Consider the following 56,905-nt stretch of genomic DNA (forward strand, 5'->3'; position numbering starts at 1 on the left):
AACGCCCGGTCCCATTCCGAACCCGGAAGCTAAGCCTGCCAGCGCCGATGGTACTGCACTCGTGAGGGTGTGGGAGAGTAGGACACCGCCGAACTTCTTTTCCGAAGGGCCCGCTAGGATAGCCGTTTGGCTGCTCCTGGCGGGCCCTTTGTGCATGTTCAAGATCAGATATTCAGCAACAGTAGGAGGAACAGGTGGCGGAGTTCGGACGGCGCGACGCAGAAGAAGGCGCCGCGTCCGATCGCCCGCGACGCCGTGACTCGGGGCCCGACAGGCGCCGTTCCGACGCTCCGCGTGGTGAGAGGCGGGGGTTCGGCGACGGCGGTGCCGGACAGTACGACCGCGACCGCGGTAACAGCGGTCGCCCGCGTTACCAGGACCGTGACGGCAACCGGTCCGGTGGGTGGAACCGCGACAGTGGCAGGTCGGGCGGCGGAGACCGCGACGACCGCCGGCGCGGCGACGACAACCGTTCCGGCGGCAGGTTCGACGACCGGCGCGGTGGCGACCGTCCCGGCCGGCAGCAGGATCGGCCGCGGTGGAACGACGAGCGTGGCGAGCGCCAGGGCCGCGGCGGCCGGGATGGCCGTGCGAACGACCGTGGCGGTCGCTGGAATGAGCGCGGTGGCGACGGCGGAGGCCGTCCGAACGACCGTGGCGGGGACCGTGGTGGCCGTTGGAACGACCGCGGTGACAGTGGAGGCCGTCCCAACGATCGGGGTGGCCGGTGGAATGACCGCGGCGGCCGCCAGGACGAGCGCGGGGGCCGGTGGAACGACCGGGGTGACCGCGGGGGCCGTGGGACCGAGCGCGGGGGTCGCCCGGGACGTCCGAACGAGCGCGGTGACCGGCCGGACTGGAACCGCGACCGCCGGGACGACCGTGGCGGGTTCCGCGGCCAGAACCGCTCCTTCGACGACCGCCGCACCGAGCGTGAGGGCAACCGGCGCTCCAACGACCGGGACGACTTCCGTCGTGGCTACCAGGACCGCGGTGCCGGGCGGTTCGACCGCAAGCCCGGCGAGCGTGGGGACAACCGCCGCTTCAACGACCGTTCCGGCGACCGCCGCTTCGACGACCGCGGTGGCAACCGCCGGTTCGATGAGCGTGGCGACAACCGTCGTTCCGACGACCGCGGCGGGAACCGGCGTTTCGACGAGCGGGCCGACAACCGTGGCGGCCGCCGGTTCGACGAACGCGGTGACAGCCGCCGTTCGGACAGCCGCGGTGACAACCGCGGCGAGCGGCAGTTCGGGCGGCGTGAGGACAACCGCGGTCGTGGCGACGACCGGCGCGGGCTCCGTGAGTACAACCGCCGGCCGGATGCCGAGCGTGGCGAGGACCGCCGTCCCGAGCGGGGCCGCGGTGACGACCGGCGGGCCGCCGGCCCTCGGAAGTCGTTCACGCCGAAGTCGTCCGACAAGCCGCTCGACGACGCCGCGCTCGCCAGGGAACTGCTCGAGGCGCCGGAGCTGCCGGAGGACATCGACTTCACCGACCTGGACGAGGAAGCCCGGCGCGAGCTGCGGACGCTGCCCCGGAACCTGGCGGAGACCGTCGGCAAGCACCTGGTCGCCGCGGGCGGCCTGATCGACACCGATCCGGAGGCCGCGCTCGAGCACGCCCGCTACGCGAAGGCGAAGGCTTCTCGCGTGCCGATCGTGCGTGAGGCGCTCGGGCTGGTTTCGTACCACGCGGGTCACTGGGCGGAGGCGCTGTCGGAGCTGCGTGCCGTCCGCCGGATGACCCGGACCGACACGCACATCGCGGTGATCGCCGACGCCGAGCGCGCGCTCGGGCGTCCCGAGCGGGCGCTGGACCTCGCGCGGGAGGCCGCGGGCAGCGACCTGCCGCGCGAAGTCGAGGTCGAACTGCGGATCGTCGCCGCCGGTGCGCGGCGGGACATGGGGCAGCTCGACGCGGCGGTCGTCTCCCTGCAGGGGCCGGACCTCGACGCGAAGAAGCGTGACCCGTGGAGCGCACGGCTCTTCTACGCCTACGCGGACAACCTCGCTGCCGCGGGGCGTGAGGAAGAGGCCATCCGCTGGTTCCTGAACGCCGCCGAGGCCGACGAGGACGAGGAGACCGACGCCGCCGACCGCGCGGCCGCCCTCGCCGCCGGTGAAGACATCACCGAGCAGGACGAATCGGCCGAGGAGCTGGACGACCTCGCGGACGCCGACAGCGACGAGGCGGCCGACGCCGCCGACGAGCTGGACGACAGCGCCGACGAGCTGGGCGACGACGCGGCCGAGGCGGGCGAGCTGGGTGACAGTGCGGCCGAGGCGGGCGACGCAACCGAGCCGGGCGACGTGGCTGAGCCGGGCGACGTGGCTGAGGCGGCGGACGAGCTGGACGACAGCGCGGCCGAGGCGGCCGAGATCGCGGGCGACGTGGCTGAGACGGCGGACGAGCCGGGCGAAAGCGCGAGCGCGGCGGCTGACGCCACCGCCGACGAGCCGGGCGGTCCCACGGGCGAAGCGACCGACGGCACCCCCGAAGCGGCTGACACCGCCGAACCCGGCCAGCAGGCGCAGGACTCCGAGCGCGAAGCCGGGCCGAGGGACGCCGGGGAGCGGCCGGATGGCGTCTGACGGAGAGGGGCTCGCGGCCGGGTACGACGTGCTGTTGTTCGATCTCGACGGCACCGTCTACCACGGCCCCGAGCCGATCCCGGGCGTCGCCGACGCCATTCGTGCGTTGCGGGACCGGGGCATCGCCGTCCGGTTCGTCACCAACAACGCCTCCCGCGCGCCTGAGGCCGTCGCGGAGACGTTGCGCGGCATGGCGATCGAGGCCGACGTCAGCGAAGTCAGCACCAGTGCACAGGCCGCCGCGAAGGTGCTCCGCGAGCGCCTGCCCGGCGGCGCGCAGGTGCTCGTCGTCGGCGCGCCCGCCCTCGAGGCGGAGGTCGAGGCCGCCGGCCTGACCCCGGTCCGGCAGGTGAGCGAGCACGTCGCCGCCGTCGTGCAGGGGCACTGGACCGAGACCGGCTGGAAGCACCTCGCCGAAGCCGCACTGGCCATCCGCGCCGGGGCGCTGTGGGTGGCGTGCAACGTCGACGCGACCCTGCCGACCGAGCGTGGCCTGCTGCCCGGCAACGGCGCCATGGTCGCGGCCCTCCGGACCGCCACCGACGCCGAACCCGTCGTCGCGGGCAAGCCCGCCGCGCCGCTGTTCCACACCGCCGCGCAGTCGGCCGGGGCGTCCAGGCCACTGGCCGTCGGCGACCGGCTCGACACCGACATCGCCGGAGCCATCACCGCGGGCGTCGATTCGCTCCTCGTGCTCACGGGGGTCGCGACGCCCGCGTCGTTGCTCGCCGCGGTGCCGGAAGAGCGGCCGACGTACGTCGCCCAGGACCTCGGCGCGCTCGACGAGCCCGCCGATGACCTCGCACCCGGTCCGCAGAAGGGCTGGCAGGTCGAGGTCGACGGCGAGACGCTCGTGGCGACGGGCAAGGGGCCCGGCGACGCGTACGGTCTGCTGCGGGCGTTGTGTCACGAAGCGTGGCAATCCGGCGTCACGGCTGTCCGTGCTGGGGACGATCTTGCCGCCACAGCGCTGGGCGAGCTGGGGCTCACGCACGCCCCATGACCAATCCGTTAGCGTGGTGACCGTGCAACACCAACGCCCCGTGCCTGGACCGCCACCGCAGCAGGTGGACCCGCGCGCCGGCATCGACGAGGCCATGGCCGGGCTCGAGAACCTGGACCAGGTTCCGCTCGCCGAGCACGTCGAGCGTTTCGACGCGGTCCACTCCCAGCTCACGGCTGCCCTGTCCGCCATCGACAGGGTCTGACCGATGCCCCGCAGGGCCCGCCTCGACGCCGAACTGGTCCGCCGGGGCCTCGCCCGCTCCCGTGAGCACGCGAGCACGCTGATCAGCGAGGGCAAGGTCACCGTGCGCGGCATGGTCGCCACCAAACCCGCCACCGGCGTGGAAGCGGGGGCCGCCATCGTCGTGCGCGGCGGCGACGACCCGAACTGGGCGTCCCGCGGCGCCTACAAGCTGCTCGGCGCGCTGGAGGCCTTCGAGCCCCGCGGCCTGACGGTCGAGGGCAAGCGCTGCCTCGACGCCGGCGCGTCCACCGGGGGCTTCACCGACGTGCTGCTGCGGCGGGGTGCGGCGAGCGTCGTCGCGGCCGACGTGGGGCGCGGGCTGCTGGACTGGCGGCTGCAGACCGACGAACGCGTGGTCGTGCTGGACAAGACGAACGTGCGCAGCCTGACCCCGGAGCAGACGGGCGGGCCGGTGGACCTCGTCGTCGGCGACCTGTCGTTCATCTCGCTGCGGCTCGTGCTGCCCGCGCTCGTGGCGTGCACGCACCCCGACGCCGACCTCGTGCCGATGGTCAAACCGCAGTTCGAGGTCGGCAAGGAACGGCTGGGCAGCGGAGGCGTCGTCCGCGACCCCGAACTGCGCGTCCAGGCGGTGCTGGAGGTGCTGGCCGCGGCGCGAGAACTGGGCCTGCACCCGCACGGTGTCGTCGCCAGCCCGCTGCCGGGGCCCTCGGGCAACGTCGAGTACTTCGCCTGGCTGCGCCGCGAGGAGTCCACAGTGGACGACGTCGAGGGGCTCGTGCGGACGGCTGTCGGAGAGGGTCCCCAGTGACGGTTGAGCGCGAGGTGCTGCTCGTCGTGCACCCCGACCGGAACGCGACGCGCGACGCGGCCCGCAAGGTCGCCGCCCAGCTCGCGGACGCGGGGATCGGGCTGCGCGTGACCGAGGACGACGTGCGCGACCTCATCCAGCAGGGCGGCGACGGCTCGCTCTGCCGCCTGGTCGCACCGCACGACCACCCCGCCGCCGGTGCCGAGCTGGTGCTCGTGCTCGGCGGCGACGGCACGCTGCTGCGCGCGGCGGAGATCGCGCGTCCCGCGGGCGTGCCGGTGCTGGGCGTCAACCTCGGCCGCGTCGGGTTCCTCACCGAGGCCGACTCCGACGCGCTGGAGGACACCGTGCACCGCGTGGTGGCCCGCGACTACACCGTCGAAGAGCGGATGACGATCGACGTCACCGTGACCCTCGACGGTGAACCGGTCGCCGACACGTGGGCGCTCAACGAGGCGAGCGTCGAGAAGAGCTCACGCGAACGGGTGCTCGACGCGTTGATCGAGGTGGACGGGCGGCCGGTGTCGTCGTTCGGCTGCGACGGCGTCCTGTGCGCCACGCCGACCGGATCCACCGCTTACGCGTTCTCCGCGGGCGGGCCGATCATCTGGCCGGACGTCGAGGCGCTGCTGGTGGTGCCGAGCAACGCGCACGCGATGTTCGCGCGCCCGCTCGTGGTGTCCCGGGACTCCGTGATCACGGTCGGGATCGACCCCGACGGCTCTTCGGCGGTCCTGACCTGCGACGGGATGCGGCACATCGCGTTGCCGAAGGGGGCGCGGGTGCGGGTCGTGGCGGGGCGCGTCCCGGTGCGGCTGGCGCGGCTGTGGTCGGGGCCGTTCACGGACCGGCTCGTGCACAAGTTCGCGTTGCCCGTGAAAAGTTGGCGCGAAAGACACCAAGGCTGACCGACAAATTGTCGGTCCCTCCCGCTACGGTGGTCCCCGTGCTGGCCGAGATGCGCATCCAGGGCCTCGGAGTGATCGAGGACGCCCTGCTCGAACTGCACCCGGGATTCACCGTGGTCACCGGCGAGACCGGAGCCGGCAAGACGATGGTGGTCACCGGGCTGCACCTGCTGTCCGGAGGCCGCGCGGAGGCCTCGAAGGTCCGGAACGGGTCCGGGCGCGCCGTCGTCGAGGGCCGGTTCGAGGGCGTGCTCGCCGAGCACGTCGCCCGGATCGTCGCCGACGCGGGCGGCGAGCCCGACGAGGACGGCAGTCTCATCACCATGCGCTCGGTGAGCGCCGACGGGCGGTCGCGCGCGCACCTGGGTGGGCGGTCGGTGCCGGTGAGCGTGCTGTCCGACCTGGCCGACCGGCTGCTGGCCGTGCACGGGCAGAACGACCAGCTGCGCCTGCTGCGGCCGACCGAGCAGCGGGACGTGCTGGACCGCTTCGCCGGGGAGGCCGTGGCCGAGCCGCTCGCGCGCTACCGCGAGGTGCGGGACGAGTGGCAGGCGGTGGTGCACGAGCTGGCCGAGCGGCAGAGCCGGTCCCGTGAGCTGGCGCAGCAGGCCGACCTGCTGCGGCACGGGCTCGACGAGATCGCGGCGGTCGACCCGCAGGCCGGTGAGGACGCGGAGCTGGCCGAGCAGATCAAGCGCCTCGCCGCGGCCGACGAACTGCGGGAGGCGGCGAGCTGGGCGCAGGCCGCGGTGTCCGGAGCGGCCGACGGCGACCCGGACCAGCCCGGCGCGCTGGGCCTGGTGGGGGAGGCGCGGCGACGGCTCGCGGCGGCGGAGGACCCGGCGCTGCGTGACCTCGAACCACGGCTGGCGGAGGCCGCGGTGCTGCTGTCGGACGTGGGCGCCGAGCTGGGCGGTTACCTCGACGCGCTGGACGCCGATCCGGAGCGGCTCGAGCAGGTGCTCGCGCGGCAGTCCGAGCTGAAGAAGCTGACGCGCAAGTATGCGGCCGACATCGACGGTGTGCTGGCGTGGGCGGAGGACGCGCGCACGCGGCTCGCCGGCATGGACACGTCCGAGGAAGCGCTTGCCGAGCTCGCCGCGCGGCGGGACGAGCTGGCGGCGCGGCTGGCCGAGCACGCCTCGACGTTGTCGAAGGCGCGTGCCGCGGCGGCGACCGAGCTGGCCTCGGCTGTCACGGCGGAGCTGGCCGGGCTGGCGATGGGGCAGGCGCAGATCGACGTCACGGTGCAGCGGCGGCCCGCCGAAGCCGGGGATCCGCAGGCGCTGGAGGTCGAAGGCGAGCTGGTGCACGCGGGTGGCGGCGGGATCGACGAGGTCGAGCTGCTCCTGCGGGCGCATTCGGCGGCGCCACCGCTGCCCGTGCACAAGGCGGCGTCGGGCGGTGAGCTGTCGCGCGTCATGCTGGCGATCGAGGTCGTGCTCGCGCACGCGGACACCGTGCAGACACTGGTGTTCGACGAGGTGGACGCCGGGGTCGGCGGCCGCGCGGCGGTCGAGATCGGCCGCCGCCTGGCGCGGCTCGCGCGGAGCCACCAGGTGCTGGTGGTCACGCACCTGCCGCAGGTGGCGGCGTTCGCGGACCGGCACCTGGTGGTGGACAAGGGCACCGCGGAGGGGATCACGCGCAGCGGGGTGAAGACGCTGGAGCAGTCCGAGCGGGTGCAGGAGCTGGCGCGGATGCTCGCCGGGATGGAGGGCACCGAGACCGGCCGGGCGCACGCGGAGGAACTGCTCGCGGTAGCGGAGGCCGACAAGGCGGCCGCCGCGAGGCCCGGCAAGAAGGGCGACGGGGGGCGGAAGCGGAAGAAGTAGGGGGTTGCCGGGGGGCGGCTGTTTGCCGCGCGGCGGCTGCCCGGGGCGGCTGCGGCTGGCGGTTGCCGGGGTCGGACACTTCGGTCAGGTGCAACGCTGCCTTGCGGCGACGGCTTTGGATTCGGGCAGGGACTGCCGGGCGACCCGGCGCCACGCTGGGCGTGGGCGTGGCGAATGGCCACCGGTGCCGCTCGGCACAGACCACCCGCGTAACCGAGGACGATGAGGCCTGCGGTCGCCGGATGCGGCGTCAGGCCCCTCCGAAATCCCCCCATCCCCAGGTCCACGGGGGCTTCCGCGCCGCCGGCGCCGCGGTCACGGCCGTGGGTACCAGCGGAAACACGGCGGAGATCACGCTCGGAAACAGGCGTCACTACGGCGTGTTGTCCGCGTCAGCGCTGATCCGTTTGTCACTATCGGACTCATGAAGCTGACCGGACTGCTGACGCGCCACACGGAGTCCCTCCCCGGCATCACCGGCGTCGCCCGGGTGGACCGGCGGACCCGGGAGCTTCTGCGCCGCGTCAGTCCGGGTGACATCGTCGTGCTGGACCAGCTCGACCTGGACCGCGCGACGGCCGATGCGCTCGTCGAGGCCGAGGTCGCGGCGGTCGTCAACGCGTCGCCCTCGATCTCGGGGCGTTTTCCCAACCTGGGGCCCGAAGTGGTCGTCGGCGCGGGCATTCCCCTCGTTGACGGCGTGGGCGGCGAAGTGCTGCGGCGGCTCAAGGACGGCACCAAGGTCCGGCTGCACGAGGGCGTCCTGTACATCGGGGAACGCCGCATCGCCGCCGGCACCGAGCAGACCCGCGAGAGCGTCGCCGACCAGATGATCGAGGCCAAGGCCGGGATGTCCACCCAGCTGGAAGCCTTCTCCGCCAACACGATCGAGTTCCTCCGTCGCGAACGGACACTCATCCTCGACGGCGTCGGCGTGCCCAAGGTGCGGGTGCCGCTGCGCGACCGGCACGTCCTCGTCGTCGCGCCCGGCAAGGGCCACGCCGCGGACCTCAAGGCCCTCAAGAAGTACATCGCCGAGCACCGGCCCGTACTGGTCGGTGTGGACGGTGGCGCCGACACGCTGCGCGAGCTGAAGTACCAGCCCGACATCATCGTCGGCGACCCCAACGGCATCGACGCCGAAACCCTCAAGTGCGGGGCCGAGGTCGTCGTCCCGGCGCAACCCGACGGGCACGCGCCGGGCGTCACGCGGATCCAGGACCTCGGCATCGGCGCCGTCACCTTCCCGGCCTCCGGCAACCCGGAGGACCTGGCGCTGCTGCTCGCCGACACGCACGAGGCGAGCCTCGTCGTCACGGTCGGCTTCCAGGCGACACTGGCGGAGTTCCTCGACCACGGCCGCTCCGGCTCCAACCCGTCCACCTTCCTCACGCGCCTCAAACTGGGCACGAAACTGGTGGACGGCAAGGCCGTCGCCGCACTGCACCGCAGCCGCGTCTCCCTCGGCGCGATCGTGCTGCTCGTCGTCGCCGCGCTCGTGGCCGTGGCCGTCGCGCTGCTGATGTCCGACGTCGGCAGCGTGTACCTCGACTGGATCCGCGACACCTGGAATTCGTTCACCAGCTGGGTCAAGGGGCTTTTCGCGTGATTTCTCTGCGGTACCACATCGTCTCGATCGCGGCGGTGTTCCTGGCACTGGCCGTCGGCGTGGTGCTCGGGTCGACGGCGCTCAGTGGTTCGCTGCTTTCCGGGCTGTCCAACGAAAAGGGCGAGCTCGCGAGCCAGGTGTCCGATCTGGAGGCCCAGCGCAACGCGCTCAACGCCCGCCTCGCCGACGCCGACGCCTTCGCCGGCGCGATGGGGCCGAAGGTCGTCGCGGGCGCGCTCGCGCAGCGGTCGGTCATCCTGATCACCACCGAGGACGCCAAACCCGCCGACCGGGACGCGCTCAAACAGCTGATCGGTCAGGCCGGGGCCACGGTCACCGGCGAACTGCAGCTCACGTCGTCCTTCGTGGACCCCGCGAAAGCCGACCAGCTGCGCCAGGTCGTGACGCGCCTGCAGCCCGCCGGCTCGGTGTTCCCGACCGCCGGTGACCCCGGCACCCTCGCCGGGGCGCTCGTGGGTTCTGTGTTGCTGCTCAACAAGGACACCGCGCAGCCGCAGTCCACAAGGGACGAGCTCGCGGCGGCGATCAGCGGGCTCACCGACGGCGGGTTCGTCAAGCCCAGCCCCAGCATCGGCCCGGGGCAGCTCGCCGTCGTGCTCACCAGCGGCCAGGCGACCGGCGACGGCGCGGGCGACAAGGCCGCGACGCTGGCCCGCTTCGCCACGCAGCTCGACCGGTCCGGTGCGGGCGCGGTGCTCGCCGGTGACCCCGCGTCGGCCGAGGGCACGGGTGCGATCGGTGTCGTCAGGGCCGACACCTCGGCGACGAGCATCCTCTCCACAGTGGACAACGTGAACACCGCCGCCGGCCGCGTGGCGACCGTGCTGGCACTGCGTGAGCAGCTCGACGGCGCCGTGGGCCGGTACGGCATCGCGGGCAACGCCCAGGCGCCCGCGCCTGGCGTGGCGGCCACCGGCAGCTAGGCCAGCTGCCGGAAAGCGCTGCCGTGGAACACCAGCGGCGCTCCGGCGGAGGAGAACTCCAGCGCGTGGATGCGCAGCAGGGCGATCAGGTGGTCCCCGGCGGGCAGTTCTTCGTGCAGGACGCAGTCGAAGCGCGCGGGTGAGCCGTCGACGAACACCGCGCCCGTGGGGCTCGCCGTCCAGGGGACGCCCGCGAAGCGGTCGGCCGGGGCGGACAGGCGGCGGCACAGCGCGTCGTGCCCGGCGGCGAGCACCGTCACCCCGATGGCGGGAGCCGTCCGCAGGCGCCGCCACGTCTTCGAACCGCCCTGGATGCACACCGCCAGCAACGGCGGGTCCAGCGACACCGGCGTGAAAGCGCTTACCGCCATGCCGTCGGGTGCGCCGTCGACCAGCGCGCACAAGGCCGTCACGCCGCTGGGGAAGCAGGCGAACGCGGCCCGCAAGGTGCTCTGCTCCATCACATCTCCCAGCTCTCGAACAGGAACCGCACCGCGCGGTCCACGAGTTCGGGCGACGAGAACTCCGGCGCGGCGTGGTCGGCCCCGGGCACGACCACGAGGGTCGCGGACACGCCCGCCCGGGAAAGCCCTTTCTGCAAGCGCTTGCTCTGCGCGAGGCCGACCCGGTGGTCGTCGTCGCCGTGCATGATCAGGAACGGTGGTGCGCCCGGCCCGGCGAGCGCGAGCGGGTCGGCGGCCGAGGGCGGGCACGACCCGAGGAACTGCGCGACGATCGCGTCGATCGCCCGCAGCTGCTCCTCGGTGTTCTCGTGCGCGTCCTCGCGCAGACGTGCCAAATCGGCCACGCCGTAGTGGTCCACCACGGCCGACAACGCCGGGGATACGTCCAGGTGCGTGCCGACCTCGCGGCCGAGCGGACGGGTCCCGGTGAGCGCCGCCATCGTCATCAGGTAGCCCCCGGCCGAGCTGCCCCAGCCCGCGATCCGGTCCGCCGCGAGGCCGAACCGGTCCGCCGACGCACGCACCCAGCGGATGGCGGCGCGCAGGTCCTCGACGGGTTCGGGGAAGGAGACCTCGCCCGCCAGCCGGTAGGCGACCGAGGCGACGGCGATGCCGCGCCGCGGCAGGTCGTGCCACGGGCCGATCGCGGGGATGCCGCCGACGAAACTCCCGCCGTGCGCGTAGACGACCACCGGGTACGGACCCGGTCCGGTCGGCACGTGCAGGTCCAGCCGCAGCGGCCGCCAGCCGATCATCGTCGCGTAGGCGACGTTGAGGTAGCTCCGCGCGCCGGGCAGCACCGAAACCGGCCGCGGTTCGGTGATCCCGGCGGGTGCCAGCGCCGCGTAGTCCACCGGCGCCACGAGTTCCGAGGGATGGGGCACGTCCGCTCCTCAGAACCGGAAGTAGTCCGAAATGGACGGAAACCGCCCGGACAGCTCGTAGGCCCCGATGAGCGCGTTCTTCGCGTCGATCGAGTCGTGCGAGGCGAACGTCCTGGCGTTGCGCCAGAACCGGTCGAAGCGGTAGCGGTTCGACGTGCTGCGTGCCCCGGTGAGGTCGTGCACGCGCGCGGACACCCCGACCCCGGCCATGGTGCTGGCGACCTTCGCGCGGAACCCGCGGACACCCATCTCGCCGGCGTCGACGGGAGGTGCTTCGAGTTCGGCGGCGACGGTGAGCAGCAGCGCGCGGGCGGCGGCCAGCTCGCTCGACATCTCGCCGAGCTGCCGGTGCATCAGCGGATCCTCCAGCGCGGTACCGAACTTCGGCATGCTCGCCCGGTTCAGCTCCCGCAGGTAGGCGGTCGTCGCCTCGAACGCACCTTCGCCGATGCCCTGCAGGAGCGCGCCGTGCAACAACATCGCCGCACACAGGAAGTACGGGTCAGGCTGGTGGGAGGCGAAGTGCCAGCCGTCGGGCACGAACACGTCGCGGTAGGCGATGGTCTGGCTGTACGTGCCGCGCTGGCCCATGTTGTCCCAGTCGTGGCGGAGTTCCAGTGCCGGGTCGTCGAGCCGCACCAGCGCCTGGTGGCGGGCGCCGTCGAGGTCGAAGCTGACGCACGCCAGGTCCCGGCCGCCCCCGCCGCTGTTGGTGTTGAACGTCTTGGTGCCGTTCACGACGAGCCCACCGGGCACCCGCCTGCCGAGAACCCGGCCCGTGCCACCGGTTTCGGCGTTCGACGCGACGAGCCGGCGACCTTCGTGGATCAGCTCGCCGGCCAGCTGCTGCTTGGTTTCGGCAGGCAGGCCGGACGCGAACAGCTCGCGGGCGACGAGGACGGTGGTGCTCCAGCACTGGCCGGTCGAGCCGTCCGCGGCGCTGATCTCCACGATCGTCTCGATGACTTCCCGCCAGCCGCCGTAGGGGCCGCCGTCCCACAGCCCCCCGAACTCGGTGGGCACGTTGATCCGGTGCAGCGCGGCTTCGCCGAGCAGGCGCAGGTTTTCCGTCGGGTCGGCGCCCTCGGCGTCGATGCGGGGCGAGTCCTTCGCCAGCCGGGGCCGCAGGGCGCGGGCCCTGGCGACGACTTCCTCGCGGGTCTGGGGCAGGTTCATCGGGTCTCCTCGCGGATCTCGCCGCGGTCGTTGAACGTCCACGGTTCGGCGTCGGGTTTGGGGGAGCGCTCCAGGAGCTCGACGACGTAGTGCGTGACCGTCTCGTCGCCGAGGTTGCGGATCCGGTGCGGCGTAAGGGGTTTCCGGTGGCCGACGGTGCGGTAGAGGACGAACCCCGGGCGCGCCTCCTGCACCAGCCCCCAGTCCTCGTCGCCCAGTTCCTGCGCCTGCGCCAGGCCGGCGTCGGGCCAGAGCACCACGTGGTCGTGGTGGTGCTGGTGGAAGTCGAACATCTGGCCGGGCGCCAGCGTCATCGACCACACGCGCACCCGGTCGTTCTCGAAGATCAGGGTGTCCCCCGGGTTCGGCGGGAATCCGGTCACGGCAGGTCCTTCCTCGGTTGCAGGACGCGGTGGTCGAGCACCGCGATGGCGATCAGGGCGACGACGGGCAGCGCGGTCAGCTGGATCAGGGCGGCGGTGCCCCAGCCGAGGCGCTGCACGAGCGAGGCGAAGACGTACCCGGACACCGCGGCGGGCAGGTAGACGGAGAGGGTGAAGATCCCGGTGGCGCGCCCGACGGCGGAGACCGGCACGCTGCGCTGGATCAGCATCGACGTGACCAGCAGCAGGAACCCGCTGAGCGAGATGCCCTCCACGACGGACAGCAGCGCCTGCACGACCGGCCCACTGTGGAGGTTGAACATCAGTGCTCCGGCGACCATGCTGCCGACGACGGAGGCGACGAGCAGCCAGCGCGGGTTGTAGCGGTCGGCGAGCGGGCCCGACACCATGCTCAGCAGCGAGCCGACGGCGAAGATCCCCGTCACCACCCCGAGTTCGCCGGTGCCGAAGTGCAGTTCCGTGCGCAGGTACGTCGGGTAGAGACCGAGGTAGCTGTAGCCGCAGAAGCCGGGGACGAAGGCGAGCACCGCGCAGGCGAGGAGGTTGCGGTTGACGGGCAGTTTCGTGCGGACCGCGATCGCGGCGGCGGGTTCCGTGCGCACCTCGGTGAACCAGCGCGGCACGACGACGAGCATGACGACCAGCAGCAGTGCGCCGAGCCCGGCGTAGAGGAAGAACGGTGCGTGCCAGCTGCCGAAGCCGTCGGCGAGGGCCGTGCCGACGACGGGGCTGAGGAACGCGCCGACGCCGTAGGCGACGTTGATGCTGCCGAGGGCGAATCCCTTGCGCCGCACGAAGAACGACCCCACCGCGGCGAACAGCGCGGCGTACTGGATGCCTTCGCCGACGCCGGAGAGGATGCGGTAGGTCACCAGCGTGGTGAAGCCCGTGGACAGCGGTTGCAGCAGGGTGGCGACGCTGAACACGGCGATCCCGACCGCGATGACGGTCTTGCGCCGGAAGCGGTCGGTGAGGAAACCCGAGGCCAGGCCGGCGAAACCGAGCCCGAGGGTGAACACGGTGGACAGCAGCCCGCTCTGGCCGGCGGAGAGCTGGTACTCGGTGCGGATGTCGGGGAGCAGGACGGGCAGGACCTGCCGGTCGAGCGCGTTGACCAGGAACGTCAGGTCCAGGACGACGAGTGCGAGGAGGGCGGTGGCACCACGCGGGGTGCGGGTGCCGGGGGCGGAGAGGGCGGTGGGTTGCGTGCTCATGGGCGACCTTCCGGAGAAAGAAGGGGGATGAGAGGGAGCCGCAGGCCTGCCGTTGTTAAGCAGGTCGATACCGTATCGTCCCGACGAGTTTAGAGAGGACGGTACGGTCCTGTCCAGAGGTAGAATCGCCGTCCATGGAGCCGACCAAGCGCCGGACCCCGACCGGGGCCGCCGTACTGCGCCAGGACCTGACCGATTCGATCGTCGACGCCGCGCTCGACGAGCTGGCCGAAAAGGGCTACCGGGGCCTTTCGATGGATGCCGTGGCGCGCCGCGCCGGGGTGGGCAAGAGTGCGCTGTACCGCCGCTGGCCCTCGAAGCTCGAAATGGCCGTGAGTATCGTCGCGGCGCTGGGTGTTCCGCTCGCGGACGTGCCGGACAAGGGCTCGTTCCGGGAGGACGTCCGCGCGCTGCTCGACGCGGTGCAGGTGTGGTTCGAGGACCCGCGGCTCGGGCCGATCTTCGTCGACCTGCTCGGCGTGGCGCGGCAGAACGAGGCGCTGGGGCACGCGCTGACCGAGCACCTCGGCGAGCCGCGGCGGGCGCACGGCCTGCGCATCGTCGAGCGGGCGATCGAGCGGGGCGAGCTGCCCGCCGACCTCGACCGCGAGCTGGCGCTGGACGTGTTCGCGGCGCCGGTGTTCTGGCGGCTGCACGTCCGCCGGGAGCCGGTGACGGCGGAGTACCTGGACCAGGTCGCCGACCTGGTGGTGAAGGCGTTCCGGTGAGGTAATCTGGTCGGGACGATACCGTTTCGACCATTCCGGAGGAGTTGTGAACGCCTACCTCTCCGTGCAGGACCGGCGCCAGCGCGCGCACGGAGCCGTCGACCGGCTCCACGAGCGGTTGCTGGCGCACGACATGGCCGGGTTCGCCGACGTGTTCGCCGGTCACGGGGTCATCGAGTTCCCCTTCGCGCCGCCCGGCTGGCCGACGCTGCGGGGCCGCGACCAGATCCGCGAGTACCTGATGGGCAACGTGGACGAGATCGACCTGACCGGGATCGTGGCGCAGACGCGGTACGAGACCACCGATCCCGACGTGCTGATCGTCGAGTGGGAGGTCGACGGCACGGTGCGCGCCACCGGACGGCCGTACCGGATGCGCTACATCAACGTGGTCAAGGTCGGTCCCGAGGGCATCGAGCTGTTCCGCGACTACTGGAGCCCGCTCGCCGTCGGGCACGCCCTCGGGCGGCTGGACGAGCTGACGGCGATGCAGGAGGGGGCAGCGTGAAGGTGCTCGTGACCGGGGCGACCGGCAACACCGGGAAACCGCTTACCGGACTGCTCACGGAAGCGGGCGCGACCGTGCGCGCGGCCAGCCGGAGGAGCGGTTTCGACTGGTCCGACCCGGAGACCCACGCGGCCGCGCTCGATGGCGTCGAACGGCTCTACCTCGTCGCGCCGGTCGGCGTCGCCGAGCCGGAACCCCTCGTGCGGCCGTTCCTGGCACGCGCGCGGGAGGCCGGCGTCCGGCGGACCGTGCTGCTCAGCTCATCGGCGGTCCGGACCGGCGACCCCGGGCTGGGCCGGGTCGACCAGGCCGTGCGGGAGATCATGCCGGAGTTCGCCGTGCTGCGGCCGTCGTGGTTCATGCGGAACTTCGTCGGGGACCACCCCGTGGCGAACGGCATCCGCGAGCGGGGTGAGATCGTGACGGCCACCGGCGACGGGCGGGTCGCGTTCGTGGATCCCGCCGACATCGCGGCGTGCGCGGCGGCGTTGCTGCTGGCCGACGACTGCGAGAACACCGACCACGTGATCACGGGGCCGGAAGCGGTCAGCTACGCCGAGGCCGCCGCGATCTACACCGAGGTCACCGGCGTTCCCGTGCGGCACATCGACGTGACCGCGCCGGAACTGGCACGTCGGTTCACCGAGGCCGGGTATCCCGAGGACTTCGCGGCGGCGCTCGCCGCGCTCGACGAGGACATCCGGCACGGCAGCGAGGACCGGGTGACCGGCACCGTCCAGCGTCTCACCGGGCGGGCGCCGAAACCGCTGCGCCGGTTCCTGGCCGAGCACGTGGGTGGCTAGCAAGCGCTTTCTGGCAAGATGCCGCGGGTGCGTTTTGTTGCCGACCTGCACATCCACTCGAAGTACTCCCGCGCGTGCAGCCGCGACTGCGACCTCGAACACCTGACGTGGTGGGCGCGGCGCAAGGGCATCGCACTCGTCGGCACGGGTGACTTCACCCATCCCGCCTGGTTCGAGCACCTGCGGGAGAACCTCGAACCGGCCGAGCCGGGGCTGTTCCGGCTGCGTGCGGACCTCGACGCGGACATCCGCCGCCGGCTGCCACCGACGTGCGCGGCGGCGGATGTCCGGTTCATGCTCTCGGTCGAGATCTCCACGATCTACAAACGGGACGAGCGCACCCGCAAGGTGCACCACCTGGTCTACGTGCCGGACTTCGAGGCGGCCGGGAACTTCAACCGCAAGCTCGGCCGCATCGGCAACCTCGGCTCCGACGGGCGCCCGATCCTCGGGCTGGATTCCCGCGACCTGCTGGAGATCACGCTCGAAAGCGGCGCCGGTTCCTACCTCGTGCCCGCGCACGTGTGGACCCCGTGGTTCGCCGTGCTGGGCTCGAAATCCGGCTTCGACGCGATCGAGGACTGCTACGCCGATCTCGCCGGACACGTCTTCGCGCTGGAGACCGGTCTGTCCAGCGATCCCGAGATGAACTGGCGCGTTTCGGGCCTCGACAAGTACCGGCTGGTCAGCAATTCCGACGCGCATTCCCCGCCGATGCTCGGCCGTGAGGCGACGCTGTTCGACACCGAGCTCGACTACTTCGCGGTGAAACGCGCGCTGGAAACCGGGAACGGGCACGCGGGCTCGCTGGAGTTCTTCCCCGAGGAGGGGAAGTACCACGTGGACGGGCACCGCAAGTGCGGGGTGCGGATGGAGCCGGAGGAGACCCGCGCACACGGCGGCCGGTGCCCGGAGTGCGGGAAAGCGCTTACCGTCGGCGTCCTCAGTCGCGTCGAGGACCTCGCCGACCGGCCCGCACCCGTGCGGCCGCCAGGCGCGGCCGCCTTCGAAAACCTCGTGCCGCTGCCGGAGATCATGAGCGAGATCCTCGGCGTGGGACCGAAGAGCAAGAAGGTGCTCGGCGAGATCGACAAGCTCACGGCCACCTTCGGACCGGAGCTGACGATCCTGCGGGACGTGCCGGCCGAGGACCTCGAAACGCGGTCGCCGCTGCTGGGGGAGGCGGTGCGCCGGCTGCGGCGTGGCGAGGTGATCCGCGAGGCCGGGTACGACGGCGAGTACGGCGTGATCCGGCTGTTCGACCCGGCGGAGATCAAGCGCTCGACGACGATCGGCCTGTTCGACGACGGGCTGTTCGCCACGCCCGAGGAACCCGCCAAGCCCGCGCGGAAACCGGTGGCGGCGCCGGTGAGCGCGCCGGAAGCCCGGCCCGCCGCGCCGGACAACGGCGGGTTGCTCGACGGCCTCGACCCCGACCAGCGCGCCGCCGCGGGCAGCGGCGGGGGACCGCTGCTGATCATCGCGGGCCCGGGCACCGGCAAGACGCGGACGCTGACGCACCGGCTGGCGCACCTGGTGTCCGAACGCGACGTCCCGCCGGAACAGTGCCTCGCGATCACGTTCACCCGCCGGGCCGCGGAAGAGATGGCCGAGCGGCTCGCCGCGCTCGTGCCGGACCACGCGCCGCGCCTGACCATCGCCACGTTCCACTCGCTCGGCGTGCGGATCCTGCGGGAGCAGCACGACCGGGCGGGGCTGAGCGCGGACTTCGGCATCGCCGACCACGCCCGGCAGCTCGCCGTGCTCGCCGAGGTCACCGGCGACGAGGCCGGTGCGCGACGCGCGCTCGCGGAGCTGTCCCGCACCCGCCGCACGGGAACGCCGGACGAACTCGCCGAGCGGTACACGAAAGCCTTGCGGCAGCAGGATCTCGTGGACTTCGACGACCTCGTCGCGCTGCCGGTCGCCCTGCTGGAGGCCGATCCGGCGCTCGTCACCGCCTACCGCGAGCGCTTCCGGTGGATCGCCGTCGACGAGTACCAGGACGTGGATGAACAGCAGTACCGGCTGCTGCGGCTGCTCGCGCCGCCGGACGGGAACCTGACCGCGATCGGCGACCCGGACCAGGCGATCTACCGGTTCCGCGGCGCCGATGTCGGGTTCTTCCTGCGGTTCCGGCAGGACTTCGCGTCGGCGCGCACGGTCCAGCTGACGCGCAACTACCGGTCCAACCCGCACATCCTCGGCACGGCGTTGAAGGCGATCGAGCCGGGCACGCTCGTGCCGGGGCGGGAGCTGCGGCCGATGGGCGAACACGGCGACGCGCTCGTGGGCGTGCACCACGCCGCGGACGAGCGCGCGGAGGGCGCGTTCGTCGCCCGCACGATCGACCAGCTGCTCGGCGGCGCGTCGTTCCACTCGCTCGACAGCGGGCGCGTCGTCGGCGACGGCAGTCAGGGGCTCGACTTCTCGGACTTCGCGGTGCTGTACCGGACGGACCGGCAGGCGCGGGCGGTGGTGGAGGCGCTCACGCAGGCCGGGCTGCCGTTCCAGAAGCGCTCCCACGACCGGCTCGCGGAACGGCCGGGCGTCGAGGAGATCCTCGCCGAACTCGCGTACGCGGGCGGTACCGTGCTGGACCGGGTGCGGCGCGCCGCGGACGTCGTGCTCGGGCGGGGCGCGGAGGAGGCCGAGGTGCACACCGCGGTCGACCTGCTGACCCCGCTGGCGCTGGAGTGCGGGGACGACCTCGCGCGGTTCCGGACGGAGCTGTCGCTGGGCGTCGAGGTGGACACGTGGGACCCGCGGGCGGACCGCGTGTCGCTGCTGACCCTGCACGCGGCCAAGGGGCTGGAGTTCCCGGTCGTGTTCGTCGTCGGCTGCGAGGACGGGCTGCTGCCGTTGCGGTGGCCGGGAACCGAGCCGGCGGAGGAGGAACTGGCGGAGGAGCGGCGGCTGCTGTTCGTCGGGATCACGCGGGCGCAGCGGCACCTCTACCTCAGCCACGCCGCGTCGCGGGCCGGGCGCCCGGCCGCCGTGTCCCGGTTCTTCGCCGACCTCGGGGACGGCGTGCAGCGGATCGGGGACGTGGTGCCGAAGGCCCGGCCACGCGAGACGCAGCTGCGGCTGCTCTAGGTCCCGGACAGGGCTTCCACCACGGGAGCGGCGGTCTCCAGCGTGGCGGCGTTGATCGTCACGTAGGAGACGCCGAATTCGTCGCGCCGGCGCTTCAGCGTGTCGATCACCGTGGCGGTGTCGCCGTTGAGCACGGAGACGTGGCGGTTGTCCTGGGCGGTCGCGGGATCGATGCCGAACAGGCGCACCAGCGGGGACATCTCCCCGTCACCGATGTGGAAGACGTTGACGCTCAGCTCCAGCGCGTCGAAGCGGTTCCCGGCCACGTCCCGCACGAGCCGCAGCTTCTCGCCGAGGCCGCGTTCGCTGCCGTCCGCGTGCACCGCCACGATGTCGGCCCGCTGCGCTGCGACCGACAGCAGCCGGTCACCGCCTCCGGCGATCATCACCGGGGGACGCCTGCCTTCGAAGGTGCCTTCGGCGTACAACCGGTCGACGGTGTCGACGGTTTCCGCGACCTGCCGCACCCGTTCGCCCGCCGTGCCGAACGGGACGCCGACCACCTCCGCGTCGCGGGCCGCGTCCGGCCGCCCCGCGCCCAGGCCCAGCTCGAACCGGCCCCCGGAGAACCGGTCGAGCGAGGCGGCCTCCCAGGCGATCAGACCCGGTGGGCGCAGCGGCACGGCGAGCACGAACGTGCCCAGCCGCAGGCGCTCGGTCACCGTGGCGGCACCGCCGAGCACCGGGAACGGGGACAGGGCCCCGGTACCGTCCGGTACGAGCAGGGTCGAGAACCCCAGGTCCTCGGCCCGCCGGGCGAGCGCGGCCCAGTCCGGCGCCGGCTGCCGGGGACCGACGACCAGGCCGAAGCGGAAAACCCTTGGCGACACGGAACTCTCCTTTGCTAGCGTCGTGATCACTCCACTGAACCACGCTCCGCGGAAGGACGCCGCAGAATCGGAGCACCCGCCACGAGGCGGGACGAGGAGGGGCGGCACGACAACCCGTCCTGCTCGAAAACGGGGGAGTTTCCTCATGTCCGTAGGCCTCGGCCTGCCCATCGCCCGTCCCGAAGCGCTGCTCACCTGGGCCCGTCGCGCCGACGAAGGCCCGTTCACCACACTGGGCCTGCTCGACCGGCTCACGTACGACAACCCGGAGCCGCTCGTCACCCTCGCGACGCTCGCCGGGGCGACCAGCCGCGTCCGGCTGCAGACGGAGGTGCTGCTCGCCCCGCTGCGCGAACCCGTCCTGCTCGCCAAGCAGGCCGCGACCCTCGACCGGCTCTCCGGCGGCCGGTTCACCCTCGGCCTCGGTGTCGGCGGCCGCGCCGACGAGTTCGACCTGGTGGGCGCCGACCTGCGCACGCGTGGTCGGCGGCTCGACGAACAGATGAAGATCATGCGCGACATCTGGGCCGGAGGCCCGGTCGGCCCCGCACCCGCGCGCGAAGGCGGTCCGGAGGTGCTGTTCGGCGCCTTCGCCGAAGCGGCTCTCGACCGCGTCGCGCGCTGGGGCGATGGGTTCCTGTGCGCGGCGCCGATCGCCTGGGCCGCACGGCTGTTCGACCACGTCCGCACGTCCTGGGCCGAAGCGGGGCGCGCCGGGAAGCCGAAGATGGTGGCACAGGTCAACGTCGCACTCGGCGGTGAGTCCACAGTGGACGAAGCGAAGGCGGCTATTGTGGACTACTACGGCTTCGCGGGCGACTTCGCGGCGCAGAACGCCGAGCGGATGCTCACCACCCCCGCCGCGATCCGCGCCGCGGTGGCGGAGTTCACCGCACTCGGCGCCGACGAGGTGATGCTGTACTGCTGGTCGCCCGATGCCGACCAGGTGCACCGCCTCGCCGACGCCGTCGGCTGAGGCGGGTACGCCCGCCGCTGGACAGCGCTCTCGGGTACCAGCCGCTGGCCGCGAGCAGGGTCGCTTGGCCACCCTTGAACGCCTGCGACGAGAAAACGCTCGTCGCGATGCAGGACGGCCTCATCGGATCACCGGCAGCGATTTCCTAAGGGAACCTGACCGTGGCGCTGGCGACCAAGGACGCGAGTACAGCCCAGGTCGTGGGGTTGCGGACGAAGATCTTCAGGACGATCGACAGTGAGGTCTCCTGGATCCTCAACGCAGGTGGGGGCGGTTGTGGCGGCATCGACATCCGGCTTTTCGAAGCCCATCTCGATGAAGGCGGCCGCGTAGTGGACAAAGGAGTCCAGAGCGTGCAGGAAGAACCCGTGGCACCACCGAAGAAACAGCCCTTGGGCACAGGTTTCACCGTCTCGGGCACCGACCAGGCCCAGATCGTGGTGAGGGCTCTTTCCTGTCGCCATTCCTACGCCTGGGAGCTTGAAATCGAATACATCGTCTCCGGTCAGCACTACACCTACTCGGTGGGTACACCGGAGGAACCGCTGATTTCCCTGGGGCACCGGAACCCGAAGACGAAACTGTACGTCGACGACGATTCGTTCGACCAACAGCCGCCCCGTTCCGCTCCCGTCGTGGGTGCGGAACTGCAGGGCGAATCGCAGTGCAGGCCCGGATCGTCATGACCAGGGCGATCCTGGGAGCGAGCCTGCTGCTCGTCCTGGCCGCATGTGGCCACACGGAAAACCCCGGTCCCGCGCCGCTGGACCTGGCGACCGTGGATTGGGCGGAAGCCGTGGTGCCGGGAGATCTCTGCCTCACGCCGCAACCAGTGCAGTTGCACGACGGCACCGCCACGGTCGTCGATGAACAGTGGGGCAACCTCATCTACGGCCTCGGCGACCGCAGGCCCACCTACGGGGACCTCACAGGAGACGGTCTGGAGGAAGCCGGGATCGACGTCTACTGCGTGCCGGAAGGGGCTGGCGGAAGCGCCGTCATCAGCCGAGGGTTTCTCATCTTCGACGGCAGTTCCGGGGTGTACCGGTCGATCGGGGCGATCACCGCGGTCCACCCGCGTGTGCCGGGGCTCGCGCAACCGTTCGTGGAGAGCATCGAGATCGAGCCGGGCCGGATTACGGCTCATGAGAAGTTCTTCGCCGAATCCGACCCGTCCTGCTGCCCGGGCAACGACGCCGTCACGACCTGGACCTTCGACGGAACATCGCTGACACACGGACCGGCCGCCGTCGGCTGAGGCGTCAGCCCAGCAACGCCTGCCAGGTGGCCGTGAACTCGGGGAACGTCTTGCCCACCGTTTCCGGGTCCTCGACCTCCACGCCCGGCACGCGCAGGCCCAGCACGGCCGCCGCCATCACCAGCCGGTGGTCCTCGTAGGTGTGGAACACGCCGCCGTGCAGCGGGGCGGGGGTGATCGCCAGGCCGTCCGCGGTCTCGGTCACCCCCGCGCCCAGCGCGGACAGCTCCGTCGCGAGCGCCGCCAGCCGGTCGGTCTCGTGGCCGCGCAGGTGCGCCACGCCCGAGATCACCGAAGGCCCGTCGCCGAAGCACAGCATCGCCGCGACCACCGGCGTCAGCTCGCCGACCTCGTGCAGGTCCAGCCGCGCGGCGCGGACCTCGCCCGTACCGGTGACGGTCAGGCCGGTCTCGTCCAGCTCCACGCGCTGCCCCAGCTCGGTCAGCAGGCTGCGCAGCCAGTCACCCGGCTGCGTGGTGTGCTGCGGCCAGCCCTCGACGCGCACCGTGCCCCCGGCGACCGCCGCCGCGGCGACGAACGGGGCCGCCGTCGACAGGTCCGGCTCCACCTCGTACTCCGGGCAGCTCAACGCCGTCGCGGGCACGTGGAACTCCACACCGGACCGTTCGGGCGCGGCACCGAAGCGGCGCAAGAGGTCCAGCGTCATCGCGATGTGCGGCTCGCTCGGCGGCGCGTCGCCCACCAGGCGCACCGTCACGCCCGACTCGAACGCCGGCGCGGCCAGCAGCAGCGCCGACAGGAACTGGCTCGACGCGCTGGAGTCCAGCTCGACCTTGCCGCCCGCGATCCCGCCGTGCCCGCGCACCGTGAACGGCGGCGCGCCGCGCCCCTCGTCCTCGACGTCCAGGCCGAGGTCACGCAGCGCCCGCAGCAGCGGCGCGATGGGACGGCGGCGGATCGCCTCGTCCCCGTCGAACAGCACCGGCCGCGAACCCAGGCCCGCCAGCGCCGGGGTGAACCGCGCGACCGTGCCCGCGTTGCCGAGCACCACGGACGCCGGTTCGGTGCCCTCCGGCGCAAGCGGCGAGACGAGGACGTCGTCCCCGCGCCGCTCCACGCCGCCGCCCAGCGCGGTCAGCGCGCCCTGCATCAGCCGGGCGTCGCGGGAGTCGAGCGGCCTGCGCACGAGCGTCGGAGCCGCCGACAGCGCCGCCAGCACGAACGCCCGGTTCGTGATCGACTTCGAGCCGGGGACGCGGACGCTCGCGTCCAGCGGGCCGGGGGCGGTGGGGGCGGTCCAGGTGTTTCCCGACACGACGGGGCCTCTCCTTCGGGCATCGTTCCTGCTCACATCGAACTACGTGGGCGAGGCAGCGGCGCGTCCGGGTCCTCGTGCGATAAGGTGGAAGCCCGTGGGACTTCAGCCGCGGACAGCCAAGTACGTCTTTGTCACCGGAGGCGTCGCCTCCTCCCTGGGTAAGGGACTCACGGCCTCGAGCCTGGGTCAACTCCTTACCGCGCGTGGCCTCCGGGTCACGATGCAGAAACTCGACCCGTACCTCAACGTCGACCCCGGGACGATGAACCCGTTCCAGCACGGCGAGGTGTTCGTGACCGAGGACGGGGCCGAGACCGACCTCGACATCGGGCACTACGAGCGGTTCCTCGACCGCGACCTCACCGGATCGGCGAACGTCACCACGGGCCAGGTCTACTCCGAGGTCATCGCCAAGGAACGGCGCGGTGAGTACCTCGGCGACACCGTCCAGGTCATCCCGCACATCACCGACGAGATCAAGCGGCGCATCATGGCGGTCGCGGAGTCCGACGGCACCGGCCAGCGGCCCGACGTGGTCATCACCGAGGTCGGCGGCACCGTCGGCGACATCGAGTCCCTGCCGTTCCTGGAGGCCTGCCGCCAGGTGCGGCACGAGATCGGCCGCGACAACTGCTTCTTCCTGCACGTGTCGCTGGTGCCCTACCTGGCCCCCTCCGGCGAGCTGAAGACCAAGCCCACCCAGCACTCCGTGGCCGCGCTGCGCAACATCGGCATCCAGCCCGACGCGCTGGTGTGCCGCGCCGACCGCGACCTGCCCGACGACCTCAAGCGCAAGATCGGGCTGATGTGCGACGTCGACACCGAGGCCGTCATCGCGTGCCCCGACGCGTCGTCCATCTACGACATCCCGAAGGTGCTGCACCGCGAGGCGCTGGACGCCTACGTCGTGCGCCGCCTCGACCTGCCCTTCCGCGACGTGGACTGGACGGTGTGGGGCGACCTGCTCGACCGCGTGCACAACCCGTCCGAGACCGTCCGGATCGCGCTGGTGGGCAAGTACATCGACCTGCCCGACGCCTACCTGTCGGTCACCGAGGCGCTGCGCGCGGGCGGCTTCGCCCACCGCGCCAAGGTCGAGATCAAGTGGGTCGCCTCCGACCTCGCGACCACGCCGTCCGGCGCCGCGCAGGCCCTGTCCGATGTGGACGGTGTGCTCGTGCCGGGCGGGTTCGGCGTGCGCGGGATCGAGGGCAAGATCGGCGCCATCACCTACGCCCGCACGCGCGGCATCCCGGTGCTGGGCCTGTGCCTCGGCCTGCAGTGCATGGTGATCGAGGCGGCGCGCAACCTCGCGGGCATCGAGGGCGCCAACTCGGCGGAGTTCGACGAGGGCACCAAGCACGCCGTGATCTCCACGATGGCAGACCAGAAGGACGTCATCGCGGGCGAGCGCGACATGGGCGGCACGATGCGCCTGGGCGCGTACCCGGCGAAGCTGCTGCCCGGCTCGCAGGTGGCGAAGGCCTACGCCAGCACGAACGTGTCCGAGCGGCACCGGCACCGCTACGAGGTCAACAACTTCTACCGCAAGCAGCTGGCCGACGCGGGCCTGGTGTTCTCCGGCACCTCCCCGGACGACCGGCTGGTGGAGTTCGTGGAGCTGCCGGAGGAGGTGCACCCGTTCTTCGTCGGCACGCAGGCGCACCCCGAGCTGAAGAGCCGCCCGACCCGGCCGCACCCGCTGTTCGACGCGTTCATCGCCGCCGCCGTGAAGTACCGCACCGCCGACCGGCTGCCGGTCGAGCTGCCCGAGCCCACGGGCGTGCGCTGATGGCGCCGGGGGAGCACGAGTTCGAGGTCGTGTCCTCCCAGGACGTCCACATCGGACACGTGGTGGGGCTGCGGGTCGACGACGTGCGCATGCCGGGCGGCTCCGTCGCCAAGCGCGAGGTGGTCGAGCACCTCGGCGCCGTCGCGATCTGCGCGGTCGACGACGAGGGCGCGGTGACGCTGATCCACCAGTACCGGCACCCGCTGGGCCGCCGCATCTGGGAGCTGCCCGCCGGGTTGCTCGACGCCGAGGGCGAGTCCCCGGTGGAGGCGGCGAAGCGGGAGCTGGTCGAGGAGGCGGGCGTCGAGGCCGAGCGCTGGGAGACGCTCGTCGACGTCGCGGCGTCGCCGGGGTTCACCGACGAGGTGGTGCGGGTGTTCCTCGCCCGCGGGGTGTCCGAAGTGGACCGCGCGGAGCTGGGGCACGACGACGAGGAAGCCGATCTCGTGGTGCACAAGGTGCCGCTCGCCGAGGCGGTGCGCATGGCGCTGGCCGGGGAACTGGTCAACGGCGCCACCGTCGCCGGTGTGCTCGCCGCGCACGCGGTGCTGACGGGCGCGGCGGCTGCCCGCCCGGCCGACGCGGAGTGGCGAGACCGTCCCCACACCTTCGCGAAGCGCTCTCGGTAACCGTTCCGCTACCGCTGTCACCCGGCTAGGGTGGCGCGCGTGGCGAACTCGGGCGGTCTCCCGGTGACCCAGGTGGTCGCGGCCTACCTCGATCACCTGGCGGTCGAGCGGGGGACCGCCCGCAACACGCTGGACAGCTACGCGCGCGACCTCCGCCGCTACGCCGCCCACCTCGAGCGGCAGGGCGTCACCGACTTCCGGCGGATCACCGAAGCCGAGGTGACGGGCTTCGGCGCGGCGCTGCGCGAGGGCGACGACGAGCACCCGCCGCTCGCCGCGTCCTCCGCCGCGCGGGCCCTCGTCGCGGTGCGCGGGCTGCACCGCTTCGCCCACGTCGACGGCCTCACCGAGGACGACCCGGCGCGCGAGGTCCGGCCGCCCGCGGCGGCGAAACGGCTGCCGAAGGCGCTGCCGGTGGACGACGTGCTGCGGCTGCTCGACATGCCCGCCGCCGACGGCGAACGCCCGCTGCGCGACCGCGCGCTGCTGGAGCTGCTGTACTCCACCGGTGCCCGGATCTCCGAAGCCGTCGGGCTCGACCTCGGCGACATCGACCGGACCGAGCGCACCGTCCTGCTCGACGGCAAGGGCGGCAAACAGCGGCTGGTGCCCATCGGCAGGCCGGCCGTCGAGGCGCTGGAGGCCTACCTCGTGCGCTCCCGCCCGGTGCTCGCTTCGCGGGGCAGGGGGACGGCTGCGCTGTTCCTCAACGCGCGCGGCACCCGCCTTTCGCGGCAGAGCGCGTGGCAGGTGCTGAAGACGAACGCGGAACGCGCCGGGCTGTCCGCCAGCGTCTCGCCGCACACGCTGCGTCACTCCTTCGCGACCCATCTGCTGGAGGGCGGTGCGGACGTCCGGGTGGTCCAGGAGCTGCTCGGGCACGCTTCGGTGACCACGACCCAGGTCTACACCCTCGTCACGGTGAACACGCTCCGTGAGATATATGCTACGGCTCATCCTCGAGCGCTCGGGTAGAACCCGAACGATCTCGGCGAGCCGCTTTGGCGACAATCGCCCCGCGCAATAGGCTTCAGCGGACCCGTCGAACGAGGAGTTTTCGCGCCATGTCGACAGAGCAGCAGCCATCGGACCGGACGGTCGCTGCCAGGTCGGCGGCCGCGAACCTTGATTTGAAGATCGCGACAGAGGGAGAGCCCGAGGCTGTGGACACGGCCGTGCAGCCCGGCAAGGTGAACGGGAAACCACTGGTGGGACCGACCGGCAGACCGCTGCGGGAGATACCGGACCCACCGCTGCTCGACAAGCACGGTCCCGCGACCGTGCTCGCGATGTGCAACCAGAAGGGCGGGGTCGGCAAGACCACCTCGACGATCAACCTCGGCGCCGCGCTGGCCGAGTACGGCCGCCGCGTGCTGCTGGTCGACTTCGACCCGCAGGGCGCGCTGTCGGTGGGCCTCGGCGTGCAGCCGCACGAGCTGGACCGCACCGTCTACAACGCGATCATGGAACGCTCCGTGACCGCCGACGACGTGCTGCGCCACACCAGCGTCGAGGGCATGGACCTGCTGCCGAGCAACATCGACCTGTCTGCCGCCGAGGTGCAGCTCGTCGCCGAGGTCGGGCGCGAGCACACGTTGCTCCGGGTCCTGCAACCGGTGCTGTCGGGCTACGACTATGTTCTGGTCGACTGCCAGCCATCGCTCGGGTTGCTCACGGTGAACGCGCTCACGGCCGCCGACGGCGTGATCATCCCGCTGGAGTGCGAGTTCTTCAGCCTGCGTGGCGTGGCTTTGTTGATCGACACGATCGAGAAGGTACGCGAGCGCTTGAACCCCAAACTGGACATCACCGGCATCCTCGCCACCATGTTCGACCCCCGCACCCTCCATTCGAGAGAGGTCATGGCGCGGGTCGTGGAGGCGTTCGGTGAAACCGTGTTCGACACGGTCATCAACCGCACCGTGCGGTTCCCCGAGACCACCGTGGCGGGTGAGCCGATCACCCGCTGGGCGCCCAAGTCCGCCGGCGCGATGGCGTATCGCGCGCTGGCCCGCGAGGTGATCGCTCGGTGAGCAGGCGAGCCTCCCTGCCCGGGGCCTCGGAACTCTTCCGCCTGACCAGCAGTCCCGCGCTCGAGCCCGTGCCGGCCCCGTCCGCGCCGGAGAAGCCCGCGGACCCGCAGCGGGACCAGCTCGGCCGCGCCGCGACGCGGCGGGGGTCCGGACGGCAGAAGCACGACTCGAAGATCACCGTGTACGTCTCGGGTGACGAACTGGTCGCGATGGAACAGGCGCGGCTCGCGCTGCGCGCCCAGCACGGACTGGTGATCGACCGCGGGCGCCTGGTGCGCGAGGCGGTCGCGGTGCTGCTCGCCGACTTCGAGCAGCACGGGCCGGACTCGGTGCTGGTGCAGCGGTTGCGGGAGCACGAGTTCGACAGTGAGGAAGCCACCGGGTCGTGACCAGTCCAGGGGAACCGGCTCAGGCTGCTGAGCCGGAGCCCGGGGCCGAAGAGAGCCCGGCTGCGAAGTTCAAGGTGCGCCTGTCGAACTTCGAGGGGCCCTTCGACCTGCTGCTGCAGCTCATCTCGCAGCACCAGCTCGACGTCACCGAGGTCGCGCTGCACCAGGTCACCGACGACTTCATCGCCTACACGCGGGCGCTGGGGGCGGACTGGGACCTGGACGAGACCACGGAGTTCCTCGTCGTCGCGGCCACGCTGCTCGACCTCAAGGCCGCGCGGCTGCTGCCCGCGGCCGAGGTCGAGGACGAGGAGGACCTCGCGCTGCTGGAGGCGCGGGACCTGCTGTTCGCGCGCATCCTGCAGTACCGGGCGTACAAGCAGGTGGCGGAGCTGTTCGCCGAGCTGGAGGCCGGGGCGCTGCGCCGGTACCCGCGCTCGGTGGCGATGGAGGAGCGGTACCTCGGGTTGCTGCCGGAGGTCATGCTGGGGGTGAGCCCGGAGAAGTTCCGGGAGATCGCGCTGGCGGTGTTCCGGCCGAAGCCGCCGCCCACGGTGTCGCTCGACCACCTGCACATGGGCCGCGTGTCGGTGCGCGAGCACGCGGCGGTGCTGCGGGTGCGGCTGGCGTCCGCCGGGACCGCGACCTTCGGCGAGCTGGTTTCGGACTGCGAGCACACCATCGAGGTGGTGGCCCGGTTCCTGGCGCTGCTGGAGTTGTACCGGGAGGCCTCGGTGCAGTTCGAGCAGGCCGAGGCGCTGGGGGCGCTCACCGTGCGGTGGACGGGCGGGTCGGTGGAGAAGGCGGCGGAAGCGGCCGAGGCCGACCGGGCCCGCGCTGAGGAAGAGGAGTACGGGTGAACCCGGAGGAACGACCGGTGGATCTGGACGCGCTCGGCGCGCCGGGTGGGGCGCCGGAGGCGGTGGAGCCGGAGGCGGAGCCGGTGGAGGCGGTGGCGGTGGAGCCGCAGGCGATGGCCGCGGAGCCGGAGGCGCGCGGCGCGGTGCCGGAGGCGGTGGAGGCGGAGCCGGAGGCGGCGGCCGCAGAGCCGGAGGCGACGGCCGCAGAGCCGGAGGCGCGCGGCGCGGAGGCGGAGCCGCGGGCGGAGGCGCCCGGCGCGCAGGCCGCGGAGCGGGGGCCGGAGGCGCCCGGCGCGCAGGCGCAGGCCGGTGCCGACCCCGCGGAGCGGGAGCCGGAGGTGGAGCCCGCGGAGCCGGAGGCGGCGGCACCTGGCGGGGCGCCCGCGGAGCGGGAGCCGGAGGTGCTTGGTGCGGTGGCGGCCGGGGAGCGGCAGGTCGAGCCGGAGGCGGAGCCCGCGGAGCGGCGCGAGGCGGCGCCTGGCGGGGCGCCCATGGCGCCCGCAGAACGGCGCGACGAGGCTGGGCCGGAGGCGCGCGGCGCGGACGCTGCGGCGCCTGGCACGGAGGCGGAGGCAGAGGCCGGTGCCGACCCCGCGGAGCGGGGGCCGGAGGCGGAGGCTGCGCAGGCGGCGGCGCCCGGCGGGGCGCTCGCGGAGCGGAGCGCGGCGGCGGAGGCCTCCGAGCCGACCGAAGCGACCGGTCACGGCGAGGCGACCGAGCCCGCCGAGGCGATCCTGCCCAGCGAAGCCTCGGAGCCGAATGAAGCTGCGGAATCGGCCGGAGCCTTCGCGTCCGGCGAAGTCGCCATGCCCAGCGAAGCCTCCGAGCCGCCCGAAGCTGCGGAACCGGCCGAAGCCCCCGCCCCTGGCGAAGCCCCCGAACCGGGCGAGGTGCCCGGCGAAGCCGCCCTGCCCACCGAAGCCAACCCCGGAGACGACGACACCCCCGACGACACCCCCGAGGACACCACCTTCACCCTCGACCGGTCCCCCGATCTCACCTCCGACGAGGCCCTCGAGGCGGCACTGGAGGCGCTCCTGCTCGTCGTCGACTCGCCTGCCAGTGAGGAGTCGCTCGCCGAGGCGGTGGACCAGTCGGTCTCGCGCGTGGCGCAGACCCTGCGCACCATGTCCGAACGCCTCACCGCCCGGGGCAGCGGCATCGACCTGCGACGCGTCGGCGAGGGGTGGCGGTTCTTCACCCGGGACACCTACGCCCCCTTCGTCGAGAAGCTCCTCCTCGACGGCCAGCGTTCCAAGCTCACGCGCGCCGCGCTGGAGACGCTCGCCGTCATCGCCTACCGCCAGCCCGTCACGCGCTCGCGCGTCGCGGCCGTGCGGGGCGTCAACGTCGACGGCGTGATCCGCACCCTCCTCGCCCGCGGTCTGATCGAGGAGGCCGGAACCGACCCGGAGACGGGTGGCACCCTGTATGTCACCACAGAATTGTTCCTCGAGCGGCTCGGGCTCGCGTCGTTGCACGACCTGCCCCCGATCGCCCCGTTGCTACCGGAAGTGGACGCGATCGATGACATCTGACGAATCACCCGAAGGCGTGCGCCTGCAGAAGGTGCTGGCCAAGGCGGGCGTCGCCTCGCGGCGCGCCGCCGAGGAACTGATCGTGCAGGGCCGGGTGAGCGTCGACGGCAAGACCGTGCGGGAACTCGGCCGCCGCGTGGACCCCGACAAGGCGGTCATCCACGTCGACGGCACGCGCGTGATCCTGCGCGAGGACCTCGTCTACTACGCCCTCAACAAACCCAAGGGCGTGCACAGCACCATGGACGACGAGCAGGGCCGCCCCTGCGTCGGCGACTACGTGCGCGACCGCGCCGAGCGGCTGTTCCACGTGGGCCGCCTGGACGCCGAGACCGAGGGCCTGCTGCTGCTCACCAACGACGGCGACCTCGCGCACCGCCTGATGCACCCCTCCTACCACGTGCCCAAGACCTACCTCGCCGAGGTCGACGGCCTCGTCGCGCGCGGCCTCGGCAAACAGCTGCGCGCGGGCGTCGAGCTGGAGGACGGGCCGGTCAAGGTCGACGCGTTCCGGGTCAAGGACATGCAGGCCGGGCGCTCCCTGGTCGAGGTGGTGCTGCACGAGGGGCGCAAGCACATCGTGCGGCGGCTGCTGGCCGAGGTGGGCCACCCGGTCCGCAGCCTCGTGCGCACGGCGGTCGGCGAGGTGCAGCTCGGCAGCCAGAAGCCCGGCACCCTGCGCCGCCTGACCCGCCAGGAGGTCGGCAGCCTCTACCGCGCGGTCAACCTCTGACGGTGGCCGCCGCTACCATCGCCGGGTGACTTCCACCGAAACCGAGGCACTCGGCGTGCTGCGGCGCGTCTTCGGCTACGACTCCTTCCGGGGTGAGCAGGAGGCGATCGTCGAGCACGTCATCGGCGGCGGCGACGCCCTCGTGCTGATGCCGACCGGCGGCGGGAAGTCGCTGTGCTACCAGATCCCGTCGCTGGTGCGGCCGGGCGTCGGCGTGGTGATCTCGCCATTGATCGCGCTCATGCAGGACCAGGTGGACGCGTTGCGCGCGCTGGGCGTGCGGGCCGGGTTCCTGAACTCGACGCAGGACCACCAGCAGCGCCGCGAGGTCGAGCAGGCGTTCCTCGCCGGTGAGCTGGACCTGCTCTACCTCGCGCCGGAGCGGCTGCGGCTGGAGTCGACCGCCGAGCTGCTCGGCCGCGGCAAGGTCGCGTTGTTCGCCATCGACGAGGCGCACTGCGTCTCCCAGTGGGGGCACGACTTCCGGCCGGACTACCTCGCGTTGTCCGAGCTGCACGAGCGCTGGCCGGACATCCCGCGCATCGCGCTGACGGCCACCGCGACGGAGGCGACGCACGCGGAGATCGCCACGCGGCTGAACCTCACCGAGGCGCGGCACTTCGTGGCGAGCTTCGACCGGCCCAACATCCAGTACCGGATCGTGCCGAAGAACAGCCCGCAGAAGCAGCTGCTGGAGCTGTTGCGCACCGAGCACGCGGGGGACTCGGGCATCGTCTACTGCCTGTCGCGCGCGTCGGTGGAGAAGACGGCGGACTTCCTGGTGCAGAACGGGATCCCGGCGCTGCCGTACCACGCGGGGCTGGATTCGCGGACGCGTGCGGCCAACCAGGCGCGGTTCCTGCGCGAGGACGGGCTGGTCGTCGTCGCGACGATCGCGTTCGGCATGGGGATCGACAAGCCGGACGTGCGGTTCGTGGCGCACCTCGACCTGCCGAAGTCCGTGGAGGGCTACTACCAGGAGACGGGCCGCGCGGGCCGGGACGGGCTGCCGTCGACCGCGTGGCTGGCGTACGGGCTGCAGGACGTCGTGCAGCAGCGCAAGATGATCGACACCTCCGAGGGCGACGCGGCGCACCGCCGTCGGCTGAGCACGCACCTCGACGCGATGCTGGCGCTGTGCGAAACCGTCAATTGCCGCCGCGTGCAGCTGCTGAACTACTTCGGGCAGTCCGGTGAGCCGTGCGGCAACTGCGACACGTGCCTCGCGCCGCCGGAATCGTGGGACGGCACGGTGGCGGCGCAGAAACTCCTGTCCACTGTGTACCGGCTGCAGCACGAGCGGCGGCAGAAGTTCGGTGCGGGGCAGATCATCGACATCCTGCTCGGCAAGCGCACCCCGAAGGTCACGCAGCACCGGCACGACGAGCTGACCGTGTTCGGCGTCGGCGCGGAGCTGGGCGAGGGCGAGTGGCGCGGGGTCATCCGGCAGCTGCTGGCGCAGGGCCTGCTCGCCGTGGAGGGCGACTACGGCACGCTGGTGCTCACCGAGGCGAGCGGCGAGGTGCTGGGCCGCAAACGCGAGGTGCGCCTGCGCCGCGAGGTGAAGCGCGAACGCGCCCCGCGCGAGGCGAAGCCGAAGACCGCCGCCGCGGACCTGCCCGCCGAGGCGGCGCCGCTGTTCGAGCGGCTGCGGGAATGGCGTGCCGTGACGGCGAAGGACCAGGGTATCCCGGCGTACGTCGTATTCCACGACGCGACCCTGCGGCAGATCGCGACCCAGCGGCCGTCGACCCTCGCCGAGCTCGGCGGGGTCAGCGGCGTGGGGGAGAACAAGCTCGCCCGGTACGGCGAGCAGATCCTCGAGGTGCTCGCGGCGGAGTGAGGCTCAGCCGCCGTAGGGGCGGGTGATGATCTCCAGCTGGTGGTTGTCGGGGCTGGCCCAGTAGACGCCGCGGCCGCCGTCGTTGTGGTTGATCTCGCCCGCCTGCCTGCGGAACGGATCGGCCCAGTACTCCAGGCTCCTGCTGGTGATCCGCTCGAAGATGCGGTCGAACTCGTCCTCGCTGACGAGGAACGCGTAGTGCTGCGGGTGCACGGGCCCGTCGACCTCGACCACGTCGAGCGAGACCTCGTTGTCCGTCTGCAGGACGAGGAACGGCCCGTACGGCTTCGGTTCCGGCAGGCCCAGGATCTCCGCGAAGAACGTGGCGGTGGCCCGCCGGTCGGTGGCCTCGACGATCGTGTGGTTCAACTGCACGGACATGACGCGGCTCCTTCCGGTCTCCTCCTGCCGATCGTCCTCTCCCGCGGCGGCCGGGGCTAGCTCGCCGTCGCGGTCTCCGTGCGCGTCGCCTTGCGTTGGAGCGCCTTGGCGATCGGCTCCACGATGCGGGCCGCCGTCGGGCCGAGGATCGCCATCAGCAGGACGTACGCCGTGGCCAGTGCCGCCAGTTCGTCGGTCACCGCGCCCGCCGTCACCGCCAGGCCCGCGATCACGATCGAGAACTCGCCCCGCGCCACCAGCGCCGCACCGGCCCTGGCGCGGCCCAGCTTCCCGACCCCCTGGCGCCGGGCGGCCCACCAGCCCGTGGCCACCTTCGTGGCCGTCGTGACGACCGCCAGCACCACCGCCCAGCCCAGCACGGGCGGGATCGACGCGGGGTTGGTGTTGAGCCCGAACACCACGAAGAACACCGCGGCGAACAGGTCCCGCAGCGGCTCCAGCAGGTGCGTGGCGTTCTCGGCCGTGGACCCGGAGATCGCGATGCCCAGCAGGAACGCGCCCACCGCGGCCGACACCTGCATCGCCGACGCGAGCCCCGCCACGAGCAGCGCCGCGCCCAGCACCTTGAGCAGGAACACCTCGCGGTCGTCGGAGTCGACGATCGCCGAGACGTAGCGGCCGAACTTCAGCGCGATCACCAGCACCACGGTGATCACCAGCAGCGAGATGCCCACCGCCTCCATGCCGCCGAGCAGGCTCACGCCCCCGAGCACGGCGGTGAGGATCGGCAGGTACAGCGCCATCGCCAGGTCCTCGAACACCAGGATCGACAGCACGACCGGCGTCTCCCGGTTACCGAGCCGCCCGAGGTCGCCGAGGACCTTCGCGATGATGCCGGAGGAGGAGATGTAGGTGACGCCCGCCATCACCATCGCGCCCACCACACCCCAGCCCAGCAGCAGCGCGACGAGTGCCCCCGGCGCGGCGTTCAGGACGATGTCCAGCACGCCGGCCAGCCACGAGCGCTTGAGGCCGGTGAACAGCTCGGCCGCCGAGTACTCCAGCCCCAGCAGCAACAGCAGCAGCACGACGCCGATCTCGCTGGCGAGGTGCGTGAAACCGCCGATGTCCTGCAGCGGGATGAGCCCGCCCTGGCCGAAGGCGAGCCCGCCCAGCAGGTACAGCGGGATGGGCGACATGCCGACGCGCCCGGCGAGCCTGCCGAGCACGCCGAGTGCGAAGAAGACGGCGCCGAGTTCGATGAGGGAGAGCGCGGTGTGGTCCATTTATCCGTTCTTCAGGATCTTCTGGGCGTTCTCGAGGCCTTCGGCGGTGCCGACGGCCACGAGCAGGTCGCCCGCGGTGAACGTGAACTCCGGCGTGGGGGACGGGTGCACCTGCCCGGCGCGCATCACCGCGACGACGGACACGCCGGTGCGCGTGCGCAGCGCGGTGTCACCGAGCGTCCTGCCGTCGAAGGGCGCGTTCGCCTTGATCGGCAGCTGCCGCGTGTTGATGCCGGGCACCTCGCGGTGCTCCTCGGTCAGCTGCGCGACGAGCTGGGGCGCGCCCAGCAGGTTCGCCAGCGCGCCCGCCTCGTCGACGGTCAGCGGCAGCGACGCGAGGCAGGCGTCGGGGTCGTCGGACTTGGACACGATCAGCTCGATCTGCCCGTCGCGGTGCGTCACCACGCCCACCCGCCGGCCGTTGCGGATGGCGAAGTCCTTGCGCACCCCGATGCCGGGGAGGGGAGTCACTTCCACGTTCACGCCTACCCACGCTACCTGTTTTGCCCGTTTCGGCCCGGTGGGGGGAAGCAGCCGCCAGCCAGGCAGAATGGCAGGCGGTGTGCAACGGCTTCGGGAGGCGAGGAGAGCAGTGGGAGCGGGAGCCCTACGGGGAGTGGTCGCGCTGGACGGTCCGTCCGGGACCGGGAAGACCACGGTCGCGCGCAAGCTCGCCCAGCGCCTGAGTGCCGGTTACCTCGACACCGGGGCGATGTACCGGGTGATCACGCTCGCCGTCCTGCGCGCGGGCGTGGACCCGGCCGACGCCGCGGCCGTGACGGCGGTGGCGAAGGACACGGAGTTCAGCGTCGGCACCGACCCGGAGCGGCCGAGCGTCGCACTGGGCGCGGAGGACGTGTCCGCCGCGATCCGCGGCAACGACATCAACCACGCCGTGTCGCCGGTGTCGGCCGTGCCCGCCGTGCGGGAGCTGCTGGTCGCCCGGCAGCGCCGGATCATCGACGAGGTGCTGGCCGTCGTCGGTGGCATCGTCGTCGAGGGCAGGGACATCGGCACGGTCGTCGCGCCGGACGCCCCGCTCAAGGTCTTCCTCACCGCCTCGCCCGAGGTCCGCGCCGCGCGCCGCAGCGCGCAGGACACCGCCGCCGGCCGGGAGAGCAGCCAGGCCGACGCCCGCGCCTCGGTGGACCGGCGCGACCGGCTGGACTCCAGCCGCGCCGCGTCGCCGCTGCGGCCCGCCGAGGACGCCGTGCACCTGGACACCTCGGAACTGGAGATCGACCAGGTGATCGTCGCGCTGCGGGAGCTGGCGGACCACCGCGGGCTGCTCGACTGCGCCGCGGAGGCCACGCGGTGAGTGCCACGGGCCTGCCCGAAGGCGCGTCCGGCAGGCTGCACGACTTCAGCCGGGTGCTGGGCAAGGTGCTGTTCCGGCCCGCCTACCGGATCCGGATCCGCGGGCTGGAGCGCGTGCCGCGCACCGGCGGGGTGCTGCTCGTCGCCAACCACAGCTCGATGGTCGAACCGCAGCTCATCTTCGGAATGCTGCCGCGGCGCTCGGTGTTCCTCGTCAAGGAGGAGATGTTCTCAGGGGCCGTGGGGTGGTTCCTCCGGCGGATCGGCCAGGTGCCGGTCCGCCGGGGTGAACCCGACCGGGCGCCGCTGCTGACGTTGTCGCGGATCCTGCGCGAAGGCGGGCTCGTCGGGGTGTTCCCCGAGGGCACGCGGGGCGACGGGGACGTGACGACGGCCGAGCGCGGCGCGGCGTGGCTCCTGCGGGGCGCGGACGCCGTGGTGCTGCCGGTCGCGGTCCGCGGCACGCGACGGCCGCCTGGTAGCGGGCGCCGCTTCCGGCCCCGGGTGGACGTGCTGGTCGGGGAGCCGTTCCGGCTCGACGTCGGCAAGGGCCGCACCGGGCTGACCGAAGCCACCGAAAGGGTGCGCGGCGAACTCGCCGCGCTCGTGCGCGAGCTGGACGACCAGCGGGCGCGGACAGAGAAAGCGAAGGCATGACAGAGGTAGACGGGGCCGACGGCTCCTGGTCGGACGAGGCCGAGTTCGCCGCGCTCGACGCGCAGGTCGAGGACGCGGCGGCCGACGAGGAAACGCTGCTGGCCCAGCCGGTGCTGGCGGTGGTCGGCCGTCCCAACGTGGGCAAGTCCACGCTGGTCAACCGCATCCTGGGGCGGCGCGAGGCCGTCGTGCAGGACGTGCCGGGCGTGACACGGGACCGTGTGGCCTACGACGCGCTGTGGAACGGCCGCCGGTTCACCGTGGTCGACACGGGTGGCTGGGAGCCGGGCGCGAGCGGGCTGCAGGGCGCGGTCGCGGCGCAGGCGGAGCTGGCCATGGCCACCGCGGACGCGGTGCTGCTCGTCGTGGACGCCTCCGTCGGGGCGACCACGACGGACGAGGCGGTCGCGAAGGTGCTGCGCCGGTCCAAGCGGCCGGTGCTGCTGGCCGCGAACAAGGTGGACGACAACCGGCTGATACCCGACGTGGCGTCGCTGTGGTCGCTGGGTCTCGGCGAGCCGATGCCGGTCAGCGCGCTGCACGGCCGCAGCTCGGGCGACCTGCTCGACGCGATCGTCAAGGCGCTGCCGGAAGCGCCGCGGGACGGCGAGCGCACGGCGGGGCCGCGGCGCGTGGCGCTCGTCGGCAAGCCGAACGTGGGCAAGTCGAGCCTGCTCAACAAGCTCACCGGCGAGGAGCGCTCGGTCGTCGACTCGGTGGCGGGCACGACCGTCGACCCGGTGGACTCGCTCGTCGAGCTGGACGGGCAGACGTGGCGGTTCGTGGACACCGCGGGCCTGCGCAAGCGCGTGCACACCGCGAGCGGCACCGAGTACTACGCGTCGCTGCGCACGAAGGCCGCGATCGACTCCGCCGAGGTCGCGATCGTGCTGCTGGACGCGAGCGAACCACTGTCCGAACAGGACCTGCGGGTGCTGACCATGGTCGTCGAGGCCGGGCGCGCGTGCGTGCTGGCGTTCAACAAGTGGGACCTCGTCGACGAGGACCGGCGGCACCAGCTGGAGCGGGAACTGGACCGCGGCCTGGTGCGTGTGCCGTGGGCGCAGAAGGTGAACATCTCCGCGCTGACCGGGCGTTCGGTGCGCAAGCTCGCCCCGGCGCTGCGCACGGCGCTGGAGTCGTGGGACCGCCGCGTGTCCACCGGGCAGCTCAACAGCTGGCTGTCGGAGCTGATCGCGGCCACCCCGCCGCCCGTGCGGGGCGGCAAGCAGCCGAAGGTGCTGTTCGCGACGCAGGCCGCGATCCGGCCGCCGACGCTCGTGTTGTTCACCACCGGTTTCCTGGAGGCGGGCTACCGCCGCTTCATCGAGCGGAAGTTCCGCGAGCGCTTCGGTTTCGAGGGCAGCCCGGTGCGGATCAACGTCCGGGTGCGCGAGAAGAAGGCCCGCGGCAAGAAGGGCAAGTGACCGCCCCGCGATCTTGAGTTCACCTTCCGGTAAACTGGACGGTCGCACCGGGCGCCTCACCGCAGGAGAGCAAGCCCGACTTGTTCCGAAAGGTGAGTGACGGGCCTTGCTGCCTGCGCTGGAAACGTCCCTGCCCGCCCTCGACACCCGGCCGAAAGCGCTGTTCCGGACCGGCCTGCCCGCCGCCGAGCGCACCCTGCTCGACGTCTTCGCCGAAACCGTCGCGCGCCACCCCGGTGCCGACGCCCTCGACGACGGGCAGCGGGTGCTCAGCTACCGCAGGCTCGCCGAGGAGGTCGACGCGCTGCGGCAGCGGCTCGCGGACGCCGGGGTCGGCGTCGGTGACCGGGTCGGCGTGCGGATCTCGTCCGGCACCGCCGAGCTGTACGTCGCGATCCTCGCCGTGCTCGCCGCGGGTGCGGCGTACGTGCCGGTGGACGCCGACGACCCGGACGAGCGCGCGGAGCTGGTGTTCGGCGAGGCCGGCGTGTGCGCTGTGCTCACCGACGGCGGCACGCTGACCCGCCACGCCGCGCCGTCCGGCGCGCCGGGCGTTCCCGGCCCCGCGGATGACGCGTGGATCATCTTCACCTCCGGTTCGACAGGCAAGCCGAAGGGCGTGGCGGTACCGCACTCCGCGGCGGCCGCGTTCGTCGACGCCGAGGCCGGGTTGTTCCTGGCCGACGAGCCGATCGGGCCCGGGGACCGGGTGCTGGCGGGGCTGTCGGTCGCGTTCGACGCCTCGTGCGAGGAGATGTGGCTGGCGTGGCGGCACGGCGCGTGCCTGGTGCCCGCACCGCGGTCGCTCGTGCGCACCGGCGTGGACCTGGGCCCGTGGCTGGTGGCGCAGGGCATCACGATCGTCTCGACCGTGCCGACGCTGGCCGCGCTGTGGCCGGCCGAGGCGCTGGAGGACGTGCGGCTGCTGATCTTCGGCGGCGAGGCGTGCCCGCCGGAGCTGGCCGAGCGCGTCGCCGTGGAGGGCCGCGAGGTGTGGAACACCTACGGCCCGACCGAGGCGACCGTCGTCGCGTGTGCCGCGCCGCTGACCGGTGACGGTCCGGTGCGGATCGGGCTGCCGCTGCTGGGCTGGCAGCTCGCCGTGGTGGACGAGCACGACGAGCCGGTCCCGATGGGGGAGACCGGGCAGCTCGTGATCGGTGGCGCCGGGCTGGCGCGCTACCTGGACCCGGTGAAGGACGCCGAGAAGTACGCGCCGCTGCCCGCGCTGGGCTGGTCCCGCGCGTACCGCAGCGGTGACGTCGTGCGGGCGGAGCCGGAGGGGCTGCTGTTCCTCGGCCGCGCGGACGAGCAGGTCAAACTGGGCGGCCGCCGCATCGAGCTGGGCGAGGTGGACGCCGCGCTGCAAGCGCTTCCCGGTGTCGCCGGTGCCGCGGCCGCGATCCGGAAGACCAAGGCGGGCAACCAGGTCCTCGTCGGGTATGTCGTGCCGTCCGGCGAGTTCGACGCCGACGCCGCCACCGCGTCGCTGCGGGACCGCCTGCCCGCCGCGCTCGTGCCGCTGCTGGCGGTGGTGGACGGGCTGCCCACGCGGACCTCGGGCAAGGTGGACAGGGCCGCGCTGCCGTGGCCGTTGTCCACTGTGGACGCTGATGGGCTGTCGGCGACCGAGCGCTGGCTCGCCGAGGGCTGGTCGGAGATCCTCGGCGTGTCGCCCGCGGACGCCGACGCCGACTTCTTCACGCACGGCGGTGGCAGTCTCACCGCCGCGCAGCTGATCGCGCGCATCCGGACCCGGCACCCGCAGGTGTCCGTGAGCGACATCTACCAGCACCCGACGCTGGGCGGCCTCGCCGCGCTGCTGGACGGGCTCGGCGAGACCGAGACCGCCCGCCGCGAGATCCGGGCGACGCCCCGTCGCGCGGGTGTCGTGCAGGCGTTGCTGATGGTGCCGTTGCTGGTGCTCGTGGGGTTGCGCTGGACCACCATCGCCGCCGCACTGTCCACTGTGCTCTCCGCGACAGGTGCCGCGTGGGCGCCGTCCGTGCCGTGGTGGTCGCTGGTGGCCGCGTGGCTGGTGCTGTTCAGCCCGGCCGGGCGGATCGGGATCGCCGCCGGCGGGGCGCGGCTGCTGCTGCGCGGGCTCCGGCCCGGCAGCTACCCCCGTGGTGGCAGTGTCCACTTGCGACTGTGGGCGGCGGAGAAGCTGGCCGAGTTCAGCGGCGCGGCCGGGATCTCCGGTGCCTCCTGGATGACGCACTACGCGAAGGCGCTGGGCGCGAAGATCGCCGACGACGTGGACCTGCACTCGCCGCCGCCGGTCACGGGCCTGCTCAAGCTCGGCCGGGGTGCGGCGATCGAGCCCGAGGTGGACCTGTCCGGGCACTGGGTGGACGGCGATCTCGTGCACATCGGCAAGATCCGCGTCGGCGCGGGCGCCAGGGTCGGCGCGCGGAGCACGCTGTTCCCCGGCTCCCGGATCGGCAAGGGCGCGGAGATCGCGGCGGGCTCGACCGTGCGGGGCGCCGTGCCCGCGGGGCAGCGCTGGGCGGGTTCGCCCGCGGTGCGCAGCGGCAAGGGCGCGCTGCGCTGGCCGTCGAGCCGCCCGCCGCGGTCGAGGCGCTGGGCTTGGACGTACGAGGCGACGTCGGTGCTGCTGGGCCTGCTGCCCGCGGCCGCGGCGGTGCCGGGGATCGCGCTGGTCGCCTGGGCCGCGCCGTCCGTGGGCGCGATGCTCGCGGTCACCCCGCTCGCGACCGTCGCGTACTTCGTCACATACGCGCTGCTGGTGCTGGCCGGCGTGCGCGCGCTCGGCGTCGGCATGGTCGAGGGCTACCACCCCGTGCACGGACGGCTCGCCTGGCAGGTGTGGGCGACCGAGCGGCTGATGGACCTGGCGCGCACGGCGTTGTTCCCGCTGTACGCCAGCCTGTTCACGCCGGTGTGGCTGCGCCTGCTCGGCGCGAAGGTCGGCCGGGACGCCGAGATCTCGACCGTGCTGGCGCTGCCGAAGATGACCAAGGTCGACGACGGGGCGTTCCTGGCCGACGACACGATGGTCGCGAGCTACGAACTCGGGCACGGCTGGCTGCACGTCGCGCCCGCGCGCATCGGCAAGCAGGCGTTCCTCGGCAACTCCGGGATCACCGCGCCCGGGCGCGCGGTGCCCAAGCGCGGGCTGGTGGGCGTGCTGTCGTCCGCGCCGCGCAAGGCGAAGAAGGGCTCGTCGTACCTCGGCATGCCGCCGATGCCGCTGCGACGCGCGGTGGAGGTCGCCGACTCCAGCCGCACCTACCGGCCGCCGCGGAAGCTGAAGCTCGCCCGGGCCGCCGTCGAGCTGTGCCGGATCGTGCCGGTGATGTGCGCCGTCGCGCTGGTCGTGCTGGTGCTCACGGGGCTCGGCTGGGCGTGGACGACCGCCGGGCTGTGGGCCGCCGTGCTGGCCGCGCCGGTGCTGCTGCTGGGCGCGGGGCTGGTCGCGGCGGGGCTCGCGACCGCCGCGAAGTGGTTGCTGGTGGGACGTTTCCGCACGGTCGACCACCCGCTGTGGAGCTCGTTCGTGTGGCGCAACGAGCTGGCCGACACGTTCGTCGAGGCACTGGCGGTGCCGTGGCTCGTCGGCCGGCTCGGCGGCACCCCGCTGCTGCCGCTGTGGCTGCGCACGATGGGCGCGCGGATCGGGCGCGGGGTGTGGCTGGAGACGTACTGGCTGCCGGAGGCGGACCTGGTCCGGCTCGGCGACGGCGCGACGGTCAACCGCGGTTGTGTCGTGCAGACGCACCTGTTCCACGATCGGATCATGAGCATGAGCGAGGTGACCCTCGCCGAGGGCGCGACCCTCGGCCCGCACGGCATCGTCCTGCCCGGCGCGAGCATCGGTGCGCGGACCACGATCGGCCCGGGGTCACTGGTGACGCGTGGGGACGCGGTGCCTGCCGACACGCGCTGGCTCGGGAACCCGATCTCGGCGTGGTGAGGGCGGCGCTGCCCTCGCACGGCAACGAGGGCTACCGGGTCGGGCACTACGACCTCGAACTGGACTACAAGATCGGGCCGAACCGGCTGTCGGCGCGGGCGAAGCTGGCCGCCTTCGCGCCGGAGCCGTTGTCCCGCTTCACACTCGACCTTTCCGGGTTCAAGGTCGCCGGGGTGCACGTCGACGGCCGGGCCGCGAAGTTCTCCCGTAGCGGGACGAAGCTGAGCGTGAAGCCAGCGCGGCCGGTGCACGGCGAGTTCACCGTGGAGATCCGGTATTCGGGCAACCCGAAGCCCGTCGGCGGCCGCTGGGGCGACATCGGCTGGGACGAGCTGACCGACGGGGTGCTGGTGGCGAGCCAGCCGATCGGGGCGCCGTCGTGGTTCCCGTGCAACGACCACCCGTCGGACAAGGCGTCGTACCGGGTCTCGGTGACGACGTCCTCGGCGTACGCGGTGCTGGTGACCGGTGACCTGGTGTCGCGGCGGGGCGGGGCCAGTACGACGACTTGGGTGTACGAGCGCCGCGAGCCGACGGCGACGTATCTGATGAGTGTCCAAATCGGACGGTACGAGGACCTGGCTTTCCCGGAGTCGCAACGGCTGGCCGTGCCGCGCTCGCTCGTCCCCGCGGCGCGTTACGACTTCGCGCGGCAGCCGGAGATGGCCGCGTTGTTCTCGCGGCTGTTCGGGCCGTACCCGTTCAGCGAGTACGTCGTCGTCGTGACCGAGGACGAGCTGGAGGACCCCGTCGAGGCACAGGGGATGGCGGTCTTCGGCAGCAACCACGTCGACGGGAAGCGGGGTTTCGAACGGCTGGTGGCGCACGAGCTGGCGCACCAGTGGTTCGGCAACAGCCTGACGATCGGGGACTGGCGGCACATCTGGCTCAACGAGGGCTTCGCGACGTACGCGGAGTGGTTGTGGTCGGCGGAGTCCGGTGGGCCGTCGACGGACGCCCTCGCCGCGCAGTGGCGGAAGCGGGTGGCCTCGCTGCCCGAGGACCTCGTGCTCGCCGACCCGGGCGAGGCGAACCTGTTCGACGAGCGCGTGTACAAGCGGGGTGCGCTGGCGCTGCACGCCCTGCGGGGGCTCGTCGGGGACGCCGCGTTCTTCGCCGTGCTGCGGTCGTGGGCCGAGGAACACCGGCACGGCACCGTGACGACGGAGGAGTTCCTGGCGCACGCTTCGGCCGTGGCCGGGCAGCCGCTGGGGGACTGGTTCAACGCTTGGCTGGCCTCTCCTGTGTTGCCAGGCTGAGCGACCGCTAGTTCGGCTCTCCGAGCGGCGTCGTCGTGAAGGGGCCGCCCACGTAGCGCGCCGCGTCGCCCGTGGGGGCGGGGTCGGTGATCTCCGCGGCGAACTTCTCGGCGTCGTCGAGGGGGCGGTAGCCCAGGGCCTCCGCCTCGGCGAGGGAGTAGATGCGGCGCGTGTTCGCCGAAACACCCCACACCACGCGGTAGCCCGGCGAAGGGCACGTCAGGCACGCCTCGAACAACCGACCCGCGTCGTCCGGGGACAGCCACGTCGACAGGCCCCGCACACCCGGCGGCCGCTCGAAACACGAACCGATCCGCACGCAGATCACGTCCATCCCGAACCGCGAGTGGTACAGGCTGCCCAGCGCCTCGATCGCCGCCTTGCTCACGCCGTAGAACGTGTCCGGCCGCGGCGTCGAGTCCGCGGGCAGCGCCTCCGTCACCCGCCGGAAACCCACGGCGTGGTTGCTCGACGCCAGCACCACCCGGGACACCCCCGCCCGCTGCGCCGCGTCGAGCACCACCTGCGAGCCGTTGATGTTCACGTCCAGCGTCTCGGCCCACGAGTTCTCGCGGCTGTGCCCGCCCAGGTGGATCACCGCGTCCACGTCACGGCACGCCTCCGCCATCACACCGGCGTCGGTGACCGAACCCGTCAGCACCTCGTCGGTGCCCTCGGGCTCCGGCGCGGTGATGTCCAGCAGCCGCAGCACCCGGTCCGGCCGGCGGAGCCGAGGACGCAGCAGGGTGGCGACGCCACCGGCGGCGCCCGTGATCAGTACGCGCATGCTGCTCCTCTCAACGGATCCCGGCGCGGCGCAGCTGCCGCCCCAGCTCGGCCGCGGTCTCGGCCAGCAGTTCCCCCACCCGCATCGCCTCGTCGTCGGTGACCTGGCCGACGGGGATCGAGCAGCTCATCGCGTCCGTGGCCGGGATGCGGTACGGCACCACCGCCGCGACGCAGCGCACCCCGGGCGTGCCTTCCTCGGTCTCCGAGGCGAAGCCGCGCTCCCGCGTCAGCTCGCACTCGGCCAGCAGGTCGTCGAGGTCGGTGATCGTCCGCGGCGTGAGCGCGGGCAGCTCGCCCGGCAGCAGCCCGGCGATCTCCTCCGGCGTCAGCTCCGCCAGCAGCGCCTTGCCCAGCGCCGTCGCGTACGCGGGCAGCGTGCGTCCCACCCGGGACACCAGGTGCGTGGAGTTCCGGGACTCGCGCGTCTCCAGGTACACGACCTCGGCGCTGTTGCGACGCGCGTAGTGGGCGGTGAACCCGGTGCGCTCCCGCACCGATTCCAGCGCCTCCGTCGCGTACGGGATCGCCGGGTCGCGGTCCAGGTACGCCGTGCCGCAGATCAGCGCCTGCACGCCCAGCCGGTACCGGGCCGTCGCCGGATCGGCTTCGAGCCAGCCGGCCTCGTACAGCGTCCGCAGCAGCCCGTGCAGGCTGGAGCGGGGAAAACCCGTCCTCGCGTGCAGGTCCGACAGCGACAGCCAGGCGTCCTCCGCGGCGAACGTCTCCAGGAGCTCGACCGTGCGCCGGGCCGACTTCACGCCCGCCTGCTCACCCCCGAGTGCGGCTGGTTCCGCCATGCGTCCCCTCCGTTGACTTGTAACCCGCGTCATACTAGCGTTTCCGGACGGCATTCGCATCAGCGAACTCGTTCAGGAATGTGAACCACGGGAGGCCGGATGAGGGTCGTCGCCTACGCCTACCCGTGGGACGTCACCACGCCCGGATTCCTCGACCGCGTACGGGAACTGGGCGTGGACGAAGTGGCTGTGGCGGTCTCGTACCACTCAGCGCGGGCCGCCACACCGTGGTCTCGCACCGGCAGTGCGGTACATGCGCGGCACGCCGCCTTCTACCGGCCGGTGCGTGAGGGCGTGTGGGGCAGGCTCGTGCCCGCGACGCCGGACTGGGTCGATTCGCCGGACAGCGCGGGCGAAGCCGTCGCACTGCTCGCCGACGCCGGGATCCCCGCCGCCGCGTGGCTCGTGCTGACGCACAACTCCCTGCTGGGAGAGCGCTTTCCCGAACTGACCGTGCGCAACTGTTTCGGGGAGCGGTACCCGTGGGCGCTGTGCCCCTCGCACGAGGAAGTGCGGGCGTACGCGGCGACGCTGGTCGAAGAGGCGCTGGCCGGGCTGCCCGTGTCGTCGGTGATCCTCGAAGCGTGTGGCCAGCTCGGCGTCGTACACCAGTGCCAGCACGAGAAAACCGACGCCGTGTGGTCGCCGGCGGTCGCGCGGCTGCTGTCGGTGTGCTGCTGTGAGGCGTGCGGGGTCGATCCCGGCTTCCGCGAGGACGTCGTCCGCCTGATCGCCTCCGGCGACCTGACGGCCACCGACGAACCGCCGTCGGAACTGCTGGCAGCGCGGCACAAGGCCACCGACGCGCTGCGGCACGCCGTGCTGGAGCGCGTCGACGCCCCGGTCGCGCTGCACGGTGACCTCGACCCGTGGGCGACCGGCGCGCTGCCCGGGCTGACGCCGACGGCCGCCGACGAGGTCGCGACCGTCGTGCTGCCGTGCTGGCAGCCCGGCGAGCGGCTCGTCGCCACCGCGAAGTCTCGGTTACCGTCGTCAGTGGGAATCGGCGCGTACGTGACCGCGTTGGGGCCGTCGCCGGACCTGCACGCGTACGCCGGGAGGCTGCGCGAGGCCGGCGCCGGGGAGCTGCACCTGTACCACCTCGGACTCGCCGGGCCCGCCCGGTGGCACGAGCTGCGAGGCGCCGTGGCCGCCGCCACGCGCTAGGAAGGGAAGCATGGACACCGAGAAGACCGAACTGGACCGCATCCTGGCCGCCGCCGCGCAGGCCGCGCCGCAGCTGGCGGAGACGACCCCGGCCCAGCGGGCGCGGTGGCTCGCCGCGGTCGCCGACGCGCTCGACGCCGCCGGTCCGGAGCTGGTCCCGCTCGCCGCGCGCGAGACGCACCTGCCCGAGGCGCCCCGCCTGAAGGGCGAGCTGGCGCGCACCACCTTCCAGCTCCGGCTGTTCGGGGAAGTCCTGCGGGACGGCGCGTTCCTCGGCGCGACGGTGGACCACGCCGACCCGGACTGGCCGATGGGCCCGCGCCCCGACATCCGCCGCACCGTTGTACCGATCGGGCCGACGCTGGTGTTCGCGGCGAGCAACTTCCCGTTCGCGTTCAGCGTCGCCGGTGGTGACACGGCCTCGGCGCTCGCCGCCGGCTGTCCCGTCGTGCTCAAGGCGCACCCGGGTCACCCCGAGCTGTCGGAGAAGACCGGCCGGATCGTGCGCGACGCCCTGCTGGCCGCGGGGGCACCGGAGGGCACGTTCGACGTGATCTTCGGCGTCGAGCCCGGCGTGACGGCTTTGAAGGACCCGCGCATCGCGGCGGCGTCGTTCACGGGCTCGGTGCCCGGCGGGCGCGCGTTGTTCGACATCGCGGTGTCCCGGCCGACGCCGATCCCGTTCTACGGCGAACTGGGCAGCGTCAACCCGGTCGTCGTCACACCCGGCGCGGTGCGGGAGCGCGGGGAACAGGTCGCGAAGGGCTACGTCGGCTCGTTCACCCTGGGCGGCGGGCAGTTCTGCACCAAGCCCGGCCTGCTGTTCCTGCCCGAGGGTCACGGTCTGGAGGGCACGCTCACCGAGGCGGCGCAGGCCGTCGCGGCGCAGACCCTGCTGAACGAGCGCATCGGCGAGAGCTACCAGTCCGGTGTGGCGCGGCTGAAGGAGCAGGCGGGCGTCACCGTGCTCGCGGCCGGGGACCCGTTCGCGCCGACGCTGCTGTCCGTCAAGGCCGGCGACTTCCTCAAGGCCGACGAGGTGCTGCGCAACGAGTGCTTCGGCCCGTCGTCGATCGTCGTGACCTACTCGGACCAGGCCGAGCTGCTGCGCGTGCTCGGCGAGCTGGAGCCGGGGCTGACCGCGACGCTGCAGGCGGAGGAGTCCGAGGTCGAGGACGTCCGCCCGCTGCTGCCAGCGCTGACGCGGCTGGCCGGGCGGCTGCTGTGGAACGACTGGCCCACGGGCGTGACGGTCAGCTGGGCGCAGCAGCACGGCGGCCCGTACCCGGCGACGACGGCACCCACCACGACGTCGGTCGGCACGGCCGCGATCGAGCGGTTCCTGCGGCCCGTGGCGTGGCAGGGCTTCCCGGACGCGCTGCTGCCGCCCCCGTTGCAGGAGGCCAACCCCTGGCAGCTGCCGCGCCGCGTCGACGGCAAGCGCTGAGGGTTTCCGCGAAAGCCCGTGCGAGACTGTCCTCATGGGAATCGTCTCACCGGGCTTTCGCGGCCGCCGCCGTGACGAAAGCGTCGAACTGCCCCCGGGGCAGTACCTGACCGAGGATTTCCCGGTGCTCTCGATCGGCCCCACGCCGCGGGTGTCCACCGAGACCTGGGAGTTCACGGTCACCGCCGAGGACGGCACCGTGCACCAGTGGAACTGGGAGGAGTTCCTCGAGCTCCCCAGCGAGACCCCGACGGTCGACATCCACTGCGTCACCAAGTGGTCGAAGCTGGGCACGCGGTGGCGCGGGGTGTCGGTCGACACGCTGCTGGAGGACGTGGACACCGCGGCGGACTACGTGGTGGCGCATTCCTACGACGGCTACACCACGAACCTGCCGCTGGAGGACCTCCTCGACGGCCGCGCGTGGGTGGCCTACGAGTTCGACGGTGACGCGCTGGAGCCCGAGCACGGCGGCCCGGCGCGGCTGCTGGTGCCGCACCTGTACTTCTGGAAGTCCGCGAAGTGGGTGCACAACCTCGAACTGACCCTGTCCGACGAGCCCGGCTTCTGGGAGGCCGGCGGCTACCACAACTACGGGGACCCATGGCGAGAGCAGCGGTACCAGGGCGACTGAGCTGGCGCGTCGCGCGCCTGGCCGAGGTCAGGGACGAGACGCCGACGGCACGCACCCTCGTGCTCGACGTGCCGGGCTGGCCGGGGCACCTGGCGGGGCAGCACGCCGACGTCCGCCTCACCGCGGAGGACGGCTACACCGCCCAGCGCAGCTACTCGATCGCGTCGCCCGCGGACGGCGAGCGGGTCGAGCTGACCGTGCAGCGGGTCGAGGACGGCGAGGTTTCGCCGTACCTGACGGACGTGTTCTCCGTCGGGGATCCGGTGGAGGTGCGGGGGCCGATCGGCGGCTGGTTCGTGTGGCGGCCGGCCGATCCGGCGCCGGTGCTGCTCGTCGCGGGCGGTTCGGGGATCGTGCCGCTGATGGCGATGATCCGCGCCCGCCGGGCCGAAGGCGCGCGCACCCCGTTCCGGCTGCTGTACTCGGTGCGCTCACCCCGCGAGGTCTTCTACGCCGAAGAGCTGCGGGCGGCCGCACTCAGCGGGGTCGAAGTGTCCTTTGTGTACACGCGGGAGGCGCCGGAGGGCTGGGCGGGGGAGCCGCACCGGATCGGCGTCGCGGACCTGAACAGCCACGGCTGGCCCGCGTCCTTCGAACCGGCGTGCTTCGTCTGCGGCCCCACGGGTTTCGTCGAGTCGGTGGCCGACATCCTGCTGGCACTGGGCCACGACCCGCGCCGCGTGAAGACGGAACGCTTCGGGCCCACGGGCTGAAGCCGGGCGGCAAATCCAGCCGCCGCGATCAGGGCTTCGCCGCAGCCTGCTTCCCCGGCCCTGCGATCGCCCGGGACAGTTCACCCGCGTCCCATGCGCGCTCCGGCAGGGTCGCAGCGGCGGGTCGCCGTCCCGCGCCCGCTGGGACGGCACGGCTCCGCGCGGGGCTGAGCCCGGGCGGCAGATCCAGCCTGGCGATCAGGCTTCGCCGACGACCCGGCCGCTGCGGTCGCCGCGGTCAGGGCTTCGCGGCGGCCTGCGTCCCCGGCGCGGCGATCGCCCGGGACAGCTCACCCGCGTCCCATGCGCGCTCCGGTAGCTCGAGGCGGTCCGAGGCCCGGAAGCCGTCCATGGCCAGGTACACGTGCCGCCGCCACATCGACGGTGCGACGTGCCGGGTGGCCTCGGCGAGGTGGCCGCCCGCCCACAGCACCAGGAACAGATCGGCGCCCGTGACGTCCCGGCGCACGACTCCCGCCTCCTGCGCCCGCCCCAGAACCCGTTGCGCCAGCACGCAAATCTCGTTGTGCGCGGCCTCGATGCGATCGTCACCGGAGAACCGCCGCGCCAGGAAGTCGCCGAACGCCCGGTCGCCGGCCTGGGCCTCGCAGAGGACTTCGAGCAGGCCGCTGAACGCCGCCCACGGGTCCTCCAGAGCAGCCGCGGCCGCCACCTCGTCGAGCACGTCGCGCAGCTTCGGTTCGAGCACCGCGCACAGCAGGTCCATACGCGTCGGGAAGTGCCGGTAAAGCGTGCCGACCACCAGCCCGGCGTCCCTGGCGATGCCGTCGAGCGGGGCCTCCGCACCTCGCTCGGCGAACGCGCGCCGCGCGCACTCGAGCAGCCTCTGACGGTTGCGGTGGGCGTCCCGGCGGGCGGGCGCGGGCGTTTCCCTGGCAGGCACGAAGTCCACCCTAACAACATGTGAGATGTCTCAACTTTGAGACTACCCTCATTTTCCGCGAAGATGAGAGCACTCTCATTTTCCCGCATCGAAGGCGTGGCATGGCGAAGCTCGACGGGAAGGTCGCGGTGATCACCGGCGCGACCTCCGGACTGGCGCTGGCGACGGCGAAGTTGTTCGTCGCGGAGGGCGCGCACGTCGTCGTCACCGGGCGGCGGCAGGACCGGCTGGACGCCGCGGTGGCCGCCATCGGGCACGACGTGACCGGGGTGGCCGGCGACGTCGGCGAATTCGCCGACCTGGCCCGCCTCGCCGACGTCGTGGCGGCCGGACCGGGCCGGGTCGACGTGCTCGTCGCGAGCGCCGCCGCCTGGACGTGGGGTGAGCGCTTCACCGACGTGACCGAGGAGTCGTTCGACGCCGTGTTCGGGGTGAACGTGCGCGGCACGTTCTTCACCGTGCAGAAACTGCTGCCGCTGCTGTCCGACGGCGCCTCGGTCGTGCTCATCGGGTCGGGCGCCGCGGAGAAGGGCGACGCGGGGACGACCGTCTACGCCGCGAGCAAGGCGGCGCTGCGGTCGTTCGCCCGCACCTGGACCACCGAGCTGAAGGACCGCGGCATCCGCGTCAACGTGCTGAGCCCCGCCGCGATCGAAACCCCGGCGTTCGCGGACCTCCCGCCGGGGTTCAAGGAGCGGATCGCCGCGCGGGTCCCCGTCGGCCGCCTCGGCCACGAGCACGAGATCGCCACCGCGGCCCTGTTCCTCGCGTCCGCGGATTCGAGCTTCGTCACCGGGATCGACCTCCCCGTCGACGGCGGGATCGGCCAGGTCTGAAGCCGCGAGTGCGTCAGCGCCGGTTGTACAGCCGCATCGTCCAGGTGCCGAACACCGCGACCAGCACCGCCGAGGCGATGAGCGTCCACAGCACCGCGCCGCCGTCCCACGTGCCCGCCATCGCGCCCCGCACCGCCGCGACGAGGTGCGTGATCGGGTTGACCTCCACGAACGCCTGCAGCCAGCCCGGCATCGTCTTCGGGTCGACGAACACGTTGGACAGGAACGTGAGCGGGAACAGCACCATCATGCTCACGCCCATCACCGACTTCTCGGTGCGCAGCAGCAGCCCGAACATGGTCCACAGCCACGAGAACGCGAACGAGAACACCACCAGCAGCGCCACCCCGCCCAGGACGCCGAGCACCCCGCCGCCGGGCCGGAACCCCAGGACCAGCCCCAGCACGAGGATCACCGCGGAGGCGATCGTGTAGCGCACGAGGTCCCCGAGGATCGCGCCGACGAGCGCGGCCGGGCGCCACACCGGCAGCGTCCTGATCCGGTCGAACACGCCCTTTTCGATGTCGATGTTCACACCGACGCCGGTGTACATCGTGATCATCACGACGCTCATCACCAGCACGCCCGGCAGCAGGTACTGCAGGTACTGCGTGGTGGACCCGGCCAGCGCGCCGCCGAACAGGTACGTGAACATCAGCGTCATCATGATCGGGAACGCCGTCACGTCGAACAGCTGCTCCGGCACGTGCTTGATCTTGAGCATCGCCCGCCGGCCGAACGCCAGCGAGGCCGACAGCGCGCTGGGCGGCTCGGGCTGGCCGCCGCCGGCGAGCACGGCGTCGAGCGCCGCCGCGGACGGGGTGTACGAAGTGGACTGTCCGGTCGCCGTGCTCACGCGGCCACCTCCTCGGCGGCGGGCTTGTCGGTCAGTGCCAGGAAAACCTCGTCCAGGCTGGGCTGGCCGAGTGAGAAGTCGTCGACGGTGATGCCGGCCCGCGCGAGCTCCGCCAGTGCGTGCGAAGCCTGTTCGGCGGCCCCGATTTCGGTGCCCTCACCGGAAATCCGCGCGGTCACGGCGAGCGGGTCGGACCCGGTCTGCACGGTCGCGCCGAGCGTGGCGGCCAGCACACGCTCCGCGTCGGGGCGCTGCGCGGCCTCCCGCAGTCTGATGTGGACGGACCCGGCGCCCACGGACGACTTCAGCTCGCCCGGTGTGCCCTCGGCGATCACCTTGCCGTGGTCGATCACCGCGATGCGGGACGCCAGCCGGTCGGCCTCCTCCAGGTACTGCGTCGTGAGCAGCACGGTCGTGCCCTGCGCGACGATCACGCGCACGATGTCCCACACCTGGTTGCGGCTGCGCGGGTCCAGCCCGGTCGTCGGCTCGTCGAGGAACAGCACGTCGGGCGTGCGGATGATGCTCGCGGCGATGTCCAGCCGCCGCCGCATCCCGCCCGAGTAGCCCTTCACCTGCCGCCCGGCGGCGTCGGTCAGCCCGAACGCCTCCAGCAGCCGCTCGGTCCGCTGCCGCGCGGTGCGCTTGCGGTGCCCGAGCAGGCGGGCGAGCAGGTTCAGGTTCTCCTGCCCGGTCAGGTCCTCGTCCAGCGACGCGTACTGGCCGGTCAGGCTCACCCGGCGCCGCACCTCCGCCGCCTCGCGCACGACGTCGTGCCCGAAGACCCGCGCGGTCCCGCCGTCCGGGCGGGTGAGCGTGGCCAGCATCCGCACCGCCGTGGTCTTGCCCGCGCCGTTGGGGCCGAGCACCCCGTACACCGTGCCGGCCGGCACGGCGAGGTCGACACCGTCGACCGCCCTGGTCTCCCCGAAGACCTTGACCAGGCCTGCCGTCTCGATCGCGAGATCCATCCCGTCTCCTTTCCCCCTGGCCAGGCCTCGGAGGATAGGTGGATTTGTCCGGTTCGCGCACCTCCATTCTTGCGGTGCCCGCGCAGTACGCTGTTCAGATGCCCAGCACTCTTCGTGACCGGATCCTCGACGCCGGCGTCGAGCTGATCTGCACCGTGGGCTGGGACCGCGTCACGATGGGACAGCTGGCCCAGCGCGTCGGCGTCAGCAGGCAGATGGTCTACAAGGAGGTCGGCGCCCGCGACACGCTGGCCCGCGCGATCGTCGCCCGGCACGCCGAGCTGTTCCTGTCGGGTGTGGTCGACCGGCTGCGCGCCCACGGTGCCGACGCCGCCACCGGCATCCCCGCCGCGGTGGAGTACGTGCTCACCGCCGCCGCGGACGACCCGCTGCTCAAGGCCGTGCTGTCCGCCGCGCACGGCGGCACCCAGGACCTGCTGCCGCTGCTGACCACCGACCGCGGTCCCGTGCTGCGCCACGCGCTGTCCACGGTGCTGGCCGAGGCCACCGAGCTGTACGGCGGCCTCGGCCTCGCCGACCTGCCCACGCTCGCCGAGGTCGTGGTGCGGCTGACGCTGAGCCACCTCGTGCAGCCGTCGGGACCGGTCGAACACGCGGTGGCGCAGGCGGCGTGGGTGACCCGCGCCGCCCTGTCAGGGCCGCGGGATGTTGCGTAGGTTCGAGCGCGCCAGGTCGATCATGCGGCCGACGCCGCCGGTCAGCACCACCTTGCTCGCCGCGAGCATGAACCCCTTGAGCTGGCCGCCGCTGATGTGCGGCGGGATCGACAGCGCGTTCGGGTCGGTCACCACGTCCACGAGCGCGGGGCCGGGGTGCGCGAACGCCTCGGCCAGCGCGTCCCGCACCTTCGCCGGTTCCGTGACGCGGATGCCGTGCAGGCCCGCGCCGCGCGCGATCGCCGCGTAGTCCACGGAGTCGTGGTCGGTCTCGTGGTCGGGCAGGCCGTCCACGAGCATCTCCAGCTTGACCATGCCGAGCGAGGAGTTGTTGAACACCACGATCTTCACGGGCAGGTCGTGCAGCTTCACGGTCAGCAGCTCGCCCATCAGCATCCCGAGGCCGCCGTCGCCGGACATGGAGATCACCTGGCGGCCCGGCTGCGCCAGCTGCGCGCCGATCGCGTGCGGCAGCGCGTTGGCCATGCTGCCGTGCAGGAACGAGCCGATGACGCGGCGGCGCCCGTTCGGCGTTAGGTACCGCGCCGCCCACACGTTGCACATGCCGGTGTCCACTGTGAACACCGCGTCGTCGGCCGCCAGGTCGTCGAGGATGTCCGCGACGTACTCGGGGTGGATGGGCGTGTGCCGTTCGACGTTGCGGGTGTAGGCGTCGACGACGTGTTCCAGCGAGCGCGCGTGGTCGCGGAGCATCTCGTCGAGGAAGGCGCGGTCGGTCTTCTGCTCCAGCTTCGGCAGCACCGCCCGCAGCGTCTCCCGCAGGTCACCGTGCACCGCGAGGTCGAGCGGCGTGCGGCGGCCCAGGTGCGTGGCGTCGTGGTCGATCTGGATGGTGCGGGCCTGCGGCAGGAACCCGTCGTACGGGAAGTCCGTGCCGAGCAGGAGCAGCAGGTCGGCCTCGTGCATCGCGCGGTAGCAGGCGCCGTAGCCCAGCAGCCCGCTCATGCCGACGTCGTAGGGGTTGTCCCACTGGATCCACTCCTTGCCGCGCAAGGAGTGCCCGACGGGGGAGTTGAGCTTGCCCGCCAGCTCCATCACCTCGGCGTGCGCGTCCCGCGTGCCCGCGCCGCAGAACAACGTGACCTTCTCGGCCCGGTTCAGCGCGTCCGCGAGCGCGTCGACCTGGCTCGGCGGCGGGACCGGCGTGGCCTGCTCGGTGACGAACTGGCTCGTGCCCGTCGGCACCTCCGACTCCAGGTGCGCGACGTCGCCCGGCAGCACGAGCACCGAGACCTCGCCGCGCGTGATCGCGTGCTGGATGGCGATCCGCAGCACGCGCGGCATCTGCCCCGGCGTGGTGATCTGCTCGCAGTAGCCGCTGCAGTCGACGAACAGCCGCTCCGGGTGCGTCTCCTGGAAGAACTGCGTCCCGACCTGCGTGGCGGGGATGTGCGAGGCGAGCGCGAGCACCGGCACGCCCGAGCGGTGCGCGTCGTAGAGGCCCTGCACGAGGTGCGTGTTGCCGGGGCCGCAACTGCCCGCGCACACCGCCAGTTTCCCGGTCAGCTCCGCTTCGGCGGCCGCCGCGAACGCGCCGGCCTCCTCGTTGCGCACGTGCACCCATTCGATGCCCTCGGTGCGGCGGATCGCGTCGACGACCGGGTTGAGGCTGTCGCCCACCACGCCGTAGATCCGCGACACGCCCGCCTGGACGAGTACCTGCACGAACTGCTCTGCGACAGTGGGTCGCGCCATGTTCCGGTGCCTCCGCTCCGCTGACCGGTGTTCCGGTCCCCGATTCTGGTGCCGGGCGGCGGTTCCCGCACTGTCAGGCGTCCCACTCCGCGAGGACCGTGCCGGTGTCCGCGCCCGGGCGCGGCGGCGGAGTGGGCTTCGCCGCCGGGGTGCGGGAGAACCGCGGCGCCGGGGCGGCCTGGGGTACGCCGTCGACGGTGATCACCGACTCGCGGGCGGCCAGGTGCGGGTGCCGGGCGACCTCGTCGAAGGACAGCACCGGCGTGACGCACGCGTCCGTGCCGTCGAAGATCGCCATCCACTCGTCGCGCGTTTTGCGCACGATCACCTCGGTGAACCGGGCCCGCAGCCGTGGCCAGCCTTCGCGATCACCCTGCGGCGGGAGGTCCTCGTGCTCCAACCCCAGCCCGCGCAGGAACTCGGCGTAGAACTGCGGTTCCAGCGCGCCCACGGCGAGGTGGCGCCCGTCCGCGCAGGTGTAGGTGTCGTAGTAGGGCGCGCCGCCGTCGAGCAGGTTGCTGCCGCGCGAGTCGGCCCAGCTCCCCGCCGCGAGGAAGCCCCACGTCATCTGCAGCAGCACGCCCGTCCCGTCGACCATCGCCGCGTCGACGACCTGGCCCCGGCCCGACCGCTGCCGCTCCCACAGCGCGGCGAGCACCCCGGTGACGAGGAACATCGACCCGCCGCCGAAGTCGCCGACGAGGTTCAGCGGCGGCACCGGGCGTTCCCCGGCGCGGCCGATCGCGTTGAGCGCCCCGGTGAGGGAGATGTAGTTGATGTCGTGCCCGGCGCGCGGCGCGAGCGGGCCGTCCTGGCCCCAGCCCGTCATCCGGCCGTACACCAGCCCGGGGTTGCGCGCGAGGCAGTCGTCCGGCCCGACGCCGAGCCGTTCGGCGACACCGGGGCGGAAGCCTTCGAGCAGCACGTCCGCCTTCGCGACGAGCCGCAGCACCAGCTCACGGCCCTCGTCGGTCTTGAGGTTCGCGGCCACCGAACGGCGGTTGCGCAGCAACGCGTCCCCGGCGCGGCCGGTCGGATCGGCCGGGCTCGGCCGCTCGACGCGCACGACGTCCGCGCCGAGGTCGGCGAGCACCATCGCGGCGTGCGGCCCGGGGCCGATCCCGGCCAGCTCCACCACGCGCAGGCCCGCGAGCGGGCCGGCCATCAGGCGTCCTTCCTGGCGTGGATGAGGCCCTCCTGCGCGGCGGAGGCGATCAGCGTGCCGTCGCGGGAGAAGATGCGCCCTTCGGCAAGGCCACGCAGGTCGCCCACCGCGGGGCTGCTTTTCGCGTAGTAGAGCCAGTCGTCGAAGCGGACCTCGTTGTGGAACCACAGCACGTGGTCCAGCGAGGTCAGGCCCTTGACGTCGGTGCGCAGCGTCGGGCGGAGGATCGACGACACGAACGTCAGGTCGCTGAAGTACGTGAGCACCGCGGCGGCGCTGACCCGGTCGTCGAGCTTGCCCGCCTTGGGGCGGAACCAGATGTCGTCGATCCAGCGCGGGTAGTCGCCCCGCTCCAGCGTCGCCGGGCGGACGTCGAACACGTCGTGCGGCTCGACCGTCCAGCCCGCCGGGTGCCGCCAGCCGAAGGGCGTGCACTTCTCCGGGTCCGGCGCCTCGGGCGCGCTCACCTGGTGCGTGGCGCCCGTGTGGTCGGTGGTGAACGAGCACTCCAGGCACAGGATCGGCTCGCCGTGCTGGATCGCGGTGACCCTGCGGCGGCGGAAGTTGCGGCCCTCCTGCAGCCGGTCCACGCGGAAGACCACGCGCGCGCCGGTGTCGCCGGGGCGCAGGAAGTACGCGTGCAGGGAGTGCGGCCCGGTC

54 protein-coding genes and 1 rRNA gene (1 of these 55 cut by a window edge) are annotated in these 56,905 nt (G+C 72.6%); 36 read left to right on the forward strand and 19 right to left on the reverse strand.

Annotated features, from left to right (window positions below):
• A 5S ribosomal RNA gene (rrf, locus tag BMZ92_RS24800) occupies positions 1–94 on the forward strand; the annotation flags it as partial.
• Between the two features lie 70 nt (positions 95–164).
• Here the strand turns inward: rrf and BMZ92_RS38285 are convergent.
• Complete coding sequence (locus tag BMZ92_RS38285) at positions 165–1,622, reverse strand: hypothetical protein (RefSeq protein WP_245783233.1); 1,458 nt, start codon at positions 1,620–1,622, stop codon at positions 165–167.
• 30 nt (positions 1,623–1,652) lie between these two features.
• On the opposite strand from BMZ92_RS38285, the gene BMZ92_RS38290 reads away from it, so the two are divergent.
• The 8 genes from BMZ92_RS38290 to BMZ92_RS24840 all read left to right on the forward strand — a co-directional run bounded on the left by BMZ92_RS38290 (position 1,653) and on the right by BMZ92_RS24840 (position 9,911).
• Positions 1,653–2,594, forward strand: a complete 942-nt coding sequence (locus tag BMZ92_RS38290) for an ICP22 family protein (RefSeq protein WP_245783234.1) — start codon at positions 1,653–1,655, stop codon at positions 2,592–2,594.
• A complete protein-coding gene (locus BMZ92_RS24810; RefSeq protein WP_091512061.1) occupies positions 2,584–3,597 on the forward strand; it encodes an HAD-IIA family hydrolase in 1,014 nt (337 codons plus the stop codon). The genes BMZ92_RS38290 and BMZ92_RS24810 overlap by 11 nt, the downstream gene beginning before the upstream one ends.
• A gap of 13 nt (positions 3,598–3,610) precedes the next feature.
• Positions 3,611–3,802, forward strand: coding sequence for a hypothetical protein (locus tag BMZ92_RS24815; RefSeq protein ID WP_091512063.1), 192 nt, complete (start codon positions 3,611–3,613; stop codon positions 3,800–3,802).
• Between the two features lie 3 nt (positions 3,803–3,805).
• A complete protein-coding gene (locus BMZ92_RS24820) occupies positions 3,806–4,615 on the forward strand; it encodes a TlyA family RNA methyltransferase (RefSeq protein WP_091512068.1) in 810 nt (269 codons plus the stop codon).
• A complete protein-coding gene (locus BMZ92_RS24825) occupies positions 4,612–5,523 on the forward strand; it encodes an NAD kinase (protein ID WP_091512071.1) in 912 nt (303 codons plus the stop codon). Before BMZ92_RS24820 ends, BMZ92_RS24825 begins: the two co-directional genes overlap by 4 nt.
• A gap of 38 nt (positions 5,524–5,561) precedes the next feature.
• Positions 5,562–7,358, forward strand: a complete 1,797-nt coding sequence (recN, locus tag BMZ92_RS24830) for a DNA repair protein RecN (protein WP_091512073.1) — start codon at positions 5,562–5,564, stop codon at positions 7,356–7,358.
• A gap of 424 nt (positions 7,359–7,782) precedes the next feature.
• Positions 7,783–8,967 carry a putative cytokinetic ring protein SteA gene (gene steA / locus BMZ92_RS24835; RefSeq protein WP_091512075.1) on the forward strand — a complete coding sequence of 395 codons (1,185 nt, stop codon included), beginning with the start codon at positions 7,783–7,785 and terminating at the stop codon, positions 8,965–8,967.
• The gene (locus BMZ92_RS24840) at positions 8,964–9,911 is read left to right on the forward strand and encodes a copper transporter (RefSeq protein ID WP_091512077.1); all 948 of its coding nucleotides are present in this window, start codon (positions 8,964–8,966) and stop codon (positions 9,909–9,911) included. The genes steA and BMZ92_RS24840 overlap by 4 nt, the downstream gene beginning before the upstream one ends.
• Here BMZ92_RS24840 and BMZ92_RS24845 read toward each other — a convergent pair.
• The 5 genes from BMZ92_RS24845 to BMZ92_RS24865 are packed head-to-tail and all read right to left on the reverse strand — an operon-like array spanning position 9,908 to position 14,053.
• Positions 9,908–10,372 (reverse strand): flavin reductase family protein, encoded by a 465-nt coding sequence (locus tag BMZ92_RS24845; protein WP_091512079.1) that lies wholly within the window; start codon positions 10,370–10,372, stop codon positions 9,908–9,910. The genes BMZ92_RS24840 and BMZ92_RS24845 overlap by 4 nt on opposite strands.
• Positions 10,372–11,259, reverse strand: coding sequence for an alpha/beta hydrolase (locus BMZ92_RS24850; protein WP_091512081.1), 888 nt, complete (start codon positions 11,257–11,259; stop codon positions 10,372–10,374). Before BMZ92_RS24850 ends, BMZ92_RS24845 begins: the two co-directional genes overlap by 1 nt.
• Before the next feature lie 9 nt (positions 11,260–11,268).
• The gene (locus tag BMZ92_RS24855; RefSeq protein WP_091512083.1) at positions 11,269–12,435 is read right to left on the reverse strand and encodes an acyl-CoA dehydrogenase family protein; all 1,167 of its coding nucleotides are present in this window, start codon (positions 12,433–12,435) and stop codon (positions 11,269–11,271) included.
• Complete coding sequence (locus BMZ92_RS24860; protein WP_091512086.1) at positions 12,432–12,818, reverse strand: hypothetical protein; 387 nt, start codon at positions 12,816–12,818, stop codon at positions 12,432–12,434. The genes BMZ92_RS24855 and BMZ92_RS24860 overlap by 4 nt, the downstream gene beginning before the upstream one ends.
• On the reverse strand, positions 12,815–14,053 hold the full coding sequence (locus BMZ92_RS24865) for an MFS transporter (protein ID WP_091512088.1): 1,239 nt from the start codon (positions 14,051–14,053) through the stop codon (positions 12,815–12,817). The genes BMZ92_RS24860 and BMZ92_RS24865 overlap by 4 nt, the downstream gene beginning before the upstream one ends.
• A gap of 134 nt (positions 14,054–14,187) precedes the next feature.
• Between BMZ92_RS24865 and BMZ92_RS24870 the strand changes: the two genes are divergently transcribed.
• From BMZ92_RS24870 to BMZ92_RS24885, 4 genes are read left to right on the forward strand one after another with little or no spacing between them, the layout of a single operon-like run.
• Complete coding sequence (locus tag BMZ92_RS24870; RefSeq protein WP_091512090.1) at positions 14,188–14,781, forward strand: TetR/AcrR family transcriptional regulator; 594 nt, start codon at positions 14,188–14,190, stop codon at positions 14,779–14,781.
• A gap of 46 nt (positions 14,782–14,827) precedes the next feature.
• Positions 14,828–15,289: a nuclear transport factor 2 family protein gene (locus tag BMZ92_RS24875; protein WP_245783235.1), complete on the forward strand. Its 462-nt coding sequence runs from the start codon at positions 14,828–14,830 to the stop codon at positions 15,287–15,289.
• Positions 15,286–16,092: a Rossmann-fold NAD(P)-binding domain-containing protein gene (locus BMZ92_RS24880; RefSeq protein WP_091512093.1), complete on the forward strand. Its 807-nt coding sequence runs from the start codon at positions 15,286–15,288 to the stop codon at positions 16,090–16,092. The genes BMZ92_RS24875 and BMZ92_RS24880 overlap by 4 nt, the downstream gene beginning before the upstream one ends.
• An 18-nt stretch (positions 16,093–16,110) precedes the next feature.
• Positions 16,111–19,188: a UvrD-helicase domain-containing protein gene (locus BMZ92_RS24885; RefSeq protein ID WP_245783236.1), complete on the forward strand. Its 3,078-nt coding sequence runs from the start codon at positions 16,111–16,113 to the stop codon at positions 19,186–19,188.
• On the opposite strand, the gene BMZ92_RS24890 is transcribed toward BMZ92_RS24885, so the two are convergent.
• Entirely contained in the window at positions 19,185–20,018 is an 834-nt protein-coding gene (locus BMZ92_RS24890; RefSeq protein WP_091512095.1) for a TIGR03621 family F420-dependent LLM class oxidoreductase, read from the reverse strand. The genes BMZ92_RS24885 and BMZ92_RS24890 overlap by 4 nt on opposite strands.
• A gap of 145 nt (positions 20,019–20,163) precedes the next feature.
• Here BMZ92_RS24890 and BMZ92_RS24895 point away from each other — a divergent pair, with 145 nt between their 5' ends.
• The 3 genes from BMZ92_RS24895 (at position 20,164) to BMZ92_RS24905 (ending at position 22,252) form a co-directional block, all read left to right on the forward strand.
• A complete protein-coding gene (locus BMZ92_RS24895; protein ID WP_091512098.1) occupies positions 20,164–20,994 on the forward strand; it encodes an LLM class flavin-dependent oxidoreductase in 831 nt (276 codons plus the stop codon).
• 161 nt (positions 20,995–21,155) lie between these two features.
• Positions 21,156–21,680: a hypothetical protein gene (locus BMZ92_RS24900; protein WP_091512099.1), complete on the forward strand. Its 525-nt coding sequence runs from the start codon at positions 21,156–21,158 to the stop codon at positions 21,678–21,680.
• Positions 21,677–22,252, forward strand: coding sequence for a hypothetical protein (locus BMZ92_RS24905; RefSeq protein WP_143249935.1), 576 nt, complete (start codon positions 21,677–21,679; stop codon positions 22,250–22,252). Before BMZ92_RS24900 ends, BMZ92_RS24905 begins: the two co-directional genes overlap by 4 nt.
• A gap of 4 nt (positions 22,253–22,256) precedes the next feature.
• Here BMZ92_RS24905 and aroA read toward each other — a convergent pair whose 3' ends face one another.
• Positions 22,257–23,528, reverse strand: coding sequence for a 3-phosphoshikimate 1-carboxyvinyltransferase (gene aroA, locus BMZ92_RS24910; RefSeq protein ID WP_091512103.1), 1,272 nt, complete (start codon positions 23,526–23,528; stop codon positions 22,257–22,259).
• Between the two features lie 97 nt (positions 23,529–23,625).
• Here aroA and BMZ92_RS24915 point away from each other — a divergent pair, with 97 nt between their 5' ends.
• The 9 genes from BMZ92_RS24915 (at position 23,626) to recQ (ending at position 33,348) form a co-directional block, all read left to right on the forward strand.
• Positions 23,626–25,323: a CTP synthase gene (locus BMZ92_RS24915; RefSeq protein ID WP_091512105.1), complete on the forward strand. Its 1,698-nt coding sequence runs from the start codon at positions 23,626–23,628 to the stop codon at positions 25,321–25,323.
• Entirely contained in the window at positions 25,320–25,952 is a 633-nt protein-coding gene (locus BMZ92_RS24920) for an NUDIX domain-containing protein (protein ID WP_091512342.1), read from the forward strand. Before BMZ92_RS24915 ends, BMZ92_RS24920 begins: the two co-directional genes overlap by 4 nt.
• Positions 25,953–26,024: 72 nt before the next feature.
• On the forward strand, positions 26,025–26,927 hold the full coding sequence (xerD, locus tag BMZ92_RS24925; RefSeq protein ID WP_091512344.1) for a site-specific tyrosine recombinase XerD: 903 nt from the start codon (positions 26,025–26,027) through the stop codon (positions 26,925–26,927).
• Positions 26,928–27,016: 89 nt separating this feature from the next.
• Positions 27,017–27,985: a ParA family protein gene (locus BMZ92_RS24930; RefSeq protein ID WP_091512107.1), complete on the forward strand. Its 969-nt coding sequence runs from the start codon at positions 27,017–27,019 to the stop codon at positions 27,983–27,985.
• Positions 27,982–28,374, forward strand: a complete 393-nt coding sequence (locus BMZ92_RS24935) for a cobyrinic acid a,c-diamide synthase (RefSeq protein ID WP_091512110.1) — start codon at positions 27,982–27,984, stop codon at positions 28,372–28,374. The genes BMZ92_RS24930 and BMZ92_RS24935 overlap by 4 nt, the downstream gene beginning before the upstream one ends.
• Complete coding sequence (locus tag BMZ92_RS24940; RefSeq protein ID WP_091512112.1) at positions 28,371–29,234, forward strand: segregation and condensation protein A; 864 nt, start codon at positions 28,371–28,373, stop codon at positions 29,232–29,234. The genes BMZ92_RS24935 and BMZ92_RS24940 overlap by 4 nt, the downstream gene beginning before the upstream one ends.
• Before the next feature lie 806 nt (positions 29,235–30,040).
• The gene (gene scpB / locus BMZ92_RS24945) at positions 30,041–30,772 is read left to right on the forward strand and encodes an SMC-Scp complex subunit ScpB (RefSeq protein ID WP_091512347.1); all 732 of its coding nucleotides are present in this window, start codon (positions 30,041–30,043) and stop codon (positions 30,770–30,772) included.
• The gene (locus tag BMZ92_RS24950) at positions 30,762–31,505 is read left to right on the forward strand and encodes a pseudouridine synthase (protein WP_091512115.1); all 744 of its coding nucleotides are present in this window, start codon (positions 30,762–30,764) and stop codon (positions 31,503–31,505) included. Before scpB ends, BMZ92_RS24950 begins: the two co-directional genes overlap by 11 nt.
• Positions 31,506–31,530: 25 nt before the next feature.
• On the forward strand, positions 31,531–33,348 hold the full coding sequence (gene recQ / locus BMZ92_RS24955; protein ID WP_091512117.1) for a DNA helicase RecQ: 1,818 nt from the start codon (positions 31,531–31,533) through the stop codon (positions 33,346–33,348).
• A gap of 3 nt (positions 33,349–33,351) precedes the next feature.
• On the opposite strand, the gene BMZ92_RS24960 is transcribed toward recQ, so the two are convergent.
• The 3 genes from BMZ92_RS24960 to BMZ92_RS24970 are packed head-to-tail and all read right to left on the reverse strand — an operon-like array spanning position 33,352 to position 35,459.
• Complete coding sequence (locus BMZ92_RS24960; RefSeq protein ID WP_091512119.1) at positions 33,352–33,729, reverse strand: VOC family protein; 378 nt, start codon at positions 33,727–33,729, stop codon at positions 33,352–33,354.
• A gap of 56 nt (positions 33,730–33,785) precedes the next feature.
• Positions 33,786–34,976, reverse strand: coding sequence for a cation:proton antiporter (locus tag BMZ92_RS24965; RefSeq protein WP_091512122.1), 1,191 nt, complete (start codon positions 34,974–34,976; stop codon positions 33,786–33,788).
• The gene (locus BMZ92_RS24970) at positions 34,977–35,459 is read right to left on the reverse strand and encodes a cation:proton antiporter regulatory subunit (RefSeq protein WP_091512124.1); all 483 of its coding nucleotides are present in this window, start codon (positions 35,457–35,459) and stop codon (positions 34,977–34,979) included.
• 133 nt (positions 35,460–35,592) lie between these two features.
• On the opposite strand from BMZ92_RS24970, the gene cmk reads away from it, so the two are divergent.
• The 5 genes from cmk (at position 35,593) to BMZ92_RS24995 (ending at position 43,573) form a co-directional block, all read left to right on the forward strand.
• A complete protein-coding gene (gene cmk / locus BMZ92_RS24975) occupies positions 35,593–36,294 on the forward strand; it encodes a (d)CMP kinase (RefSeq protein ID WP_091512126.1) in 702 nt (233 codons plus the stop codon).
• A complete protein-coding gene (locus BMZ92_RS24980; RefSeq protein WP_091512128.1) occupies positions 36,291–36,950 on the forward strand; it encodes a lysophospholipid acyltransferase family protein in 660 nt (219 codons plus the stop codon). Before cmk ends, BMZ92_RS24980 begins: the two co-directional genes overlap by 4 nt.
• Positions 36,947–38,377 (forward strand): ribosome biogenesis GTPase Der, encoded by a 1,431-nt coding sequence (gene der, locus BMZ92_RS24985; RefSeq protein WP_091512130.1) that lies wholly within the window; start codon positions 36,947–36,949, stop codon positions 38,375–38,377. Before BMZ92_RS24980 ends, der begins: the two co-directional genes overlap by 4 nt.
• 106 nt (positions 38,378–38,483) lie before the next feature.
• Positions 38,484–42,314 (forward strand): Pls/PosA family non-ribosomal peptide synthetase, encoded by a 3,831-nt coding sequence (locus BMZ92_RS24990; RefSeq protein WP_091512132.1) that lies wholly within the window; start codon positions 38,484–38,486, stop codon positions 42,312–42,314.
• Positions 42,308–43,573, forward strand: a complete 1,266-nt coding sequence (locus BMZ92_RS24995; RefSeq protein ID WP_245783237.1) for a M1 family metallopeptidase — start codon at positions 42,308–42,310, stop codon at positions 43,571–43,573. Before BMZ92_RS24990 ends, BMZ92_RS24995 begins: the two co-directional genes overlap by 7 nt.
• 7 nt (positions 43,574–43,580) lie before the next feature.
• On the opposite strand, the gene BMZ92_RS25000 is transcribed toward BMZ92_RS24995, so the two are convergent.
• Positions 43,581–44,360 (reverse strand): NAD-dependent epimerase/dehydratase family protein, encoded by a 780-nt coding sequence (locus tag BMZ92_RS25000; RefSeq protein WP_091512133.1) that lies wholly within the window; start codon positions 44,358–44,360, stop codon positions 43,581–43,583.
• A 10-nt stretch (positions 44,361–44,370) separates the two neighbouring features.
• Positions 44,371–45,159, reverse strand: a complete 789-nt coding sequence (locus tag BMZ92_RS25005; protein ID WP_091512136.1) for an IclR family transcriptional regulator — start codon at positions 45,157–45,159, stop codon at positions 44,371–44,373.
• Positions 45,160–45,258: 99 nt separating this feature from the next.
• Between BMZ92_RS25005 and BMZ92_RS25010 the strand changes: the two genes are divergently transcribed.
• From BMZ92_RS25010 to BMZ92_RS25025, 4 genes are read left to right on the forward strand one after another with little or no spacing between them, the layout of a single operon-like run.
• Positions 45,259–46,326, forward strand: coding sequence for a hypothetical protein (locus BMZ92_RS25010; protein WP_091512137.1), 1,068 nt, complete (start codon positions 45,259–45,261; stop codon positions 46,324–46,326).
• Between the two features lie 10 nt (positions 46,327–46,336).
• On the forward strand, positions 46,337–47,773 hold the full coding sequence (locus BMZ92_RS25015; protein WP_091512140.1) for an aldehyde dehydrogenase (NADP(+)): 1,437 nt from the start codon (positions 46,337–46,339) through the stop codon (positions 47,771–47,773).
• 34 nt (positions 47,774–47,807) lie between these two features.
• Entirely contained in the window at positions 47,808–48,407 is a 600-nt protein-coding gene (locus tag BMZ92_RS25020; RefSeq protein WP_091512142.1) for a sulfite oxidase-like oxidoreductase, read from the forward strand.
• Entirely contained in the window at positions 48,377–49,120 is a 744-nt protein-coding gene (locus tag BMZ92_RS25025; RefSeq protein ID WP_091512144.1) for a ferredoxin reductase, read from the forward strand. Before BMZ92_RS25020 ends, BMZ92_RS25025 begins: the two co-directional genes overlap by 31 nt.
• Positions 49,121–49,358: 238 nt before the next feature.
• On the opposite strand, the gene BMZ92_RS25030 is transcribed toward BMZ92_RS25025, so the two are convergent.
• A complete protein-coding gene (locus tag BMZ92_RS25030) occupies positions 49,359–50,024 on the reverse strand; it encodes a TetR/AcrR family transcriptional regulator (protein ID WP_143249936.1) in 666 nt (221 codons plus the stop codon).
• Positions 50,025–50,125: 101 nt separating this feature from the next.
• Here BMZ92_RS25030 and BMZ92_RS25035 point away from each other — a divergent pair, with 101 nt between their 5' ends.
• Positions 50,126–50,860, forward strand: coding sequence for an SDR family oxidoreductase (locus BMZ92_RS25035; protein ID WP_091512148.1), 735 nt, complete (start codon positions 50,126–50,128; stop codon positions 50,858–50,860).
• A 13-nt stretch (positions 50,861–50,873) separates the two neighbouring features.
• Here the strand turns inward: BMZ92_RS25035 and BMZ92_RS25040 are convergent, their stop codons facing one another.
• Entirely contained in the window at positions 50,874–51,716 is an 843-nt protein-coding gene (locus BMZ92_RS25040) for an ABC transporter permease (protein ID WP_091512150.1), read from the reverse strand.
• The gene (locus BMZ92_RS25045) at positions 51,713–52,687 is read right to left on the reverse strand and encodes an ATP-binding cassette domain-containing protein (RefSeq protein ID WP_091512153.1); all 975 of its coding nucleotides are present in this window, start codon (positions 52,685–52,687) and stop codon (positions 51,713–51,715) included. Before BMZ92_RS25045 ends, BMZ92_RS25040 begins: the two co-directional genes overlap by 4 nt.
• A gap of 98 nt (positions 52,688–52,785) precedes the next feature.
• Between BMZ92_RS25045 and BMZ92_RS25050 the strand changes: the two genes are divergently transcribed.
• Complete coding sequence (locus BMZ92_RS25050) at positions 52,786–53,364, forward strand: TetR/AcrR family transcriptional regulator (protein WP_091512156.1); 579 nt, start codon at positions 52,786–52,788, stop codon at positions 53,362–53,364.
• Here the strand turns inward: BMZ92_RS25050 and BMZ92_RS25055 are convergent.
• The 3 genes from BMZ92_RS25055 to BMZ92_RS25065 form a co-directional block, all read right to left on the reverse strand.
• Positions 53,341–55,080 carry a pyruvate dehydrogenase gene (locus tag BMZ92_RS25055; protein ID WP_091512158.1) on the reverse strand — a complete coding sequence of 580 codons (1,740 nt, stop codon included), beginning with the start codon at positions 55,078–55,080 and terminating at the stop codon, positions 53,341–53,343. The two genes, BMZ92_RS25050 and BMZ92_RS25055, sit on opposite strands and share 24 nt — an antisense overlap.
• Positions 55,081–55,153: 73 nt before the next feature.
• Positions 55,154–56,245 carry a CaiB/BaiF CoA transferase family protein gene (locus tag BMZ92_RS25060; protein ID WP_091512161.1) on the reverse strand — a complete coding sequence of 364 codons (1,092 nt, stop codon included), beginning with the start codon at positions 56,243–56,245 and terminating at the stop codon, positions 55,154–55,156.
• Positions 56,245–56,905: the 3' portion of an acyl-CoA thioesterase gene (locus tag BMZ92_RS25065; RefSeq protein WP_091512164.1), read on the reverse strand. Its footprint extends 182 nt past the window's final position; only the last 661 of its 843 coding nucleotides appear in the window; its start codon lies off the right edge, out of view; it ends in the stop codon at positions 56,245–56,247. Before BMZ92_RS25065 ends, BMZ92_RS25060 begins: the two co-directional genes overlap by 1 nt.

Source organism: Amycolatopsis sacchari (genome assembly GCF_900114035.1).
GTDB lineage: Bacteria > Actinomycetota > Actinomycetes > Mycobacteriales > Pseudonocardiaceae > Amycolatopsis_E > Amycolatopsis_E sacchari.

Coding starts and splice junctions, on each gene's coding strand:
- BMZ92_RS25045 (WP_091512153.1), bottom strand. CDS start 52,687: ATGGATCTCGCGATCGAGACGGCAGGCCTGGTCAAGGTCTTCGGGGAG.
- scpB (WP_091512347.1), top strand. CDS start 30,041: ATGCCCAGCGAAGCCTCCGAGCCGCCCGAAGCTGCGGAACCGGCCGAA.
- der (WP_091512130.1), top strand. CDS start 36,947: ATGACAGAGGTAGACGGGGCCGACGGCTCCTGGTCGGACGAGGCCGAG.
- BMZ92_RS24950 (WP_091512115.1), top strand. CDS start 30,762: ATGACATCTGACGAATCACCCGAAGGCGTGCGCCTGCAGAAGGTGCTG.
- BMZ92_RS24870 (WP_091512090.1), top strand. CDS start 14,188: ATGGAGCCGACCAAGCGCCGGACCCCGACCGGGGCCGCCGTACTGCGC.
- BMZ92_RS25015 (WP_091512140.1), top strand. CDS start 46,337: ATGGACACCGAGAAGACCGAACTGGACCGCATCCTGGCCGCCGCCGCG.
- BMZ92_RS24845 (WP_091512079.1), bottom strand. CDS start 10,372: ATGGAGCAGAGCACCTTGCGGGCCGCGTTCGCCTGCTTCCCCAGCGGC.
- BMZ92_RS25000 (WP_091512133.1), bottom strand. CDS start 44,360: ATGCGCGTACTGATCACGGGCGCCGCCGGTGGCGTCGCCACCCTGCTG.
- BMZ92_RS24905 (WP_143249935.1), top strand. CDS start 21,677: ATGACCAGGGCGATCCTGGGAGCGAGCCTGCTGCTCGTCCTGGCCGCA.
- BMZ92_RS24820 (WP_091512068.1), top strand. CDS start 3,806: ATGCCCCGCAGGGCCCGCCTCGACGCCGAACTGGTCCGCCGGGGCCTC.
- BMZ92_RS25010 (WP_091512137.1), top strand. CDS start 45,259: ATGAGGGTCGTCGCCTACGCCTACCCGTGGGACGTCACCACGCCCGGA.
- BMZ92_RS25005 (WP_091512136.1), bottom strand. CDS start 45,159: ATGGCGGAACCAGCCGCACTCGGGGGTGAGCAGGCGGGCGTGAAGTCG.
- BMZ92_RS24895 (WP_091512098.1), top strand. CDS start 20,164: ATGTCCGTAGGCCTCGGCCTGCCCATCGCCCGTCCCGAAGCGCTGCTC.
- BMZ92_RS25025 (WP_091512144.1), top strand. CDS start 48,377: ATGGCGAGAGCAGCGGTACCAGGGCGACTGAGCTGGCGCGTCGCGCGC.
- BMZ92_RS25035 (WP_091512148.1), top strand. CDS start 50,126: ATGGCGAAGCTCGACGGGAAGGTCGCGGTGATCACCGGCGCGACCTCC.
- BMZ92_RS24855 (WP_091512083.1), bottom strand. CDS start 12,435: ATGAACCTGCCCCAGACCCGCGAGGAAGTCGTCGCCAGGGCCCGCGCC.
- BMZ92_RS25060 (WP_091512161.1), bottom strand. CDS start 56,245: ATGGCCGGCCCGCTCGCGGGCCTGCGCGTGGTGGAGCTGGCCGGGATC.
- BMZ92_RS24810 (WP_091512061.1), top strand. CDS start 2,584: ATGGCGTCTGACGGAGAGGGGCTCGCGGCCGGGTACGACGTGCTGTTG.
- BMZ92_RS24865 (WP_091512088.1), bottom strand. CDS start 14,053: ATGAGCACGCAACCCACCGCCCTCTCCGCCCCCGGCACCCGCACCCCG.
- BMZ92_RS24960 (WP_091512119.1), bottom strand. CDS start 33,729: ATGTCCGTGCAGTTGAACCACACGATCGTCGAGGCCACCGACCGGCGG.
- BMZ92_RS24965 (WP_091512122.1), bottom strand. CDS start 34,976: ATGGACCACACCGCGCTCTCCCTCATCGAACTCGGCGCCGTCTTCTTC.
- BMZ92_RS25055 (WP_091512158.1), bottom strand. CDS start 55,080: ATGGCGCGACCCACTGTCGCAGAGCAGTTCGTGCAGGTACTCGTCCAG.
- BMZ92_RS25020 (WP_091512142.1), top strand. CDS start 47,808: ATGGGAATCGTCTCACCGGGCTTTCGCGGCCGCCGCCGTGACGAAAGC.
- steA (WP_091512075.1), top strand. CDS start 7,783: ATGAAGCTGACCGGACTGCTGACGCGCCACACGGAGTCCCTCCCCGGC.
- BMZ92_RS25050 (WP_091512156.1), top strand. CDS start 52,786: ATGCCCAGCACTCTTCGTGACCGGATCCTCGACGCCGGCGTCGAGCTG.
- BMZ92_RS24930 (WP_091512107.1), top strand. CDS start 27,017: ATGTCGACAGAGCAGCAGCCATCGGACCGGACGGTCGCTGCCAGGTCG.
- BMZ92_RS24885 (WP_245783236.1), top strand. CDS start 16,111: ATGCCGCGGGTGCGTTTTGTTGCCGACCTGCACATCCACTCGAAGTAC.